This window comes from Chitinispirillales bacterium ANBcel5, assembly GCA_029688955.1.
Taxonomy (GTDB): domain Bacteria; phylum Fibrobacterota; class Chitinivibrionia; order Chitinivibrionales; family Chitinispirillaceae; genus Cellulosispirillum; species Cellulosispirillum alkaliphilum.
The window spans coordinates 115344-173014 of sequence record JARUKZ010000005.1; the positions used below are offsets into that span (position 1 = coordinate 115344).

The following is a 57671-nucleotide window of genomic DNA, read 5'->3' on the forward strand; positions in this document are numbered from 1 at the left end:
ATTGTTTCTCTTCATTTTTAAATTCTTCGCATGCAGAGGTAACCCATAAAACTGCATTTGCATCTTCAATTTGTTTTATACTTCTCTCGATCCCAATTTTTTCAATATCATCATTGGTAAGTCTTATTCCAGCACTATCAATTACCTTTATTTTGTTTCCTTTGATTTCTATCTCTTCAGATATACTATCCCGAGTAGTACCAGGTGTTTTATAGACAATTGATCGCTGCTCACCCAATAACATGTTAAACAAAGAACTTTTTCCGGCATTTGGTGGTCCTGCTATTACTATCGTAATCGAGCTGTTAAATGAAAGGAATTTTTTGGCTCTGTTTAATTCCTGGGTAAGTTCCCTTTTTAATCTCTTTAAAACCTTTTCTACAGGATTCTCTTTTATGCTTTTAATGTCATCCTCTTCACCAAATTCTATTTGAGCTTCTATCTCACTCAAAATAGTTATCAGCTTTTCCCTGTATAGTTGAAGCTTTCTACTACTGTTTCCGGTTAACCCTTTTTTGGCAGACTCTTTCTGCTTTGATGTCTGGCTATCTATTAGTGCACCGATAGCTTCTGCTTTTAAAAGATCAAGTTTCCCATTCAAAAAAGCTCTTCGGGTAAATTCTCCTTTGGCAGCAGGCTTTGCCCCGTTTTGGTATAACTCTTCTATAATCTCCTTAACCACAGATGGTGAACCATGACATATTATTTCAACCATTTCTTCACCAGTATAGGATTTACCCGTTTTATATTTTACTGCGGTAACTTCATCTATTATTGCTAAACTACTGTTTATTATTTCATACAGTTGTATTTGCCTTTCAGGAGTTTTTCTTAACTTCTCTTTATTAGCTACTATTTTTTCTGTAATAGCATAGGAATGTGGACCTGTTATTCTAAGTACAGCAAGAGCCGCTTTACCCTGAGGTGTAGCCAAAGCTACAATTGTAGATTCTTTATTCACCATAATACGAAAAAAAACCGCCATAGATTTTTATCTATGACGGTTATACATTAGTTGTTAAATACTCTATTTTTTCTTTTGAAGCACTTTTTTACTTTTATTAACATTTCCAACCGCTACAGCCGGTGAGAGAGTTTTCTTTCTTCCTACCAGGTACTGTTGTAATAATCCAAACCCACTGGACATGGTCCAGTAAAGTACCAACCCTGCAGGAAAATTATTAAACAAAACGAGCATAAATACAGGCATAAAGTAGATCATTGCTTTTTGATTTGGATCTTTTATGGTCATTTTGTTTTGAAAATAAGTAAGCACTGCCATTAAAATTGGTAATAACGCTACTGCACCACCATAAAGAGGTACCGAAAATGGCAGAGAAAAAAGTACTTCAGGTTGAGACAGATCATTTATCCATGGAACTAAAAATGTATCAGCACCTCTAAGTTCAACTGCTTTTCTTAAAACTACAAACAGAGCGATAAATATTGGCATCTGAAGAAACATGGGTAAACAGCCAGGATTTAGCGGATTTATTCCCTCTGCTTTATATAATGCCATAAGTTCCTGATTCATCTTTTGAGGGTTGTTTTTATATTTCTGTCTCAGCGCATTTATTTTTGGCTGTACATCCCTCATCCTATTCATAGATTTGGTACTACTGTGTGTAAGGGGATAAGTAATCAATCTTGAAAGCAATGTTAACAGAATAATTGCAATCCCAAAATCTTTTACAATTCCCTGTAGAAAAAGTAATACTCTAAGAACAAATTCTGCTACTGGTGGAAACCATACATCTGCCCAAAGAATATGCCGTGCAAAATTTAGCACTGGAAATAAAACCTTTTCAAAGCTAAGGTCATAACTTCTTAATATTGAATAACTGTTAGGTCCGGCAAATATAGAATTGCTTACTCTGTTTCCATCAGCAAAATACTCCATAGTTATAGAGTAGTTAATTTCTTCTATTTTTTGGTCGTTACCAGGAATAATTCTTTCCTGTTCCACGGCTTCTATTTTAAGATCCATATCCCTTAGTTCATCTGTTATAAGATTAACAAAGAAATATTTAGAAGTCATACCAAGCCATTTATAATTTCCGGTAGTTTCTTCAACACCTTCTTCATTCATTTGAAGATGTTCTACTCTATTGCCATTATAGTAATGGATTCTTCTTCTTTCTACCGGTGAACCTATACCTCCCTGTGGACTCTCAGATTCCCCTACTCCACCGATCCAGCCTATAACAACTTTTTTTCCATCTAAATTTTCACCCTCAACGTCGTATCCTATTTTATAGGTGTCGTTTTCAAAAGTGAAAATTTTCCTAATCTCCTCACCATCTTCGGAGGTTGTTTTAAGGGTAAGGGTATAAGGTGAATCTTCCACCTTTATATCTCTTTGTTCCTCATCCACAATTTCAAACATTCTTTCATCAAAACTCTCGGTATTGATAGTTAACTGCGCTCCGCCTTCACTGCCTTCAGGGATTATATCAAATTCCTGTCCTTCTTCTAAGCCGTTAACGTTATACCCCTTCATCTGAAGAGAAATTACACGAGCACCTTTAGTACTGATTTGAGCCCTGATTCTATCGGTTTCAATCCAAATAGTGTCCTTTTCAATTTCTTCCTCAACAGCCGCCGCTCTATCTTCTTCAGAAGCTTCAGTTTCATCCTCCGACGATGCAACCTGTAATTCTCCTTGCTGAGGAGTATCTGCTATATCACCGATTTCATCTTCTTCCTGAATTTCCTGTTGAACACTTTCAATTTGTTCAGGATATGGCCTACCCAAAATGTTTTCATAATAAAACCTGTTCCAGGCAGGACTGGTGAAAAACATTAGTGTAGCCATTATTAGCACAAATGCAAGCATTGTATTTTTGTTCACTTTCGTGCACCTTTCATTTTTGGTTTATGCACTGGATCGTATCCACCCTTAAATAGTGGATTACATTTTATCACTCTATGTATTATTTTAGGTATCGCCCTGTATAAAGGAAGATTAGCTATAGCTTCCTGAGCATATCGTGAACATGTAGGTTCAAATCTGCATGTTCCTTTTCCCATCAAAAAGACTATTTTAAAGTTTTGAATGAGATAGTAAGTCGTATTTGCTAATATTTTTTTACTCTTTGGTGCCATTCTTTGTAACAATCTGTAAGTAATTTGCTATACTTATCCTCAATTCCAGGTCGGGGTTGAATGAGGATATCAAAAAAGGGAGGTGTATCTATCTTATTTGTACGAAACAATTCTCTAAATATTCTCTTGATTTTGTTTCGTTTAACGGCTATTCCGATTCTCCTTGATACCAGTACTGCAAATCGGTCATAACTTAGATTGTTTTCGCTATATATAATGACAAAAGAAGGGCATTTCCATCGCTGACCTTTTTTGATCAGCATGGATATGTCACTTCTTTTTTTTATTTTTTCTTTTGGGCCGAAAGAGAGCTTTTTCAGAATTAAGGCATCTTCCTAAAAGGGTACCCCTTATTACATTGAATCTGAAACTGAAAGTCTTTTTCTTCCCTTTGCTCTTCTGCTCTTAATAACTTTTCTACCGTTAGCAGTTGCCATCCTTGCTCTGAAACCGTGCTTGTTTCTTCTTTTTCTGTTCGATGGCTGAAATGTTCTTTTCATGGTACTCTCCTTAAATTAAGAAAACACTAAAAATGATTTATCAGGCCATCGACTGTCAAACCTTTTATTTAATATTAGCCATTGTGCTCTGTTTCTTTTTTTCACAGGAACTATATTTAGGTTATTCTTCGGCTTTATTTTCTGATTTTTTCCACTTTTTTCACTCAAGGCATACCTGAAAAGGATTTTATATGCATACCCAATTATGGAATTCAATCCTTTCTCAAGTCTCAAGATCGATTGATGCTCATAGATTCGAAACATGGTTTAGACCACTTTCTCTTCTTGAATCTGATGATCCTGAAGTAATTTCTGTTGCTGCTCCAAATCAGTTTATTGCAGATTTTTTGGATCAGCACTATAAACCTATCTTAGTAACTACAGCAAAACAGTTAAACTTCCGATTAAAGGATATTGTTTTCACAGTAGGAGAAGGTTCTAATACCCCTGCCGATGTAGAGCCTGAAATTAAAGAGGAACCTAAAAAAGTTGCTGAACCTAAAAGCAGCACTAAAACAACTTCATATTCTTATCCTCAATTAAATAAACGCTACTCTCTTGAAACGTTTGTAGTAGGACCCAACAACGAATTTGCAAGAAGTGCTGCACTGGCTGTAGCAGAAGCTCCTGGGAAAACAAAATTTAATCCTCTTTTAATTTATGGTGGGGTTGGACTTGGAAAAACTCATCTTCTGCAGTCTATAGGAAACTACCTTGTGAGTAATTCTCCCAACACTACTGTAACCTATATTTCCTCTGAAGAGTTCTATTTGAACTTTATAGATGCCATCAAAAACAACAGCACAAAAACATTTACCTCAAAATTTCGTTCCAGTGATGTTCTCCTTATGGATGATATTCAGTTTTTTGCCGGTAAGGAGAGCACACAGGAAGAATTCTTTTATATCTTTAATACCCTCTACCAGAATGGTAAACAAATAGTTCTTACCTCTGATCTTCCTCCAAGTTCTCTGAGAGGACTTCAGGACAGGTTAATATCACGCTTTCAGTGGGGTTTAGCCGTTGATATTCAACCTCCTGATCTGGAAACACGAGTAGCTATATTGAAAAAAAGAGCTGAAGAGGATAATTTAGATATAACTCAGGATATTTTGTATTTCATTGCAGAACACGTTTCTTCAAACATACGAGAGCTTGAAGGGGTAGTTATTCGGCTTCTGGCATTTGCAAGTATAACCAGGAGTGATATCACTCTTGAACTGGTTAAAACTGTTCTTAAGGATTCTCTAAAAAAAGAGAAAAGAAGAGTAACAATAAATGATATAATAGAAGCAGTTGGAAATTATTATAAAGTTCCTGTTAATAATATAAGAGAAAAAAACAGAAGAAAAGAGGTGGCTTTTTCACGACAGGTTGCCATGTACATTTCTAAATCGATCACTAATAACTCTTTAAAAACTATCGGACTAAATTTTGGTGGTAGAGACCATAGTACCGTTATTCATGCTGTAAGTCAGATTGAAAACCTTATTAAAACTGATGAAACAGTCTCAAGGGATGTTTCTTACATAATTAATACGCTCAATGAATAAACATCTTATCCTCTTAATAAAATGTGGATAAGTATTGATAAGCAGTTGTTGAACAAGTTATCAAAAGATACAGTTTAGTTTAGTCTTATTTTATTAACATATTATTTTATAGATAATTCAATAACTTAGATAGTTATGATCAGTTATCCACAGCTCTATATACTATTACTTATTATTATTTTATTAATTAATAATAGAAATATCTTTATGTATGAATTAAATTGTAAAACAGTACTTAATTTAAACACTTCAGGATGGTGAGCAATATGTCTGTACTTATTCAGAAAAAAGATCTTCTGGATCTTATGCAAAAAGCTTTTCCTTTAATTCCAACTAAAAGCTCTCTGCAAATTCTTTCAAATTTTAAAATTAGCTATATTGATTCAAAACTTGAAATATCAGCTACAGATCTTGATCATTCAATGAAAGTATTTGCTCCCGCAGAAGGAGAAGCTCCTTTTGATATAACCGTTAATGCACGAAAAATATTTGAAATTGTTCGGGAGCTTCCTGATGGAATAGTAAGTATGGAAATAGATGAAACTGTACTTATACTTGAAAGTGAAAGAGGATTTTCCTGTAAAATAGCAGGTGCAGATTCTCAGGACTTCCCAGGATTTCCGGAAAATGATTCAGATAACAGTTTTCACATTAAAAGCTCATCGATTTGTGAAATAATTTCCAAAAGTTCTTTTGCTGTAGCTAAAGATGAATCGAGAGCAGCACTGTGTGGTATATTGTGGGAAATCTTCTCAGACAAAACTGGTATGGTTTCAACTGATGGTCATCGTCTTGGAAGTTCTTTTCTAAACGTTAATTTGCCGGTTGAAGATGGAATTAGTGGAATACTATCACCAAGAAGCGTAAGCAGCCTGTCTCGAATCTTAAATGCTAAATCTGAAGATATGATTGATGTTATTCTGGGTGATAAGTATGTGACATTTCAATCTCCTGATTTTATAATGTGTTCTAAATTAATTGAAGGTACATATCCTGACTACACCAAGGTTATACCAAAAAACAATCCTAAAGAAGCCGTAGTGGACAGAGTGATGCTGCTTAATGCAGTAAAAAGGGTTTCGGTACTTTCAAATCAAAAAACTCACCTCGTAAAATTTACCTTCAAAAACGGTATGGTGGAAATAGTGGTTCTCAACCGCGAAATTGGTGGAGAAGCTCGTGATTCAATTCCAATCGAATATGAAGGGGATGATCATGTGGTAGGATTCAACGGCCAATATTTCACCGAAATTCTCGATATAATAGAAACACCAAAAATCAGAATAGAGATGAATACACAAATTAGTGCCTGTCTTCTCTTTCCTGTTTATGAAAAAGAGGAAGAACAGAAAAAAAGTGATGATCTTTTTCTTATCATGCCATTGAGAATTATGGAAGAAGTGCTTGCTACCTAAAAAAGTATAAAAAGTAATGGTACGCGGGGCCGGTTGAGACACTACGTTCTTGATCGGCTTTTTTTATACCTAAAAAAATAAAAAGATGTTAACATCTATATTGATAAGTTATGTTGAAATGTGGATAACTTATTAATCTGCTCACTTATAAACATTATACCTGTTGAAATGTGGATAAGTTGTGAAAAATGTAGGTGTAAAAAGTGTATATCTTTTGATTTTCCTTGTAATTAACATGTTATCCACATGTTATGCAACTTCTGTTAAAAACTTCACCTATTATCCCAGTTCACCTACTGTTTTTTATGATCCCTCAAAGATATCTCTCCAAAAAGGAATACCAACAATCCTTGAAATTGAATATATCTCTGAAAATGAGTGGAATTTAAGAGGTGCATTATCTAAATCCTTTGAAAATAAAGGCTACTCAGTAGGGTATGAATATTTAAAAGATGTTGGTACACACAGAATTATATCAGGATTCAATCACAAAGAAAACAACTTTTTAATAGGTTCTGCTTTTAGTATTTATTATGACTTAAATGGTAATACTTCCCTTGCTTTAGATTTAGCGCTGGCAACTATTTTAAATGAATATTCTATTTCTCTTATTTATAAAAATGTTTATGTGTATGAGCCATTTTTAGAAACCAATCCCTCACTTTTTCTTCGTTTCACTGGTCCAATCAACTTTTTAAACCAAAGTCTGTTTATTGAAAGTGGCCCGTTTCTTAAAAATGTGGATAACTTCTCAAACCCAGGGCTGTATTTGTGCTTGTCTTACTTATCCATGAATTTTCCACTATCAGTTTCTTCGGGTTTTTATCTAGTAAGAAACAGCAGATCAGAATATTCCACAGAATTTAGTATCACAGCATCTTTTTATTTAGATTACAGAAATTTGGTGACTGGTATACGGACAGGGTATGTGGTTTCAGAAAAAGACAGATATGTAGGATCATTTTATGTTAATCCTACTAAAAATAAGGATAGAAAAGCACCTTTAATCGATATAGAAGTAAGAAGAGATTCTGTAGCCGGTTTCTATTTTGGTTTGTCTGCAAGTGATAAGGGAGGCAGTGGTGTTAAAAATTGGGTATTAGCTATCTCTGAAAGACCCTCTGTTAGGGCTCAGGCAGTTAGAATGTTTTCTGGTGGCTCAATTCCTCCTTCAGTAGTTTATTGGGATGGGAAAGACTCGACAGGGACATTTAGAGCAAATGAGACTCTGTATGCCAGATTTGTAGTAACAGATAATTCTAATAACATAGCAGCTACAGAGTGGTTGAAGGTTAGGTGACATTGTTATTTCTACTGAAACTCTCCTCTATCACCACTTTCTTTAATCGAATAAAAAATGGTGCAGGTACGATATGACTATAGCAGGTCTGTGGAAGTATGGATAGATGTAATACTATTTTGTGAAAAAAGAAAAAAGAAGCTTGTAGCTACTAAAAACTAATGATATATAGAAATAATTAGAATGAGCGTACTAAACAATACTCTTACTTAAGAATAACTTTTGAAGCAACAGGGTAATGATCCGAGGGATATTTTCCCTTATAACTGATCCTGTTAATAACAGACTCTATAATAGTGCTGTTTTTTGATGTGAAAATATAATCAAGTTTAGGGCCAAATTTGTTTCCCCAGAACATATGAAAAGTAGTACCTGAGGCTTTTTTATGAACAGATCTAAATGAATCATTTAGAGGGTAAGGATTAATCATATTTCTTTCTTTGTTTCCAAACCTTACATTTTCACCCTTCATATATCTGATTATGGGGTTATTCTCTCCCACATTAAAATCACCCATTACGATTACAGGGATTTTATTTTTTGAATGAATTTCTATATGTTTGCTTAGTAGCTCCATGCTTTTCCACCTGGACTGAGAAGAACGGTGGTCTAAATGAACATTATAGACGAGAAAGTTTTTTTTTGTCTCTTTTTCGATAAATTGTACCCACGAACAGATTCTTGGCATCTTGGCTCCCCAATCTTTTGACCCGGGAACACTTGGAGTAGTTGAGAACCAAAAAGTACCGGATTTTGCTATTTTGAATCGATCTGTTCTGTAGAGGATCGAAGAGTGTTCGCCTGAGTCTTTCCCATCATCTCTCCCCAAGCCTGAAGAACCATATTTATGCATCTCTTTTCTGATTTCTTCAAGCTGAAAATTCAGAGCTTCCTGAAGTCCAATTATATCCCAATGATTGTCTTTAAGAATGTTCATCACAAGCTCTCTTCTATGAGACCAGCTATTTTTTCCATCCTTAGCTGTTCCATATCTGATATTGAAGCTCATTACATTAAGATCAATTCCTTGAATAGCAGGTTTGGGATTGTTGTTAAATTTAGAATATATGGTATTAATCATAGGTTTTTATTATCTGTGCGGTAGAGATTACGGTGACTATGGTTACATTTCATGGACCGGATAATTAGTTTTAAGGCTTGAAAAATTGCAGGTAAAAATGTAAAATTGAGTTTTTTTATTACGAGGATTAAAGGATAACTTTGGCCTGAAAGTTTCAGGTACATTTTAAGTTATCGAATTTATAAAAAAAGGATGTTTAAGAGAAATTATTTTTTGAACAGGGTGTTAGGTTCGATTTTCCTAAAGGAATGCATTATATTTAATTAAGCTTATTTTTTCCCTTTTACTCATTTTCAGGTACATTTATCAGCGATTTAGTTACACTGTTTAACTAAAACTTTTGAGGGGATTGCATGGTAGAAAAAATATCGGGAAGTATCAAAAACTCTAAAGAAAAAAAGTCGATTCATGATTGGGATATCAGGTTTAAGGGAATGACTGCAGAAGATATCCGTAGTGCCTTTTTAAACAATCTTGAGTACAGCATTGCCAAAGATCGCTATTCTGTGAATACCTATGATGAGTTTTTGAGCTTATGTTACTCAGTCAGAGAGCGGATTATAGAACGGTGGATAAAGAGTCGTCAAAAGTATCATGGAGATAATGTGAAGAGGGTTTATTACCTTTCCATGGAATTTTTAATGGGACGACTTCTTGGTGATAATATTATGAATCTTCAGCTCACGGAATCCTGTGAAAAAGCCATGAAGGATTTAGATCTGAATATTGAAGAACTACTTGATCAGGAACATGACGCTGGATTAGGTAATGGTGGTCTTGGAAGACTTGCTGCCTGTTACCTCGATTCCATGGCTACTCTTAGGCTTCCCTCAGTCGGTTATGGAATACGTTATGATTTTGGAATTTTTAATCAGAAAATTCAGGATGGCTATCAACACGAAACTCCAGAGCAGTGGTTACAGCTTAGAAATCCCTGGGAGATTGAGCGTCCAGAGTATAAAGTGACTATAAAGTATTACGGAAAGGTTATGTATTACCGGGAACCAAATGGTCATCTTCAGGTTAATTGGATAGATACCGAGGATGTCATTGCTCTTCCCTACGATATGCCGATACCGGGGTATGGAGTAAATAACGTAAATACATTACGACTGTGGTCAGCCCGGAGTGCAGAGGAATTTAATCTTCAATTTTTCAATAACGGAGATTACATTGGGGCATGTCAGGATAAACTCAACAGCGAAAATATCTCTAAAGTTCTTTATCCAAATGATAATAATATCTCTGGACGGGAACTTCGGTTAAAACAACAGTACTTTTTCTCCTCTGCTTCACTGCAGGACATAATAAGAAGATTTCTTCAATCTAATAGTGATTTCACCAAATTTCCCGAAAAAGTATCTATTCAACTGAATGATACTCATCCAGCTATTTCTATTGTTGAACTTATGCGACTTCTTCTTGATGAACACAAGCTTGGCTGGGATGAAGCCTGGGATATTGTTACACGTACCTTTGCTTATACCAATCATACACTCATGCCAGAAGCGCTTGAAAAGTGGTCGGTGGGACTGATGAAGCACTTACTGCCGCGTCTAATGGAAATTATTTACGAGATAAACCATCGCTTTTTACGTCAGGTTTCGTATAAATTTCCCGGGGATACGGATCGTATGGCAAGAATGTCTATCATCGAAGAGGGCGCTGAGCAACAGGTTAGAATGGCCTATCTTGGCATAGTAGGAAGTCACTCAGTTAATGGAGTATCTGCCTTACATACCAAACTTCTTACAAGCGGACTGGTTAAGGATTTTCATGAACTATGGCCTGCAAAGTTTAATAATAAAACAAACGGGATTACACAGCGACGCTGGTTATATAAATCTAATCCTTCTCTTCGTGATCTTATTTCAAAGCGAATCGGTGATGGTTGGGTAACTGATCTTAAACAATTACGAAAGCTTGAATCGTATGCTGATGATCCTGAGTTTCATGAAGCATGGAGAAAAGCAAAACAAAACAGTAAAGACAGATTTGTAGAGAAGCTGCGTAAATGGGAAGGACTCAGAATTGATCCCAATATGATGTTTGATGTGCAGGTAAAAAGAATACATGAATATAAGCGTCAGCTGTTAAATATTCTTCACTGTATTCATCTGTATCAACAGATTAAAGATGGCAAAACAGAAAGCTTTGTTCCAAGAACTGTTATGTTTGCAGGAAAAGCAGCTCCGGGATATTATATGGCGAAACTGATAATAAAATTTATAAATGATGTAGCGTCAGTGATAAACCATGATCCCGAAGCAAGAGGACTTCTTGAGGTACATTTCCTTCCTAACTACAGAGTATCACTTGCTGAATACGTGATTCCTGCCGCCGATTTATCAGAACAGATCTCAACCGCGGGAACCGAAGCAAGTGGAACTGGTAATATGAAATTTGCCCTCAACGGTGCATTAACCATCGGGACTATGGATGGTGCAAATGTTGAGATGTGTGAAGAGATGGGTGAAGAGAATATGTTCATATTTGGTCTTCGTACAAATGAAGTAGAAAAACTTAAAACCGAAGGCTACAACCCTTGGGATTATCATAATAACAGCCCTGATCTCCAAAGAGTTATGGGACTGATTTCAAGTGGATTTTTCTCTCCTGAAGATCCTCACCTATTTGCTCCAATCTATGAAAGTATTCTTCACCATGGTGATAAATACATGATAATGGCAGATTTTGATGCCTATGTGAAGTGTCAGGAAGAAGTAGCAAGAGTATACAGAGATGATCAGAAAACATGGACCAGAAAATCTATCCTTAATGTAGCAAGTATGGGTAAATTTTCATCGGACCGTTCAATTAGTGATTATGCTAACGATATATGGCATGTCGAACCTGTAGATGTAAAACTTGATGGTAGAAAATAAATAGTTTAATAATTTGATAAAAGGGGCAGGTTTTATTAGCCCCTTTTTTTATGGTGTTGAAATAAAAAAGCTCCTAATCGAAAGATTAGGAGCTTATATCCTGAACTAAACTGATTGAACAATACGGATTTTAAAAATAATACCACATGGACTGATACTCATCAATATTTTCCCCATCACTTTTTAGTCTTTCAAGGTACTCATAGATAGAAGTATCAGTATAGAGGTAGTCATCGGCAAGAGCAAGTTTTGATTCCCAGGGATAAAACCTGTAAACTCTTTTTCCATCAGGTAAAATCATAATAGGTTCATGATCCTGCACTGCTCTGAGATGACTTTTACCAAGTTTAGGTACATTAAAAACTGGTTCATCTGTGCGTTGTAGTCCGGGTAATAGCCGAGCTTCCTCTTTTCTTTCTTGCTCAATTCTTGATATAGGCACTCTGTAATCTATTGTTTCCTCTTTGCCTTTAGTGTTAAAAGAGTAGTATGGGTCTATTCCGCTTACCTTAATTATTTTTCTCAAAAAGCATGATTCGAATCTACGACTGTTATGATACGTGAAAACCTGCTGGTTATAGATATTCATACCAGCTTCTTTAATAAGTCTCACAGCATCAAGAACTTCATCAGTAATCTCCATAGCATGTTCAACATGAGTCATAATTGAGACTTCTCTTTTCCCCCACTGATGATACTTTTTAAGTATGGAAATAAGATTTGGGGTGATTCGCATTGGGAGAGTAACTATAGTTCTGGTACCTATTCTGATTCTTTCCACATGTTTTATTTCAGAAACTTTATATAAAATTTCATCGAGTCTTTCATCCTCAAGAGTAAGGGGATCCCCTCCGGTAACCAGAACTTCGGTTATGGATTTAGTTTTACTGATCCATTCTATGGCATTATCAACGTTTTCTTTTGAAACAGAGGCGCTGTCTATATTGGTTATTTCCCAGTTTCTCTGACAGTATACACAAATCTGAGGGCATGAATCGTAGGGTTTGAGTATAACGATCTGAGGATATCTTCTGGTTACGCATGGAACAGGGCTGGTTGATTTTTCGCCCATAAAATCGTGGTCAATGCCTTTTTCTTTATTTTCTTTTACTTTTCGACAGTAGGTTTTTGTAGGAATAACCTGGGCTCGTATAGCATCATCATATTTTTTGAGCTCACCATCAAGAAACAAAGAGAGATAGTAGGGTGTTATCTGTACAGAAATGTCGCAGAGCTGAGCTTCCTGCATTCCAACCTTTTCATCTTCAGTAAGAGTGACCAATTTTTCCAGAATTTCTTTGTCTCTTATGATATTGGAGAGATGCCACTTATAGTCATTCCAATCATTTTCAGTAGCACCAAAAAAGGAAAGGATTTTTGTTTTGGTGGAAGATATAGATTTTTTCACCTCTTTATCGGTACCGCATCTGAATTTTTTAAAAGCACTGGTCATACTGTCGGAGTAACGATCAAGATGATGGGAGCGGTTTAAAGCATCTTTCTTTTTAAGAACTGTAGCACTTACATTTGCTCTGGTAAGTATTTCAGTCTTTCCATTGATGCCTCTAAACAGGAAGATGAATTCGCAAATAAAACCTTTATGGCACTCTTTAAGTGCATCTGAATCTTGTTGGGCGAGTTTGAAAAGTAATTCGAGTGCTGAAGAGGATGTGAGTTGTTCGTTTTCGGTGCGAATGATGTTTTTGAATATTCTGATACAATCTTTTGCGTTATTACGCTCAATTATGTGGTAAAGCGTTCTGTATCTTGGGGAAAAAATATGAAAGTAGTGATGTTCGACTTCATCAAGATACTTTAAGACCATGTCTCTTGCATTGTTGATATCTTTGGCCTTACAAAGGTGTTCATGAATTTTTTTATCACTGGCCCATAGTGTTTCAAGAAGCTGTTCTTTTGAAGAATCCATCAGTGATGAAGTTGAGATCATGGAATACACTCCAAAGTAAAATGTTGCAAAGGAAAATTTAGGCTCAAACAGCTTGTTGATATATAAAATATGTAATAATGGATAGGTTCATAAATTATAGCTGAAATCAGCAGTCGAATGATCTTACGCAGATGGTAAAAAAATGCTGAAGAACCAATCCATTAATATACTATAATGAGTAGTAGGAAAACAATAATCGGGGGAGGTGACTTTATTTGAATAAGAGGATAATCATTACATGTTCAAAAAATCGATCAGATCATTAGCTTGGTGGCATCCACCAAGATCAGCAATATCCCATGTTGAAAATCCTTTTGCGAGTAAGGGACTAATAACTTCTTCAACTATATCGGGAACTGATGCAAGCAGTAAATTACTACCCTCTGTGGCATAGGTTTCAAGATTCTTAAGCTGTGCAGGAATTAGAACAGATTGCCCCTTTTGGACCTTAAGTTTTCCAGAGGGGTAAAAGAGCTGAGCACTGTTTTGCAAAACAGTTATAATACGAAAAGATTTTTTGGGTTGTAGTTTTATGGTAGTGTTTTTCTCAAAAAAATATTGTTCGAGAGCAAAATACCTGCATGCACATCTAAAACTGTGTTTAACACCATTTTGATGGTAGGTAACGGGGGGAATTTTAAAATTGTTATTGCATGAGGTATCTATTACTTCCAGTGCTTCCTCAAGATGCAGTTTTCTTGAAGTACCATCCAGACCCTTTCGACCCCAGTCATATAATCGAAGGGTAATGTCAGAAGTCTCCTGAACTTCATAAATAAGAGTTTCACCAAGAATAGCATGAACCGTTCCTGCAGGTATAAATAATACATCACCGGAACTTACAGGTATAAAATTCAACAGCTTATCGAGTGTTTTTGAAATAACAGCATCTTTAATTTCTTTTTTGGTGACATTTCTGTTGAATCCTGCGATAATTTCGGCATTTTTTTTAGCATTTACGATATACCAACACTCTGTTTTACCAAATTCCCCCCACCCTTTCTGTTTTACCTGGTGGTCATCAGGGTGAACCTGAACAGATAAGTCTTGATGAGCATCGAGAAATTTGATTAAAAGAGGAAATGAGCGACTTAAAATATTAGCTCCGGCAAGAGAGGTAGGAAACTTTAAGTGCAGATCGTGTAAACTGGTTCCTTTAACGTAACCTTTAGTAATTATGGATTGATCGTTTCCATGTCCGCAAATTTCCCAGGATTCGCCAATAGGGACAGTGGGATCGAATTGTTTATTAAGGTACTTTTGAAGCATACTACCTCCCCAGACCTTCTCTTTGAAAATTGGTTCAAAAAGAAGCGGTTCGGTTAGTATGTCTGTCATGATGGTATTTTGTCCAAAATCTTTTCGGAAAACTGTTCAAATGTTTTAAAAAGGAACCCTTCAAAGATAATGTCGAATTTTAAAGTCTCAAACAGGAAATTGATGTATTCACTGTTGGAGATTATATAGATACCGCCGCCCATTTTTTTAACTTTATTGAGATTATAAACCAGGGCACCTATTCCACCACTACAGATAAAAGAAACCTCTTCCAGATTAAAAACAATCTGACTGAAACCATCGTCGATTACAGCAGAAATTTCCTTATCCAAAACACGAGCATTTTCCCAGTCAATTCGACCAACTGGTTTTATGACTTTGAAGTCTGCGATAGAAGTAATTGAAAGTTCCACGTTTAAAAGTCCCCCGGAAAGAGTAGTTAATATTTAGTTAATCTCCTCGAAATCTACTTCTATTACATCTTTATGTCGTGGGTCGAACTGTTTTTTCAATTCAGACCTGCAAAAGATGTGCCGAATAGTATGTTTTTTGAAGAACATTTTGAGTATCTTTTGTGCAAACAATAGAAAAATAACAGATTTAATAACTTTAGATGTATTCACAAATTTTGAACCATATGGGTAAAAAGCTTATTTTATATGTTATAGACCATATTCTTGCATTTGTTTTAATAGTATCATTAATGTGGTAAAAAAATCAATCTTTATACAGTATGATCTCTCCTAAAGGAGCAAGTATGAGCGTGGACATTTCAGGTCTTAACGAACGAATTAAAGAAGAGAGCAGTTTTGTTTCAGAAATGAAATCAGAAATGGGAAAAGTAATAGTGGGTCAATCAAAGATGGTGGACCGGTTATTAATTGGGCTTTTGACCAAAGGACACATCCTTCTTGAAGGCGTTCCCGGGCTTGCAAAAACGCTTTCAATTTCAACTCTGGCTAAAATAGTAGATACTGATTTCAAAAGAATACAGTTTACCCCGGATCTTTTGCCTGCAGATATTTTAGGAACAATGGTTTATAATCAAAAAACCGGGGAATTTGTACCAAAAAAAGGACCGCTTTTTTCTAATATTATCCTCGCAGATGAAATTAACCGTGCTCCAGCTAAAGTACAAAGTGCTCTACTTGAAGCTATGCAGGAGCGCCAGGTAACGATAGGAGATGAAACCTATGCTCTTAAAGAACCTTTTTTGGTACTTGCAACCCAAAATCCAATAGAACAGGAGGGAACCTATCCCCTTCCGGAAGCTCAGGTTGACCGTTTTATGCTCAAACTGAGAATAGTATATCCCACCAAAGAGGAAGAAAAAGAAATTTTATCACGTATGTCTACAGGGCCGGTTCCTGAAGCGCAGAAAATTGTGACCGTTGATAAACTGTTGGCTTCACGTGAGCTTGTTAACGAAATTTATATGGATCCAAGGGTTGAGGAGTATATAGTTAATATTGTCTACGCATCAAGAGAACCTGCCCAGTGTCAGCTTGATGATCTTAAAGAACTTATTGCTTATGGTGCCTCTCCAAGAGCGACGCTTTTTCTCTGCAGAGCGGCACGGGCACATGCATTCATACGGGGACGTGGGTATGTAACTCCGGAAGATGTCAAATCGATTGGTATGGATGTGTTGCGTCACAGGGTGTTGGTTACCTATGAAGCTGAAGCAGAAAATATTACTTCCGAGCAGATAGTGCAAAAGATATTCGACAGTGTGGAAGTGCCCTGATGAAAAAGGAGCTTCTACTGTTATTTTCTGTACTGCTTTTCAATGTTACAGTTGCTTCTAATTTATCATCTGAAATTGGAAAAAGACTTATTTATGATGAAAAAAAGGGAATTCTTTATGTTGATGAAGGTGAATATAACAAAATACAGGCTCAAAGGGTTGAAAACAGAAAAGCAGCTTCTTCACCCAAAGTAAAATTACAAAATCAGGAACTTTTAATTGGTAGAGGTAAAGATCCACCTGAAGTATACTTTGAGTCAGGAATGAGGTTTTTTCAAAGTGGAGATTATACTATGGCTTTAAAAGCCTTTTCTCATGCTGAGTCGGTAGAAGAAAAACCAAGGTATATTTTATGGGTTGGTAAAACTCACAGGCAACTTGGAAATCATGAGAAAATGCTCGAAAAAATGGATACAATTTTAGCATCTTATCCAGATAGTGACGTAGCTGATGACGCGCTGTTTGAAATAGCATTTTTCTATCAATCTGCTAACAACTATGAGAGGGCAATAAAAACATATAATCGGCTTGCAGAGCAATATCCTTTTGGAAAGTCATATCTTGGAAATCATGACTTTCTGCAGATTGCAAGGGAACAAACCAGATATATGCGATCTGAACTTCTGGAAATGTTGAGACTTTTTGGTTTTAATGGAGAAGACCTTATAAGATCCCTGCGTCTTTATCAGCAAAAATACGGACTCATTCAAAATGGCAAGGCCGATCAGGAAACGGTAAATCACATCAAAAAAAACTATAAAAACATGTTACTACAAAAACAAAGGGAACAAGCACTGAAGATGCAGGTTTTAGAGTACCAAAATTACTTGATAGCCTCAGGTATAGTAGCAGTTTTTTTGATTGTGATCAATATAACGTTGAAAGTAAAAACAAAAGAGAAAAAATTACATCTTGCGCTTCTTAAGCAAAATATATCTGATATCAAGAGCAGGTCCAAATGATACCAAAAGAGATAATTCAAAAAGTTCGTCATATTGAAATAAAAACTAAAAGCATTGTAAATTCAATCCTCTCCGGAGAATACCACAGTGCTTTTAAAGGAAGAGGGATGGAATTCTCCGAGGTAAGAGCATATGCTGAAGGAGATGATATAAGAAATATCGATTGGAATGTTACTGCTCGAATTGGTGAACCATATGTAAAAAAGCATATTGAAGAACGAGAACTAACGGTAATGCTTGTGGTTGATGCATCAGCTTCGGGAAATTTTGGATCTGTTAACAAACTCAAAGGAGAGATGGCAGTAGAATTGTGTGCCCTTATTGCTTTTTCGGCCATTAAAAATAATGACCGAGTAGGTCTTGTAATTTTCTCCAGTGGTGTTGAGCGCTTCATACCACCAAAAAAAGGAAGAAATCATGTATTACGAGTCATTAGAGAACTTCTTTACTTTGAGCCGGAAAAAAAAGGAACTGATATAGCACAGGCACTATCATTTTTAAACAGGGTTCAAACAAAATCTTCTGTTGTTTTCCTCGTTTCAGATTTTATCGCCCCTCCGTTTGAAAAACCCTTGAGGGTTATTTCACGACATCATGATGTCATTGCAGTAACAGTCAGAGATCCCCGGGAAGAACAATTGCCTGCGCTGGGATTTGTAGAACTTGAAGATTCCGAAACCGGTGAAATCACACTTATAGATACAAATGATTCGAATTTAAGAAATCATTTTCAAAAAGAAAAACAACATAAAAAACAGCAGCTTAGTTCTCTTTTCAGGTCGATGGGGGTAGATGAGATCAGTGTATCAACAGAAACGGATTTCATAGAACCTCTTGTTTCGTTTTTTAAAAAAAGGGAACGCAAGCATTGAATATCTTTTAAAAGAGCTGGTGCAGGTGGTTGAAGTCTGTGTTCACATACATTGATGGTAAACAGGCAAACTATTTAGAGCCTGGGAAAACCCCAAACCTATGGCATTTATAAAACTACCCTTAAGAGTCCAAATTCCCTATCTGAGGAATAGAAAAAATTGATGGCAATCTGAGGTTCATGTTCAAATACCAGGGAGTAGTTATTCTTCGATAATGAGATAAACATATTTTATTGCATCCAGTTTAGGAAATATAAAAGTAGTGTAGACATAACTAAAAAGAAAAGATTATTGATTAGGATAAGATTTGTTCTTTTTCTCGCTAATTTTGTTTTTTTACGCTTCTGCTTAAAGGAAACATCTGGACTGAACATTGATAAACCCGATCAGGATCTGAGTCATTTTCGGAAATAACAAGAAGTTTTTTTCTGAGTATAGCGATCTCTTTACAGGCCTGTTCAAAACCACTTTTAGATAGTGGCATATATACTTCGGAAATATCCCGCTCTTCCTTATTGAACAGGTTTATTGAATCTTTCCCAAGGTTGATTTTAGACTCCATATATGTTTTCCATAAACTTGTTTTTACCGTGGGATCTTTCATAATAATAGAATCACATGGTTTGATATATCCAGATTTATCAGCTCTTACTAAGCCTATCTTTTTAAGGACATCCAGAGCCTCCCTGACTTCAGTTTCATCAAGCTGAGGAGTGATTATTTCGGATAAAGACTTACAATCATCTTTAAAGGGAAAAATAAGGAGAAGCTCTCTGACAGCAGAAATGTACCACTTAGTAAGATATGCCAGATGTTCTTTATGAATAAGCGCAGGTTGTATGTATTGAAGGGATTTTAATTTATTAAAAAAAATACTTTTTTCTTCATGACTTCCACTCTGATTATATGCTACAAGGAGCTCGAAGTACTCTTGCTCTTCTACGTTAAGCTTTAGTAATTTATTAAGCTTACCAACATAAATACTGGTGAGATTAATTCTACCTTTAACGATATTAGGAAACCAACCAGCGGAGGAGGCTCCGGTTTTTTTTGCAATGAATCTATAAGAAAAATGTCTATTAACTGATTTGTAGTACTTATAAATATCATCAAGAAATTTTCTGTAATCCAGATAGTTATAGATATCAGGTTTTATGACTTCATCATTCATAAAAGCTCTGTTCTCATTCCTTTTAAAAATTCAATAGAAAGTTTTACCTTTTCCAAAATAAATGAACAACTCCCGCATGGCAAATAAATAATAGGATTATAAATGATTGTAACTAAATGCTTCAACACAATTTATATTTATAAGATTGTTAGAATATTTAATTACTCCAAATTTTTTTAGGTGAGATGTATGGGATACAGTAGAACAATATTTTTCACTGTTTTTTGCCTAATACCATTATTGATACAATGTAATCTTCCCACTGATGCTGGTGGTGAGACCATAAACGAAAGAACAGTAGTGGTGTATCTGAATGAAGGTCGTAATTTAGCTCCTGATACGGATATCACTATTGGTAGTACCTTAAATGATTCCGTTATTTATACCGGCTTAACAAACAAAAAAGGAGAATTTGTTGTACCGAAACTCAATAGTGGTCTTTACGCCGTTTTCTTTGAAAAACAGAAGAATGGAAAAGATACACTTGTTGCGTTTCAGAATTCAGTCTTTATATCACCTGATAAGCATAGTCTTGAAAATGACACACTTAGAAACCCTGGTGTTATTGGCGGAGTTATTCAATTTCCGGAATACGATAACACTCCGGAAAACCTTAGAAGAATAACTGTACATATATTAGGGACTATCAGGAATTCAAATGTTGGAGCGGATGGAAGCTTTCTGCTGACAAATGTTGCCCCAGGCTCTCAATATAACATAAAAATTAATCCTAACAGAGCGGGATATACTACCCAGTTTTTAAATGATATTGTTCTTCCTTTGGATAAAAATGAACGAATACTGGATACTATTTATTTAAAACTTGATAGCATTGCACCAGTTGAGATAAAGGGTTTGAGTTACGATTCCTTAAACGGAGTGGTACAAATCTCCTGGAACCCTGCTTTAGAACGAATTTCGTATTATGAAATATTTCGATATAGCATTAATAAAAGCACTGATCAATTAGAACACGTAAAAAGTTATTCACGTGATACTGTATTCTCCGATACTTTGTTCTCCTTAACGGAAAACGAGATAAAAATGGATCTTGATGATACTTCAGTGGTTAAGCTTGAATACAGAGTAGAAGCTGTAAACGAAAGAGGTGAAAGGAGTATATTTTATTTTAATAAGGAAGATACAATTTCAGTACGCTCGCCATGGCCTTATCGTAGCACTTTTACCTCATCTTTGATTGATTCTGCAACGGGTCAATCTATATCACGTCCTACAGTTAACAGAACAGCAGGTTTTACTTACACTATTGAAAACGAAAAACATCCCTTTAAAAAGGTACGCCTTTTGTCTGCTATGGATACTGTTGCCATTGATTTTGATAGTGCAGTTACTGTATTCTCCGATACTTTGTACTTAAACCGGTCAAGACCAGGAGAAGAATATATAATCGTTGAGGTTTATGATTCTTTGGGAAATAGAAGAATATTTTGTGGTCATACTACGAGTATAACTACAAGTGACTTAAATTATTTCATAGCCGATTTTGTTTCTGAACCAAAAAATTTGATTATTGGAGAACCAATTGGTGCCAGTGGCGAAATTGGGTACGAAACATTGATGCTTCATGATCATGACACCTTAAGCGTAACGTTATATTTGGATGATAAACAAATTGGGTATAAGGATATATCGTTGAATGCAGTTTCTCCCGCCAGGAGAATTCCCTTCACCTTTGATCCTTCTGAAACAGAAAGTGCCATTATCTCATCACCAGGTACATATGAGCTTAAATTAATTGTTAAAAACTCCCTTTCAGTATTCGAAACTGATACCAGTGATAATGTTCAAGTAATAGAGATAGAAGTTACTGATCTGGATCTTAAAATATCAAGGGTTGTCTGTGATCCACAATTTCCTTTTGATGGTGACAGGATAAGGTGTGGAGCATGGATAAGAAATGATGGCACAAGTGACTTTGAAAACAACTTTCATTCAAAAGTAAAATTTGAGATAAACAGAAATGAGATTCCATCAGGGTATTTTTACAATGAATTAAAATCCGGAGACTCTGTACTGGTATGGTCAAGTGACTTTGGTGGTGAAGCAATGATTTGGAGAGCTAAAAACAGCCCTTTTACTATTTCTGCATCCCTTATACTTAATGATGATGTTCCAAATCGTGACACTGCCACTACCAGTAAATCTTTGAAAGTAGATGTGAGTGATTTCAATCTTAAACTGGAGAATTTCGATGCAAACCTTAGCTCAGATATGACTGCTATGCACTATTCGGCTTTAGTGAGAAGTGAAGGTTTATTTAGTAAAGATCACCCTAATTTTGCTGTAGATTCATTCCCACTTTCTTTTTATATAGAGGATGAGTTAGACACCATGATCTTAATTTCGCTGGATGAGCTACTGCAGGAGCAAAGGTTGGAAATAAGTGTTTCTAAGGAAATATGCATATGTGACTTTGATCTAAACACAATAAATTTCAGGGCTGTATTGAATCCAGACACTGCTTTAAAAGAAATAACGTATGATGATAATAGCAAAAATGCAGTATTGCTAAGGCGTGCGTTTGATATAAACGGAAATTTTGATAGGTTGGACCAAGAGGGAAACATCGACGGGTGGATTGATACAGTGGTAAATGGGGTTGCGTCATTAAGACATAATCGTAACGGATTGCGAACCGCTTATTCCCGAACAGTTAGTATTGTATCTTATGGCGGAGGACATGCGGTTTGGAAACATCCTATAGACATCACACCAACTAAAACCTATAAAGTCAGTGGTTGGGTGTTGCGGGATAATATCGATCAGGATAGCTCAGAATGGCCTCCCGTATCTATTGGCTTTTACGGAACCGGTCATATACTAGCTATACCTGAAACCGGTTCTCATGACTGGACCTATTTTTGTGGATTGATAACTCCCGATGGATTAGTTGGAAGATACTATATTTCATGTAATCTAGGTTTTGATCGGATTGGCAGCAATGAAAACAATGCATCGGGAAGGGTTTCCTTTGATGATATCAGAGTGGAATATTATGAATAAAAGCCTGTATGCAAATAATTGGTATAGCAAGGACTATAGTACTCTAGTATAACTATTTCGCTTCTTTTGGCCGCACTTACCTAACAAAGTGATTCTCTGAAAACCGTCTGCGTTACCATAAGATATAATTTTATTATCTACTGACTTTATCCACAATTGCTATTGTAAATATATTGTTTCTTTTTTAGGTAGTGTGCCTGACAGCACTATAAAAGAGACGTTAACACCTTAATATTGCAATAAAAGGATGGATTTGGGGTGCTAAAACGAAACAGGGAGAAGAGAGAGTTATTTACCCTGGCCGGAAATGTTTTATTCTGTATTATTTCCTTTGATACGTTGCACAGTCAGGACATCCCGAAGATGGGACGGTGACATTTATTGCTGATGCAGAGCACTCAAGATTGCTGTTGAACTTGCAATCATGCATATGGCAAGCTCCCACAGAACCCAAAATTCCCTGTACACCACCTTTTGAAATGTTAGCTTCCGGAGCCATGAAGGTGTCGCAACATGGTTTTTCACTGCCAACGGTGATAGCATAGGTTATGCATTTACCATTATCATTATACACACATTCCTGCGCGTCACAGTTACTAATTGCCGGCATTTCCATTTTTTCCATAGTACCTCCTTGATTATTCTCTTCTCCCCTTGCAGTAATCAAAGCAAGTCTAATGCCAAATCAGATATAAAGAGGCAAGTCTATGAAACATAAGAACTCCCACCAGCCGTAGAACAGTTGTGAGGGAAAGAAAACTTCAGAAGCAAGGGTTGCTAAGTAACAATTGCATTTTTTGATGCTTGTTTGCTGTTTAAAGCGTACTTATATTATACCCATCCAAGCAATCAGAAAGTGGTATCTTTGAATTGAAAGTAACACTGTAGCAGGGTATGTGATTAGAGTGATTAAACAAGAAAAAATATCGTTTATAGAAGAATTTGGTGAGCTTCTTCCCGGGACTATTTGTGAAATGGATACAGAGATGAAGATCCTTTGCGCAAATAAAAATGGGTTGAATTTATTTGGGGTAACAGAAAAGGAGCTAAAAGAAGGGGTTTATGGCTATGAATTCGTTCATCCCGGTGATGCCCAACGCTGTCGTGAAGAATTCAAAAGAACGCTGAAAGAAGAATTTGAAAATCCCAGAGAATATAGAATGTTGTCCAGAAGTGGTGAAATAATCCGCTGTCTTATAAGCTCCTTACCGGTCTACAAGGACCGAAAAATAATAAAAATACGCTCCGTTATACTGAATGTAACCGAACTGCACAGAGCACAGAAATGCTTTGAGGACATATTCTCTAAATCTCCCCTGGGTATGGCGCTTTTTGATAACTTCGGTACTGTATTAGAGACAAACAGTGCTCTAAAACAGATGCTTGAAGATAAAAAGCAGATAAAAAGAATAGAGGATTTGCTGGAAATCACTGCTTCGGAGATGAATAGTCTAAACGGTGACCGCTCAATTCAAAAAGAGACCACTTTAGTTAGCAGCAATAAAAGAAGTAAACGGTATCTTGAGTGGCATGTAACCTCTCTTGGATCCAAAGAGGAAGGTGGGACGCTCTTTGTTGCGCAGGTTCAGGATGTAACAGCGAAAAAGGAAGCAGAGCTTAGAAATCTCAATAAGGTGAGTCGAAAAGTAGAAAGAGCCGATCTGATTATTCAGGAACTTTCAACCAAGGTAAATATCAGATACAAGGATAAATATCTTACCGAAAGTCGTGACTCTGAGATGAGTTCGATACTTGAAAAAACGCACCTCATTGCTCAATCCTATGGAACGGTTCTGATAACCGGAGAGAGTGGCACCGGAAAAGAGTTTATAGCAAGACAAATTCATGATTTAAGCCCCAGAAGAAATAATCCCTTTATTGCTATAAATTGCAGTGCTCTTCCGGAAGAACTTTTAATTTCAGAGTTATTTGGGTACAAAAGCGGGGCTTTCACCGATGCAAAAAAAAATAAACTAGGGAAATTTGAACTCGCCAATGGAGGAACAATTTTTCTTGATGAAATTGGCGATATGCCTCTGATGATGCAAACCAAGATACTTCGGGTTATTCAGGAGCGGGTAATTGAACCTTTAGGTGGTACAGAATCGATTCAGATAGATGTTAGAATCATAACAGCTACTAACTCAGATCTAAAGGAAAAAATCAAGAGCGAGGAATTCAGAAAAGATCTTTATTATAGAATTAATGTAATTCCGATACATCTTCCGCCTCTAAGAGATAGAAAGTGTGATATTCCTCTACTGTGCAATCACTTTATTAACCGGTTTAATTCAATTTATAAAAAAGAAGTAAAAGGGATAACTCCCGAATGCATGGGAAAACTCTACAAGTACAACTACCCAGGTAATTTAAGGGAACTGGAAAATATTTTAGAGCATGCATTTGTGTTCTGCAAATCCTCTCTTATTGAAACTATCGAACTCCCTGAAGAAGCGAAGACAGAAAAAAAATACCTTTCCTCAAAAACCAATCTAAAGGATCAGCAAACAGGTATTATAGAAAGTATGCTTATCCATCATGAAGGAAATGTTACCCAAACAGCGCAAGCACTGGGAATCCATAAAAGCACCCTGTATCGAAAGATTAAATCAGGGAAAATAAAACGGTAACAATTACAGGCATTTGGTTTTTACTCTGTTTGAATGATCCTCTCCCCCTATTGGTCGCACTATGCAACTTTGTTACGGTGCAAATAGCGACTCGCTGCGATTGCCTTCTATTCACAATCCTTCAAATGGGCCTGTAAAAGCAAAGTGAGCGCATTGGCATACTTATTGTTATAGTGTGGCAGATCGTGGCTGTGTTTTAAAAATACAAAGTTGTTATCTTATGAATTACGCACACATATGCTCATTAAAGCTGCTGGGCTTAATGGGTAGGGTGTAAGCGCGCAGAACGCACAGTGCGTCTGCGCGCGTTATTAGCCATAATCCCAGCTTTCTTCATTGCCAATCTTTGGTACATGGTCGACCCCGTCTTTAACACTGGAAAGGGTTTTAGAGATGTTTGCGGAGATATCCTGAGTGACAGATGCTTGCTCAGACATTGAAGTAGCGATACTTGTAACAATCTCTTCTGCCTCTTTAATCATACCAGTAATAGTTTCTACATCACTAACAGCAGTACCTACGGCAGTTTGAACATTTTGTATTTTTGATTTTATATCATCCGATGAAGTAGCAGCTTTTTTGGCCAGCACCTTTACTTCATTGGCCACAAAGCGCTCTATAGGGCTAAACAGGCAAAAAAACAGAGCGGAAATAAACTAAAAATGAAAGGTGTTTTAGTAGTACCAATACAGTAGGGTTTAAGATCAGGAGTAAACAGATGGGGAAAATAAAATTCAGGGACCTAAAGAACAATAACAGTTAAAAGTTTAATACCTTGTGCTCCTGCTTACAAGATTCGAGAAAAAAGGTATCAACCATTCCAAAACTTCTAAGATCGGTTTTACCTCTGTATTTGAGATTGAATTTATCTTTAATTAATTCATAAGTTTCTTTTGATACCTGAATTTTCCCAGGTACACCGTATGTTTCCAGTCTTGAGGCAAGGTTTACTGTATCGCCCCATAAATCGAAAGTAAATTTTGATTGACCGATTACTCCCCCCACAACCGGTCCGCTGTGGATGCCTATTCTTAATTTAAGCTCAAGTTTTTGACTTTTGTTAATAGATTCTACACTATGGAGCATTCGTAGCGCCATAGTAGCTACACAGTGTGCATGATCATTTCTTTTCTCCGGCAATCCAGAAACAACAAGGTAAGCATCACCGATAGTTTTTATTTTTTCAAGCTTTAGCTCCTCGGTAAGATAGTCAAATGAAGAGACAATTATATCAAGTATTTCTACGAGTGCATGCGGTTCCATATTTTTTGCCATTGTACTAAAACCAACGATATCGCAGAACAAGATAGTAGATTCTTTATATCTATCCGCAATAAGAACTTCACCATTTTTCAGACGGGAAGCTATCTTTTCGGGAAGAATATTTTTAAGAAGGAGTTCAGATTTGGAATGCTCATTTCTATAGAGTTCTTCAGTATTTTTCAGTTTTACAAACATATTGCTGACGATTCCGGTAAGCAGAGAAGCTAAAAGAATGGTGAAAATACCAATTAGTCCTGCAGGATAGAAATTGAGGTCAATATGAGAATTGGTTTCAACTAATAGTCCTATGATAACATTTATGACTATTGCTAAAGCAAATCCTCTTTTAATTCCGTATTTCCAGGAAAAGTAGCTACTGAGGAAGTAGGCAAATAGTAGTATTTGAGGGCCCAATAACTTTATACCGGTGTAGGTAATCAGGGTAAAAATAGAAAAGGCAGAAACAATTGCTACATAGTCTAATTTTTCCAGATGCTCTGCACGTTGAGGTATTTCTTTATCAAATATGATAGGACGCATTAAAATCTCTGTATAACGTATGTGTGTTTTATAAGGGTATTTTTCAGCGCAGACGGTAATTAGGGCTGTTTCCGCATATGTTTTTTTATCTCTTTTTCAAGTTCTTCAATAATGTTTTCTTCAGCAACTTTTTTAACAGGATTTCCTTTTAAAAATATTAGTCCTTCACCTTTACCACCTGCAACACCAATATCTGCATCTCTTGCTTCACCAGGACCATTGACCACACATCCCATAACAGCTATTTTCAAGGGAGCATTTAATTTAAGTACAAGATCTTCAACTCTGGAGGCCAGAGAGGAAAGGTCGATATTAGTTCTTCCGCATGTAGGACAGGAGATAATTACCGGCCCCTTATGCAGATCAAGGGACTTTAATATCTCTTTAGCCACATATATTTCTTCTACCGGATCTCCTGTAAGAGAGACTCTGATTGTGTCTCCAATACCTCTGGAGAGTAGACTTCCGATGCCTACAGCAGATTTAATGGTTCCGCTTCGAACCGTTCCGGATTCTGTTATACCAATGTGTTGAGGAACATCACAAGCCTCAGATAACAAGCTGCAGGCTTCCACTGTGGTTATCACATCGCTTGCTTTAATTGAAAGAATAATGTTTTTAAACTTCAACTTATCAAATAATTCGATATAGCCAAGGGCACTTTCAACAAGCGCTTGTGCAGTGGCTCCCCCATGCTTTTTAAGCAGTTTTTTCTCAAGGGACCCGGAATTAACTCCAATTCGAATGGGTATGGCTGCTTTTTGGGCCTCATCTGTAACAGCCTTCACCCGCAAATGGTCGCCAATATTTCCCGGATTAATTCTTATCTTATCTGCACCCGCCTTTATGGAGGCGATAGCAAGGCGGTAATCAAAATGTATATCTGCTACAAGCGGACAATCTACCTGATTTCGAATAGCTCTGAACGCTTCAACTGCAGCGTTGTCAGGTACTGCAAGACGGACTACCTGACACCCTGCAGCAGTAAGCCTGTTTATCTGATCAACAGTTCCCTTCACATCGTGAGCGGAAGTATTGGTCATAGATTGTATCACTATCGGATTTTCACCACCGATTGTTAGATCTCTGACCCGCACAGCACGGGTTTGTTTGCGTTTTATCATATTGATGTAAAAACAACTCCTGGATGTGCTAAACGCATAATCTAATTGAGAAATGTAGATTAATATACATAATGGGGACTATTGAGCAGAAAATTGCCTGAAAATGAAATTCAGGTTCTCCAATTTTATTAAATAAATTAAATTTTTACGGTCACATGATTGCTACAGGTTTTTTCGTGAACCATATTATATATGTTTGTAACTAAGTGTTCAAAACTTTTATCGCTCATTAGAGCAGATGAAAGATGCTTTAAATTTAAAGCGCTTAAATATCTGAAGTGGGGATTGAAACTTTTTTGTATAACTGCTTACAGCACAACAAGAGGATTGCTACCCTGCGGTTATTTAATCATCAAGGGTAAAATATTAGCCAAAATTAGATTCAAAAGCTGTATGAAAAGATATAATTTATGATTGTCTTTTCCGTAGGTTAATTCTTGAGAAAGCAGATTGGTGCATCAGAATGGTTTTCGATAACAATTAATTTTTAATAATCTGAATCATGCGAGGTTTTAATTATGGATGAGGAATATTTCGATATCGGTGATTTAGTTTCTGCTCAGGGTAAAACTGCAGAATCGGTGAAAACTAATTCTGAAGATGAAGAAGCAGACACCAGCACAACTACAAACCCCGCGCAACCTCAAATTGAGGAAGATAGTGACTTGGAAACTGAACCAGATGCTTTGGACAATAAGCAGAAGCAAATATCTAAACCCAATCTTCTAAAAAAGATCAAATTAGGAAAAAAGAAGAAGGCAAAAAAAGAAGATCTTCTGTCTGAGGATGAAAACGCAGAAATTTCAGAAAATCAGCCTGAACAAGAGACAAAGGAAGCTGCTGCCGAGGAGAATAAAGAGGTAGAACAAGAGCCGGAAGTCGAAGAGGAGTTTGAACTGGAACTTGATTTCGAACCCGCTGAAGAGGAAGAATCAGAAACTGAGTTACAAGCTCAGGCCCAGGCCAGTATCGAAGACTCCGAAAGTAAAACTGATGAAATTGAACCAGAAGCACAAGAGTCTGAGACAGAACCTGTAGCTCAGAATGATGCTGAAGCCGAAAATGTTAAAGCATCAGAACCAGAGTCTAAGGTTGAAGAAGCTGAAGAAGTTGAGGGGGAATTAAAACCTAAAGCTGTTGGTGAAGTTCTCCAAGAGCCCATAGAAGAATCAACAGATTCAGACACAAAAGAAACCGCAGTTGATTCAGACACCGAAACGGCAAAGGAAGAAGAAGTAGAAAAGCCCAAAGCTAAACCCAATCTTCTAAAAAAATTCAGCTTCGGAAAAAAGAAAAAGGCAAAAGAAGCCGACTCTTTGTCTGAAGATGAAGAGGCAAAATCTTTAGAAAATGCCCAGCAAGAAGATGAGGCAAAGGAAGCTGCTGCCGAGGAGAGTAAAGAGGTAGAACAAGATTCAGAAGCTGAAGAAGAGTTTGAACTCGAGCTTGATTTTGAACCTGCTGAAGAGGAAGAATCAGAAACTGAGTCCCAAGCTCAGGCCCAGGCCAGTATCGAAGACTCCGAAAGTAAAACTGATGAAATTGAACCAGAAGCACAAGAGTCTGAGACAGAACCTGTAACTCAGAATGATGCTGAAGCTGAAAATGTTGAAGCATCAGAATCAGAGTCTAAGGTTGAAGAAGCTGAAGCAGTTGAGGGGGAATCAGAACCTGAAGCTGTTGGTGAAGTTCTCCAAGAACCCATAGAAGAATCTGCAGAATCAGACACAAAAGAAACCGCAGTTGACTCAGACACCGAAACGGCAAAGGAAGAAGAAGTAGAAAAGCCCAAAACTAAACCTAATCTTCTGAAAAAATTCAGCTTCGGAAAAAAGAAAAAGGCAAAAGAAGCTGACACTTTGTCTGAAGATGAAGAGGCAAAATCTTTAGAAAATGCCCAGCAAGAAGATGAGGCAAAGGAAGCTACTGCTGAGGAGAATAAAGAGGTAGAACAAGAGCCGGAAGTTGAAGAGGAGTTTGAACTGGAACTTAGTTTCGAACCTGCTGAAGAGGAAGAGTCAGAAACTGAGTCCCAAGCTCAGGCCCAGGCCAATGTCGAAGATACTGAAAGTAAAACTGATGAAATTGAGCCAGAAGCACAAGAGTCTGAGACAGAACCTGTAACTCAGAATGATGCTGAAGCTGAAAATGGTGAAGCGACTGAAGAATTGGAACCAGAGTCTAAGGTTGATGAGACTGAAGCCGTTGAGGAGGCATCAGAGCCTGAACTGAAAGAGGAACCTGAAACAGAACTCAAAACGGAAACGGATGACAAAAATGAAGAAGCTGAAGCCGTTGAAGAATCGAAACCAGAGGCCATAGAAGAATCTGAAAACAAGTCTGATGCTCAGGTTGAAACTGAAAGTGATGTATCTGAAGTGAAAGCAGATGGAGAATCAAAAGTTGAAACAGATCCTCTATTACAGCAATCCGGATCGGGGCCGGAGACAGAACTGCCAGCAGAAGCTAAAGAAGTCGAAGAAACAGTCGGAGAAGAACCCGAAGCAGAAGAGGAATTTGAGCTGGAGCTTGATTTCGAACCTGAAGCAGAAGAAAAGTCCGAGAGTGAACCTGAAGCTCAGGTTCAAGTCGCTGTTGAAGAATCTGAGTCTGTAACCGATGAGGTTGAATCCGCAGAAGAAAAATCAGAACCAGAAACTGCTATCGAAGACCCTGAGGTTCTTGATACCATAGAAGAATCAGAACCAGACACAGTAAAGGAACAGGAAACGGCAGTTACATCAGATACCGAACAGACAGAGGAAAACGAAGCAGATAAGCCCAAAACCAAACCTAACCTTTTGAAAAAATTTGGTTTTGGTAAAAAGAAAAAGGAAGAAAAAGAAGAATTTGTGCCTGACAGCGAGGAAGCAGAGTCTTCAGAAAAACCACAGCCAGCAGAAGGGGTAAAAGAGTCTGCTGCTGATGTAGATGAAAAAGAAGTAATCGGGCAGGAATCAGGAGCAGAAGAGGAATTTGAACTCGAGCTTGATTTCGAACCCGAAGCAGAAGAGGAGTCCGTGGCTGAACCGGAAGCTCAGGCCGAGACGGCTACTCAAGACTCTGAGGCTGAAGCCGATAAGGTAAAATCCTTAGAAGAAAAACCGGAATCTGAAGCTGCTACTGAGAACCCCGAAGTTCTCGAAACAATAGAGGAGTCTTCAGAGCCAGAACCAGCTCAAGATCCGCAAATAGTTAAGGGGGCTGAAGCCGAATCTAAAACCGAGCAGGAAACTGAAAAAGAACCGGTGCCCAAAACCAAACCCAATCTTCTGAAAAAATTCGGCTTTGGTAAAAAGAAAAAGGCAAAGAAAGAAGACTCTGAACCCGAAAACGAAGCACAGCAATTGGTTGAAGATTCTCAAGGTACAGAAGAACCAAAGGATTCTGTTACAGAAGTGCAAAGTATTGAACCAGAGCAGAAGGAACCAGAATCAGAAGAGGAATTTGAACTGGAACTTGATTTTGAATCCGAAGCAGAAGAAGAGCCTCAAACTGAAGCGGAAGTTCAAGAGAAAGAGATCCAGGCTGTTGAGGAAGAATCTGAACCAAAAGCGGCAGAATCTTTGGAAAGTATCGAAAGCACAGATCCACAACCGGTATTCGATTCCAAATCTGAATCTGAAAAAGATTCGGAAACGGAAGACAAAGAAGGTGTCCAAGATTCTGAATCGCGGGAGTTTGAGCTTGAATTCGAACCAGTAGCTAAAGACGCTGAGGCCTTTTCCGCTGAAGAGGAATCGGAAAAGGAAGAACCGGCAGAGTTAGCAGATTCTCCAGTTGTGCAGGAATCAAAAGATGAAGATGAGTTACCATCAACAGAGCAGCAGTCAGAGGAGCTTGCGGTTGAAGACAAAGAACCAATGGATAACGAAGATACGCAAGAACCAGAAGCAAAGGATAAGCTTGAGGTTGAACCTGAAAAACAAGAGCAAGAAACAGAAGATCAGGTTCAAAGCTATGATGATGAACCCGAATTGATGGAAAAGCAGCAAGAAGAACAGGCAGAGTTTGGTGTAGAAGAAAAAGCAGATTTCAGTAGTGTATCTGACGATAAGTCGGGTACCAAAACTGATTCAGAGTCACCAATTGCTGAAAAATCAGCACAGTTCGATGAGTCTGAAGAGCAAGATTCTGAATCCGAAATAGAGATAGAGTTTGAATTGGATTCGCAGACTCAGGACAAAGATGAGAATCGGGAGAAGAAAACTTACAATCCTGAAACCAAAGAGGTAGAGATGGCTGGTGTTATGGTAAAAGCCGGTTCATCTGCTGATAACTCTTCAGGTAGCCGCAAAAAGTTTAACCCCAGAGGGGTGAGCAGACTCTTTTTTGGTGTAGCTGCTTTGGGAGCACTGACTTCAGGAATAATCAGCTTTTCATCTCAAGACAGTATTCATATAGCAGTTGGTCTGTATATGGTTTCAAGTGGTATCTATATGGTTGGAAAACTGATCAGGCGTTTTAAGTAATAGTTGCCTGAGGTATCTGCTTTAGAGCAGATACCTCAGCATTAACATATTGGTTTAAAGCAATTTACCCAGAAACGCCGTAACCGCATGCTCTACTCGCAGTATTCTTTTTCCCATAGTTACACATTGGCACCCGTGAGATTGTAACAGCTCGACTTCAAAAGGGATAAACCCACCTTCAGGTCCTATTACGATAACAGCACTATCCTCGATTTTAGCAGGGATTTTAATACTATGGTAGGGATGTGCCACAAAAGCAGTTCTGTTACCGATAATATCCAGTAACTCATCTTCCACAAACGGTCTGAACCTTCTCTTAATTTTTATGGATGGTAAAACAGTATCGACCGATTGTTCCAGTGCCTTGTGAGAAATGGCAAGTAAAGACTGAGCGTTAAGCACAGGCGAAGACCAGTAGCTTTTTTCCACTCTCCAGCTCTGAATAATGTAGATACTTTTTACTCCCATTACAATAGCTGCTTCGAGGGCCTTTTTTAAACTTTTAGGCCTTGGCATCGCCATAATTAGAGTGCAGTCAAGCGGAGGCGGGGGCAAAGAGTTGAAATTCAGTTCCAGCAGACAGTGATTAGTGGAAAAAGAGATAATTTCAGCCTTTCCGACTTTGCCGTCAACCATACCAGCCTTAAGAGTTGTTCCTGTTTGGGCTTTAAGTGTAGAGCTGATGTGCCGTAGACGAGTGGAATCTTTAATTACTGCGCAATTGGGTTTATCCTCTACCAGGTCACTTTTTGTAAGTACTAATAAATTCACGTCTTTTCCTTAACACACATATCTGTGAGTGTTGGCTGAAAACTATCTCTCCAGCCCTTTTCTAAAAAACCAGTAGATTTCATTGCTTGTTTTGCACGAAAGGAGTCTCTGTCGTGCTTCAGCATTATTCAAAAGAGCTGAGAGTGATGCGAGCAACTGAATATGAGGACCAGAAACATTAACAGGAGAGAGGATCATAACAAAAATAGTTGAGGGTGCTCCATCTAAAGATTTAAAATCTATACCATCTTTTGCGAGTCCAAAAGAGATGCTGATTTTCGTTACTGCATCTGTTTTAGCATGAGGAATAGTGATCCCGTACTGCATGCCGGTACTCATGGAATCTTCTCTCGACAAAAGTATTGTAAGAGGAGTAAAATAAATGATTGTTAAGTGTTATTTGGATTTAATCAAAAAAGTATCTATTCAACTAAATGTATTTATGATTAGCTGAAGAGTAAAGACTCATTGTACATATGGTTTGACTTTTTAAAATAAAACTTTAGCTGAGAGTTTTAATGCAAAGACCCCCTCAACTAAACAATAGCTGATGAAGTTCTACTATCCCCATACTAGAAGTATATCAGTGTATTTCCTCAAGAAGAGATTCGATTTGAGAGCGGGAATAAAAACGACTTACTCTGTTGATATTATCTTCATTTAGGGTATACGCATAATTGAAAGTAACTGAAGATAGGGAGTTTTGGGACAGAGAATCTAAAAATGAGAAAACGGCAAGTTCAATCCCGAGAGTGTCATTGTTTTCGATCTTGGAGCCTGTAAGTACCTTTAAGGTGGCACTGTTATCTTTAATGGTGCATTCAGCTTTGAACTGACCAACCTGGATACGGAGTTTATCTTCAGGCAGAGGTTCAACACTTTTTTCTACAGTAGTGTCAGTAACTGTTTGCAGCACAGGAGAGTCGTGACCTAACACCATAATTAATGAGATAAACACGATAGCAGCTAAAGTTATATAAAAGAAAAACCCGGTAATTAACTTACTATCGGACCTGGCGGAAATTTTTCCTCCAGCACTTGAAACATACTGCACCAGCGCATCTTCTATGAATTTATCTTTGCGTGGAATGATAATAGTATGGAATACCCCACCGGGTTTAAGAAGAATAAAGCTTCTTAAAAACACAATCTCATTTATAACATCCCACTGCCCTTCCACCGATGCTTGATTAGTACCCAGAGAAAACCCTTCATCATTTATTTGAAAATTAATCATGCGTTGAGGCAGCTCTTTCCACAGCTGGACTTGCCTGTTGACTTTAATGAACCACCAGCAAAACCAGAAAACTGGTGTGGCTGCACTAATAACCCCAAAAATATTGATATTTCCGGTTATACCCTGATAAACAGCAAAGGAGGGGAAAGAGAGAATGATCAAAACATACTGGAACTGCTTAAGAAAAAGGTATTGTAGTGAAGCTTTCCAGATTGTTGAAGAATCGTAGCAGCAAGTAATTTTCATGCTACCTCTCTTTTAAAATATGTAGGACAATGCTAATCCTTAACTTTCTTCCTTTTTCTGCTCCCGTTTTAAATTGTCACAACCCAGACAATAACTTTCAAACTGCTTTCTCCATTCCCGTGTCCAGTCTGCAATATCGGGTGAGGGGGATAATTTGCACAGAAACCGCTCCTCTTCATGGCGATGTTCCATAGCTTCGGAGGCAAGCCGGGCAAGCTTGTTTTTGTACTCCTTACTTACCTCTATTGGTAGTGTCTCCTGAGCATAGGCTTCGATGGCAAGGAGGTGTTTTCTGATACACAACTCCCCCTCGGTGTGGCAGGGACAGGCCTTATCGGTTTCGTGCCCCTGTAAAAGAATAAGCTCTTTTATAAGCTGCTCATACTGCCATTTAAGGATTGGTTTCACGTTGTTATCCTTTCTGTTAAACACAAACCTGCAATTATTCAGCCAATTTTAATAGACACACTTCAGGATATACCGGTTGTGTTTTAAAGATCTGTACGCTCAAAAAGCATACCACCCGGGTACTGAAAACCTCTAAACGGCTCTCTACCCGGGTGCAGATGGCATTTGGAAACCTGTGGCTATACCAATTATTTCTTAAGAAGGGGATTCGGTAAAATTAGGGAGAGTTGATTTAAGGCCATTACCCACATCGGCTCCGGAAACGGATTGAAAGGTCCTTAACCCAAACTCGGGCAGAATGGCTAACAGATGATCGAAGATATCTGCCTGAATCGACTCATACTCAACCCACACTGTACTTTTGGCGAATACATAAAGCTGCAGCGGCAGTCCCTGTGGGGTGGGTTCGAGTTGCCTTACCAGTTGTATCATTCCCTGATGCACTTTCTGATGAGAACGAAGGTAAGCAATACAGTAGGCTCTGAATGTTCCAATATTCGTAAGCTTTCTGCCATTAGAAAGGCAGGAAAGGTCTTCATCTGCAAACTCTTGTTCATTGGACTTTTCTATTTCTGAAATTTTATGCCTCAGGTAGGGTTTAAGAAGTTTAATTTTCATCAACCTATCCACATCCAGGCTACTTAGGAATTCTATTGAGCTTAGATCGATATGAATGGAGCGCATTATTCGCCGACCGCCCGATTCGGTCATTCCACGCCAGTTTCTAAATGATGAACTAACAAGCTCATAGGCCGGTATCGCTGATATGGTCATGTCAAAATTGCGTATCCGTACGGTTGTAAGAGAGATATCTACTATATCCCCATCTGCACCATGCTTTGGCATCTCTATCCAGTCCCCTTTTCGTACCAGATCCATGGTGGAAAGCTGAATTCCTGCAACGAGACCAAGAATAGAATCCTTAAATATCAAAAGTAAAATAGCAGTGAATGCTCCCAGACCGGAGAGAAAATAGAGAGGACTTCTGTCTGCTAACTGACTGATTAACAGTATAATGCAAAAAAGAGCTCCTACCACTTTAAATGCCTGAATAAAACCCCGTATACCGATCCTTTTGGATACTTCGTACCGCTCATAGCCATCCCGTACAGCACTTAAAAGCGCTTCATAAACACCAAAAGCGACGATTATGTAATAAAGGTTAAGCATTTTGGAGAGATTGGTAAAGGCTTGAGTTGTTTCACTAAAAACAAACGGTAAGCCAAAACTTATCACTGTAGCAGGGATAAAATGGATGGCGCGGTGAATTACCTTGCACTGGATCAAAATCTTATCCCAGCGTGTGGCACTCTTTAACTTCATGTTTTTTAAGGTTTTAACACTATAACGTCGAGCAATAAAATGAAGAACCAGAGCAATCGTTGCCAGTAATAACAGAGGAAGTAGAAAGTCTGGTAGCTTTATGTTCAATAACGATTCGGGCATAAAAACTCCAAAAAATAACGGATTGAAAAAAGTAAAATGCAATGAGGTTAAAAGAGAAAAATACTAAATGGTAATAAAGATACTACTTTTTGAGAAAAAAGGATATTGCAAGTACGGTTAGTGGCATTTTATACCCATGAATAGATTTAAAATCCTGCTTCAGCCTTTTTCTTTAAAACAAAAAGAGCTTACAGTACGAACTTTGTTTTGCTAAAAACACCCGCAAATTTCTTCTGCAGATGTGTATATTGTATTTTTGTTGGCTATTCAGGCAAACAGAGAGTCTTTGAAAAGAAAAAAGAGAGAGGCTATTGATGAAATTTTTAATTCCGCTTTTAACAGCAGCAATAAGTGCTATATCGGTGTATTACTTTCTTGAGCATGGGGTAGAACGGGAAGTCATAGAACCGCAGCGTTTAAAGGTTGAGTTTACCAGCCAGGCCGTTGAGCACAGGCTCCAAGAGGTGAAAAAGGATATTCGAAACCGACTGAACTACTTTGCTCAACAGATTGCATCTGACAGAGATTTTGCAATGAGACTTCTTGCAGAACAAAACCGCTCTGCTCAGACAGTCACACGGGCTGCGGTAAAATTTCGTGATCCAATGGGCTTCTCTCTTCTTGAGATTCTGGACTCCGATTATGTGATCCTTTCAAGCGGACATTTTCCGGCAAATGCAGGAAACAGCGCTGAATCAAGAATACGGCAGCTCTCTGAACGGGTTTCGGTGCTGCGAGAGGAAACAATGGGTGAAACTCACCTTACACTTCAGGCAAAAGCTCCCTTTAGCATTGCAGATATACCGTTTTATGCTACCGGTGGGGTAAAAATTGATGAAGAGTTTCTGGAAAATCTCGCGACCGTTAAAGGTACCAAAGTCATTGTAAAAGATGGTGATTCTGTTTTGGGTATGGATGTTCAATCAATAGAGCACACAGAAGATGAAAGTATACTGTTAATAGATGATACCGAGTACTATGCATCATCGATTCCTTTGCATTCAAGTGACGGTTCTAAAGTCTGTAGTTTAATAGTTATAGTAGAAAAACAGTAAATGGAATTAAGCAGAGTTTTCGAAGTCCTGCGTATCATTTTTCCGGTCTTTGCCCTTATGGGCGTGGGAAAAGTGCTGCGTGTGAAAAACATCATGGATGCCGGTAATCAGAGATTTTTAAGTGATCTGGCCTACTTTTTTGCGCTGCCGGCACTCATATTCGCTGAACTGGTAACCCAACCATTCGGGGAGCTGCTTAATCCTGTTGTGATCTTTGGGACCATAATTGCCCTTAGTCTGGTATTTATACTGTACACTGCCGGTGTTTTACTATTTCGCCCCAGAAGAAATATCGCCTCTGCAGTAATTTTTGGATCACTGTGGGCCAATGTAGCCTACATGGGTTTCCCCCTGATATCAATTGCTTTTGGGGATGACCAGGGACTGGTGATGGCGGCAGTGGTAAATGCAATCTCGATGCCTCTGTTTGTAACTGTTTCTTTTATAGTGATGGGGCTTTTCAGCGGGCGGGAAGATAGTGGTTTTTTGAACAGTGTTAAAGGAGCAGTAATTAACCCTGTGATAATTGCCGCTGTTCTGGGTCTCTTTGTCTCATGGTTACTAAGTGCACTTGGGTATAACGGTGTATCGGAAAAGCAGCCCCCTCTCCTACTTGCACAAATTGGCTCTGCTGTACACACCTTTTTTAAACTTACCGGAACAATGGGATTGCCACTTGCGCTTCTTGCTGTAGGTGGTACACTAAGCTTCGATTCTGTAGGGAAAAATTTTCTGCCACTTTCTCTTACCATTGGTGGTAAACTGATTTTGCTACCTCTTGTAACCTACTTTGTTATACAAATAATTTTTCCATCCGCTCAATCAACGGCAATCAGTGTGGCTGTGGTACTTATGGCTACTCCGGTTGCGGTTGCCAGTTCTGTTGTTTCAGTCAGATATAATGTTGAAGAGCAGTTTGTATCTTCACTACTTGCTATCAGTACTGCCTTGAGTGCGGTTACCTTACCGATATGGCTTTATTTTCTTTTGTAAGAATCGACCTGATTATTTAAAACAGTGTAAATACCCGTCCCTTTCCAGATGATTTATACGAATACTGCTGAGGGGCGCTTCCATCACCCCAATCGATGGTAACATTAACCGTTCCGCGCAACGGCAGCACAATCGTGGTTCCCTCAGAGAGCCGGGTATCAAATTCAAGGGTTAAAGAGTGGGTGGAAAAAGCAAGCAGTAGAAGTAAGGTGAGAATGTAGGTGAGTTTCATTGTTTGTACTCCCTGATCGAATGTTTGTAGTGCGCTAATTTTCTATGAATTGTGTGCCTATAAGCCATAAGCAGCAAGGTGAACAGTTACCACGCTGTCCACCTACTGCTTTTTACAACTAATAAGTACTATTTACTAATTTGTTCAGAGTCACCTTGTTACCGCTATCAATGTACTCTTACGCCGCTTTCCGTATGTATCGTTAAACGTTACAACCACCATGTAGGTTCCTGTACCTACAACTCTTCCGTTTCTGTTGCGACCGTTCCAACTGACCTGATAACCACCTTCAATAAACGTGAACGCCTCACTGCTAAAAACAACCGAGCCAAGCGGGTCGTAAATCCTCAGACGTGCATTCTCTATATCGATATTGTTGTATATGATCTCCTCAGGTTCCAGCCGTGCTGTGATTGTCTCACCGTATGAGATGTTAAACGGACTTGGTCCGGCTGATAAGGTCCACTCTGTTTTTGGATAAACCACTTCCAGTGGAACATATCGGTTCAGAGGGTTGTTCTGGGCATTGCCCAACAGATCTTCAATTGTGTGAGGGGCAATGCGGATACTGTCTCCACTCACTGGGTACCGGACATGAGATGTGTTGCGGAAGATAAAATCGGCTGAAGCTCCTCCCCGGGAGCGAAGGGTAATGTTTTCAAGTGTATAGAGAGTGTCCTGAAGTCTGAGAAGAGAAAAGTAGTGATCGTGATCAGCGATGGTTACCCGTTCGCTAAAGACCACTCGCAGCGTATCAAAGGTGTTTGTACCGTCGCCCCGGTTTCTTGCGGGAAATACCTGAGCCGTTAAGAGTACCGGTGCTGCTCTGTCTTCAACAAAAATTTCCCGGTGTACTTCGGGGGATAACTCATACCCCACAATCGCTTTCATTAAACCCGATGTTGCCACTTCGGCTGCTGCTTTTAAATCCTGGGGAAGGGTGATTTTTACTGTTGACGCGTTTTTGACGGAAAGGTCCTGTTCCTGAGCGGTGAACGTTTGTCCGGCCCATTCGATAGTAAATGTCAGGTCGTTAGCAGTTACAGAGCGGTTAAACTCCACATACACTGCATCCACAAAGCCATTTCCGCTCTCATCCTTATACCAGCCTGCCACAGGCTCAGGTAACGTGGCGCTAACAGTGACCGGTCTGTTTTCCGGGTGTACTCTTTTATTGTTTGCACCAACCACGGGTCCTCCGTTTTCGAAAGGGAGTAAGCGCAAAAGATCACCGGCTTTTATCGTGCGCCCCTCAGTGGAGGAAACGATCACCAGGGCAGCACTGTCGCCGGGTGTTGGCAGTAGTTCCACCACAGCGATTGAGGTGGTGTCTTCCGTCCCCCGGCTTATGAGCTGAAGAGAATTGCCTGAAAGCGAGGTGTGTTCTATTGCCGTTTGAAATGAGAGGAGCAGTGTATCGGTTGGATCATCCACATTTTCGAGCAGGTGTGCACCTGTCAGATATGGTGAGCTCAGGGTCATAGCAGCGGTAATCGTTACATCGTGCCGGGGCATGGTGACAAGGGTCGTCATCTCGTGGGTGTTCTCTATTATATCCGGATTATCGGTTTGCCATTCGATAAAGGTGTGGTAGATGTCGGGCTGTACGCTGATCTCAACAGTTTCCCCGGCAGGAAAACGTCCTTCACCTAAGAGAGTACCTGAGTTTTGGGGGTTCAGAGAGAGTAGAAGGGATGCTGAATCAACTGTTGAAATCGGGGCCATAACAGCGGTAATCGTTACATCGTGTTGGGGCATGGTGACAAGGGTCGTCATCTCGTGGGTGTTCTCAATTACATCCGGATTATCGCTTTGCCATTCGATAAAAGTGTGGTTGATGTCGGGCTGTACGCTGATCTCAACAGTTTCCCCGGCAGGAAAACGTCCTTCACCTAAGAGAGTACCTGAGTTTTGGGGGTTCAGAGAGAGTAGAAGGGATGCTGAATCAACTGTTGAAATCGGGGCCATAACAGCGGTAATCGTTACATCGTGTTGGGGCATGGTGACAAGGGTCGTCATCTCGTGGGTGTTCTCAATTACATCCGGATTATCGCTTTGCCATTCGATAAAAGTGTGGTTGATGTCGGGTTGTACGCTGATCTCAACAGTTTCCCCGGTAGGAAAACGTCCTTCACCTAAGAGAGTACCTGAGTTTTGGGGGTTCAGAGAGAGTAGAAGGGATGCTGAATCAACTGTTGAAATCGGGGCCATAACAGCGGTAATCGTTACGTCGTGTTCGGGCATGGTGACAAGGGTCGTCATTCCGTGGATGTTGTTTATTATATCTGGATTATCGGTTTGCCATTGGATAAAAGTGTGGTTGATGTCGGGTTGTATGCTGATCTCAACAATTTCACCGGTAGAGAAACGCCCTGCACCAGAGAGGCTGCCTGAGTTTTCGGGGTCTGAAATGAGGGAAAGGTAGAAAGAATCGGTGTATTCGATCATGCCTCCATCGATAATTGTCCACCCAAAGTTATCGATTATTGCCTGTCGATACGGCTGTGCTGTGCTGTGGTAACGACTGCTGCCGGCATGAAAGGTGAGATTGTTCTGAAGAGGGAGTCGGGACCAGCTGATTAAAAGGTTGTTGTAGTTAGCTGTTGAAAGTGTCCCTCCCAGAAGAAAGTCGTCGAATAATGAAACGTTTGACACATCCCACCGGCTTATGTCCTGGTTAAAGGAGGTCGCATCTGCGAACATCCTTCTCATGTTAGTTACATTTGATACATCCCATGGGCTTATGTCCTGATTAAAGGATTCCGTATTAGCGAACATTCCATGCATATTAGTCACATTCGATACATTCCAGGCTCCTATATCCTGATTAAATGAGCTTGCACCACCAAACATAGCCCCCATGTTAGTCACATTACTAACATTCCAATTGCTTATATCCTGATTAAAAGAGCTTGCGCGAGAGAACATGTTGTTCATGTTGGTCACATTGGACACATCCCACTGGCTTATATTCTGATTAAACGATATCGCTAAAATGAACATCCCATTCATGCTAATTACATTTGATACATCCCACTGGCTTATGTCCTGGTTAAATGAAGATGCACTCCTGAACATGCCCTGCATGTGAATCACATTAGACACATCCCATTGGCTTATGTCATGATTAAACGATACCGCCCCATAGAACATGTATCTCATAGTAGTCACATTGGACACATCCCATCTACTTATATCACCATTAAAAGATCGTGCTTCATTAAACATATAACTCAAATTAGTAACAGAAGACGGAAGCTGTTCAGGCACTTCAGTAAGATTAGAGGCAGATTTGAAAGCTCCGGAAAGACTTCGCAACCCAAGATTGCCAAAATCGGATACTTTTTCAAGCTTTGCCATACGGTTTACATTAGAATCAGATGCCGGAATATGTATTGGGTCACCTCCAAACCCAAACCCGGTGAGCTCACCTGTAATCGTTACAACGTACTGTCCCTCACTGTTATAGGTGTACGGTACGTTTCCAGCTACCGAATACTGCTGAGGGGCGCTTCCATCACCCCAATCGATGGTAACATTAACAGTTCCGCGCAACGGCAGCACAATCGTGGTTCCCTCAGACAGCTCGGTGTCAAATTCAATGGTTAAAGAGTGGGTGGTAAAAGCAAGCAGTAGAAGTGAGGTGAGAATGTGGGTGAGTTTCATTGTTTGTACTCCCTGATTGAATGTTTGTAGAGCGCTATGCCTGATCTCTGTTTATGCTACTGGCTTAATCTGGGTGGTTATGGAAATTATCAGCATCTATACAGTAATATATAACATTAAAGCCGAATTTGAGAGGTTAAAGAACAGAAAAAGAATTGTTTTTGTGTGCTCGTGCTTTTCGTTTGGGCGCAGATCGTATTTGCTGTCATATTTCTATATCTGTAAACAGTCTCGCACCTACTGGTATTTGATAACATCAGAGCACCAACGGCTACAGGCGGAAATAATCAGTTTGAGCCGATGATGTAATTAGGAGCTGTTGGGTCTTAATACCCTACACGCAGAATTATATGTTTCGCACCGATTCTAAACCATTCCTCATAGGGCCATTTTCCAATGACTGTAAACTGACCACTGTCTACTGTTAACTGTTACATCAGAGCACTGATGGCCATGGACAGAAATGAACAGTTTGAGCCGATGATGTAAATCAAGGGCATGGCCAGGGTTAGTGCTTTTGGTGTCAGGCTAAAAAATGGTTCACTCCCTGCTTTCTCTGGGGAAACAGATAAATTCCCTTACCTTCATCTCAAACAATTTATAGCTAAAAGCCGGTTTCATGACAACCGCAGTATCTGCTCCTCCTCTGTATCCACCGGCGGCAATAATATCCTTACTCATATCAAGATACCCTGCATCAGCGGCCATCAGAGCACATTCGATTGCGACTTTGGTGCCTGTGGAGAAGAGCTTTTTAAGCATCTCCGAGATGATATCATGGGCAGTGTAGCCACCAAAGGTACCACTCAAAGCACTGCTGACTGCTCCGCCAAGAGGGTGAACGCCGGTGTAAAACTTTACTCCCTTCTGACGTGCACTATCCATAATGTGAGGATCCTTTGCCATTACCTTTTCTCCGTGCCTGTTAACAAAGACATCCTTATCAACTGCATGCATGGTAACAGCAACAATCTCAGCTTCAGGTAGGGCATCTGCATACTTAAGCGCAGTTTGTCCGGTTGTAGTTGCTACCACAATCTGTTTGATATCAAGTTCTTTTGCTCTTTTGCGAATGCTTTTAAGAGTTGCATCTGAATTTTCTATCCCTTCAGTGTCATAGAAATTAACCGGTATGGCAGGCATAGAAGACCTCCTTTGGTTGTTAAAACGATTGGGTTTTTGTATGCTGAAAAAAAGCAGTAAAAGTATACTAAATGACCGGTTCAATGACTAAGTATCGCTGTTCAAATCAAAACTTTCAGCCGCACTAATAATAAGGCCTGAACAAAAAAGTGGTCTGATGCTCTGCTTATATATAGAATGAATAGAGGGTTAAGAGAAAGTATTATAACACCTTTTTAATAACCGCACTTTGATTGAATTGAATTTTAACGCCAATGAGTGCTTCCATAATTCATATTGGAAATTAAGAATCTGAATTTTTTATTTCAGGCAAGGAGAACTATTGATGGGTAAGCTGCTTTTAATCACCTTTTTGCTTACAATTGGTTTCTGTGCGGTTAGCAGCGCAGATGAAAAAGCGCCGGTAGAGCGACACGGATTTCTGCGGGTTGAGGGAAACACGGTTGTGGATGAGCATGGAGAACCTACACAGCTTAGGGGAATGAGCTTTTTCTGGAGCCAGTGGATGGAGAAGTATTATAATCGTCACGTGGTGGACTGGCTTGTGGAGGACTGGAAAGTAACGGTGGTACGGGCTGCAATGGGGGTTAAGCATGATGAGACTTTGAGTGGCTATCTCTACGACCGATCTCAGGAAAGGCTTGTACGGCGAGTGGTTGATGCGGCGATTCGAAACGGAATCTATGTAATAATAGACTGGCATAGCTATTATGCCCACAATTACGTTGAAGAGGCGGTAGAGTTTTTTGAGAGTATGGCCCGCCGTTACGGAGACCATCCAAACATAATTTATGAGATTTATAATGAGCCCAAACAAGTGTCCTGGGATGAGGTGGTGAAACCCTATGCAGAGCAGGTGGTATCGGCGATTCGGGCTATCGATCCCAATAATCTTATAATTGTAGGGACCCCTCACTGGTGTCAGAGGGTGGATGAGGCTGCGATGAATCCCCTGGAGGGAGAAAATATTGTTTATGGATTGCATTTCTATGCAGCCAGTCACAAGGAGGATCTACGCCAGAGGGCAAGAATAGCACTTGATAAGGGAATCCCATTGTTCGCTTCAGAGTTTGGGACCTGTTTATATTCAGGGGATGGATATCTTGATAGTCTGGAAACAGAAGCTTGGTTTGACTTTATGGATAAGCACAATATTAGCTGGTGTAACTGGTCAATTGGGGATAAGGATGAAACTGCTTCAGCCCTTGTACCGGGAGCACGATATTACGGAGGGTGGTCAGAAAATGAGCTAACGCGCTCGGGCAGGATGATCAGGCGCAAACTTCGGTATTATGCAGGAGTTGAAGAGGAGGAGGAAGAGCCTCAGGAAGAGAAAGAAGAACGAAGACGAAGAATACGAATCAGACCGCTGCGGTAAAGGAAGAAAAGAGAGGGGGATCTTAACGCTTCCCCTCTCTTTTTTGAATCACTGTTAATTAACTTTGATCTCTATTGCTTTTCTTTTTGCCCTCTCATTTTTTGGCAGTTTCAGCTCAAGAACTCCATTATTCATTTTTGCTTCAATGCGCTGCTCCTCTATCTCTTCAGGAAGAGTAAAGGATCTTGAAAACCTTCCATAGCTGCGTTCCAGATGTCTGTACTTTCCTTTCTCTTTTTTTCTTTCGGCCTTTTTTTCACCTTCGATAGTGAGGGTACCCTGTTCAACTCTGATTTTTACCTCATTTTTATCCATTCCGGGTAGATCAGCGTGCATGAGGTAATGATCATCCTCTTCGCTGATATCAACTCTTGGCCAACTACCGTTTGTTAGTTCACGATGTGCAGATTCGAATGCGCTTTCACCAAAGAAGTCATCCATAAGATCTGCCAAAGTGTTAGCTGGTGTTGAATATCTGATTAGAGCACTCATAAGAAACCTCCTTTTGTATAGTTAACATTTAGTATCCGTTTTCACCCGCTTATATATGCAACGGGTGTGCCAATTTGAGGAAGGGGCAAAAATGGTTAAAAACGGCGAGGTGGTGTATGGTCAGATGTTTTGAGATGAAACAGGTGGGTGTTCGTGTTGTTTAAGAGTGAAACAGGGAGAGGGTGGCACTGTCTGAAACAGCGGCTACGGGCCAAACCGGGAGCAGATAAAAAAGCCTTGGCTGGCTCTTCGCGAACTCGGGTCGGCTTAACCCATTGGGGCACAATGTCCCTCCCTGCCTTGCGTAGCTACTGCATAAGAGACCTGGTAGTATCATGATTCTTTATTCTTTTTCACTGCCGATACTATATTTACAATGATGGTTTTGCAGAAAACAACAGAATATAAAATTCCAAATAATAAGCATGGATCTAACGCAAACACTCCGCTTCGTTCACGCAAGGGGTAAGAATAGGAGTGTTTAGAGGATTGGTGGCAATAATCCTTAGGTACAACACTTATCTTCAGGACATTACGCTACCTCAGGGGAAGCTGATCGTTTAATGCCCGGGGAGCTGAGTCATAAGAGTGCAAAAAGGAGACAAAAGAGACTAAGATGGAAAAAAAGCCTAAAAAAAACTTAAATGAGTTTTGGTCTGCACTTCTTTCAGGTGCAATTGGGGGGTCTTTAGGAACATACATTGCAAACGTGATGAATTTGCATTGGGCATTAATGGGAGTATTAGTAGCAGTTATATTTTTAATTTCTTTTCGACTATTTCTTAGGCTGTTTAAAAGAACTAATAAATGATACATGAGGAGTGAGGTTGTATTCTGGCGCGGGACAGATGAAAATGATGAACACCAGAAAAGCGGAGGAGCTAATAGATTGAAAAATGGGTTTTCAACAAAAGAGGGGCTTATAGCCATTAGTGGCTTGTTTGGGGCAATAATTATAGCAATAATTGGGTTTGGGTACAGGTTGTATTTAACAGGATTATTTGTTTCATTAATTTCACTATTTTTCATAACTTACGGAAAAAAGTTGTCCGTGTAACCCAAATATGGTTTTTTGGAAAAATGCTATAGCCAAGATTAGTATAGGAAAAAACCAGGAACTTGTATACAATCGATAACACAGAGAAAACAGGTTCGAAGGGAAAAAAGCTTAGGAGACTAACATGGAAAAAAAGGCCAAAATAAACTGGTGGAAAGGGAAACAGTTACCTGTTTTAACTGCTTTGGTGGTTTTGTCTTGTTCCAGAACTGCTAACGATCAAAGGCCAGATGAATTTCCTGTAGTATCATATAATAATTTAGATGTTAAGGATTTTAATGTCAAAATTACTTCCGCAGCGGATAATAGAGAAGATTGGGTTTATAGTCCTGTTCTGGTTGTTCAGAAATATCGCAGGATTTCAGATGCAAGATTTGTCAGTATTTTGTTGAAAAATGACAGAGTAGAAAATCCTTCTAATTCAACAATTACAGTCGTAGAAGAAGGGTATCTCGATGATGCTGTTAGAGGACAATGGTTTCAATTTTTTCTGGAACGCGAAAACTCAGAATCTGCATGGAAAGTGGAAGAAATCCGGCAGGCAAATCTATGTGGAAGAATGGGTTCTCCGGAAAAATTTTCTAAAGAGCTTTGTCCGTAGGTCCATATGCAGCAAGTGAGGGGATAAGACAAGCCTGCAAGCAATGACTAACGTAAGTATATCGCACGATTGGCAGCTCCCTCTCACCCGCATGCTATCTTAGATCTTTTACCGGGCACCACAGGCGAAATGTATTATACTTATTCATGTTAGAAATTAAAAACCGCGAGTCTTTTGGAGAAGAGCTTATGAACTACAGGGTAGTAAAAGAATACAGCACAGAGATAGAACATCCGATCCGAATTGAGCAGGGAGAAATTCTTCAGGTGGTGGAAGAATCCGATTCGGATGGAGATTGGGCAGATTGGGTTCTTTGTAAAGGCAAACACAAAGAGGGTTGGGTACCTAAGCAATACCTGGATATTAAAGGAAAAAGGGCTACTTCGCTTCGGGACTATGATGCTCAGGAACACAATTTAGCCATCGATGAATTGTTGGTGGCATCGTATGAGCTTAATGGGTGGATATGGGCGGTAAAAGAAAATGCTCCGGAAACATGGGCGTGGGCTCCACTCAATCATCTGAAAAAAGAGTAGGTTGCCCTTTACGATGCGATTCGCAGGGAACGCAGCCGATTCAGTGCTGCCGCCACATCCACACCTCGGATTTCAGCGAGATCACCCGGTTTGCCGGGAGTGATACAGTCTATGCCGCTTTCACGAATATCATCTTCCAATCGATCAAGCAGCTCTTTCACTGTCAAATGGTCGTGCATGTACCGTTTCAGGTACACCAGACTTTCACCGATGGCCCTGGTCTGGCTGGTATCAACCAGCTGATCGATTCCGTTCAGATCTATATCCTCCCGGCCAAACTGAATGGTCTTCAGTCCCCGTGGGGCCACTTTTACCGCTTTGTTTCCCCTGGAGGGGTCGAGGCTCCCGGGAAGGGGCACCCGGTGATTGATCGGGCCAAAACTCTCTCCCCCCTCAGCAGATCGCTGAAGGCGATACTTGCGGGCGATTTGCTGCGCCTGTTCCGTTACATCTTCGGGCCGGTATTCATCCATCCTGATAACCGTATCCGCCACATCGAAATAATCACCCGAGCCTCCGATCACCAGAATTGTGGATACCCCGTACTGTGTATACAACTGCCTCACTTTATCGATAAAAGGGGTAATTGGTTCACGGTTCTTTGCCACCAGCTCCTGCATGCGGTGGTCGCGGATCATGAAATTGGTGGCGGAGGTGTCTTCGTCGATCAGTAGTGCCGAAGCACCGGCTTCAAGCGCCTCGATGATATTCGCCGCCTGCGAGGTACTGCCGCTGGCGTCATCGGATGAAAACCGATGGGTATCGATACCGCGTGGAAGGTTTGAGATGAAGGGATCGATCCCGGTTTTCTCTATGCGTCGCCCATCCTCGGCCCTGATTTTTACCGCCTGGCGATCCGTTATGACAAACTCACGCCCGTCACCGGGGATGTGGTTGTATACCCCCCGCTCCAGAGCCCGAAGAAGAGTGGACTTTCCGTGATACCCTCCCCCCACAATCAGAGTCACCCCCCGGGGAATGCCCATCCCGCGGATCTCACCTCCGTTGGGAAGCGAAAAGGTGCGGGCAAGCTGTTGGGGCGGCTCGAAGGGGATCGCGTTGGTAGGTGACATGGGACGGTCGTCTATACCGCTTCGCCGGGGAAGGATTGCGCCCGATGCCACAAAGCCGATCAGATTTTCCCGTTGCAGCATACCCCTTAACGCGTCGGCGTCCTCCGCTGTTTCCACATGCCGATACACCGCCCCGGAGTTAAGGTTGCGGAAAAGAACTGCATAGAGAATACGGGGCAGCTGATCCATAATCATCTTTTGGGCAAGCTGTCCGTCAATAGTTCTTCCGAAAGCCGGCAGACCCAGCGTGATGCGCAGCTCGACCTCCCGATCATTTATCCAGGCGGAGCTTCGTTCCAAAATTTCCTGACCGGGGCTGTCGATACCGATTCGACCGCTCTTGCCGGCGCTTTTATTGTGGGCGGTGATTGTATGGGCGGCTTCGCTGAATCGCCGGGTCAGAAAGTCACGCAGGGCGATCTCCCGACTACGCCCCGCAAACGTATCTGCGGGAAAACCGGCGTGTTTTTGGGGAATAACTGCCCGGATTCTGCTTGGGGCGGCAAAGGGATCGCCCTGAACATGGTCGATAAAAAGAGTGTAGAAATCGGCCCGGTAGGACCCGGTGATACTCTTGTAGGCTTTATACCCTTTGCGGTCGATTCTTTGTAATGTCTTCTGCAGATCGGTAATGGTGTTCATAATAATTTCCCCGATTATGTTCCTGTTATATTCTCAGTTCAGCCTGGTACTATCGGATAATATACAAATCATGAACGGGGGGTGTCATAAGTCCTGGGGGGAAACCATGAAAAATTTCACTAAACCATAGTTTCTGGAGACCAGGCTTTTATAAAGCGGACGGTTAATTCCCTCTTAGTAAGCATTTTTGAAGCCAAAAAGCTTCCGTTTTAAGACCTCTTTTGGGTCTTTTTTTAATTAAGTTTTGCCACCAATTTAGCTGAAGAAGTCATATCAATAACTGAAGCATACTTCTCACTACAAACCGATTGGTTTGGGATCTAATTTTCAGCGATTCGAGGATAGAAGGGTGTAAAAAGAGGAAAAAGTGGAACCTAAAACGCTGATAGCCATTCGGGCAACAGCACCGATTCTAAGAGCATGGGTTCTGGTAAAAAAAACGGGAGGTAGCTGAAACTTTTCATTCTGGCATGGAGAGTATACTGAATTGAATCAGACGATTACAGGTTATAAGACTCACTCTTAAGTTGTGCATACGTATCATGGCAATCAGAGTTCGGTCTTCACCGGTTAAAAGCAAAGGATACGTGAAAAGAGTACATACAGAGAGCGGTGTAGAATTTTTTGCTGTGGGGTGAAGTCGCGGGTGTCCCCACAGTTATAATTCCCAATTCTTATCTCACCTTGTTTTCCGTTGCATTGCACCGTATATCCGTGAGCAGTGCGATAAATATATAACTTCATTTCATCAAAAACATCCTTTTGTGCATGAACTCGTTACCGGCAGTAAGTTTGACAAAATATACCCCGCTGGCAAGCCTGCTTCCGTCAAATGAAATGGAAGAAACACCTTTTCGCGCTACCTTTCTACTTTTTAGTGTTTTTACCAGTTCCCCATTCAGTGCATATACGTTCAGTTCATAGTCTGTATGCTTTGGTACGTTATAGGAAATCGTTGTAGTTGAATAGAAGGAGCTTGGATAAATAGCTAAATGGAGTGATGATGCTGTTGTATTCTGGAGATGAGTCATGGTGGTGGAAGGGACTTCGGTGACAATAACGAAATACATCAACGATGTTGTGGTGCCGTCGTTGGAGTTAATGCCCAGGCTAATTTGCTCGTTTTCTGATACAGTCTTTTGGTACACTGATAGTGTTCTTTGCGTTGTTGCATCTTCCTGAACAGTCACCACCATATCAGTCAGATCATACTCTGAAAGCCAGTCGGGCTTTTCTTCAACTCTGTCTGAGTGTGCGATGTAGATACTTACTTCTTCTTTGGCACTAAACTCAGCATATTCGGAAAGAGACGTATTGGATCGTGAATTCATTGCGGTTTGTATCCATTCTTCACCAGCTAAGGCATCTGGTACATCTGCAAATGTAAAGTCTCTGTCACCAAAAACAGTTTGCCCGTTCTGGATACCGGATCTGATGTTCCAGTTGGCTCCGTGACTCACTTCATAAATTAGGAGATTTTCTATCTTTTCCCCATCACCTTTTTCAATCTCGGTGACAGGAGGATCCTCAGGAGAAACTACGAAAGGAGGAGGAAGAACAGATCCAATACCTCCACCAGGTGGCGGACGGTTCTGGACATCAATACTGCTACCACGGGTATTGCTTCCCGATATGGAGGTGTTACTTCGGTTTTCCCAGACATACCCGCTTAGCACCCGGTTATTTGGAACATTTTCAATCCAGATACCGATATTGGAACAACCTGTAATTTCTACATAGTTAATTGTTACTCCATCGGTTCTTGTTAAACTGAAAAAGCCTCTTCCGCACTCGGTCGCAATCAATGTATCGACAGTTATATTAGGTCCGCTACCGTTGGGTGTTCTAAACCCGGCATAGCCACCACCGTAATCGGCTCTGAAAGCATTGATGTACCCTATTTCGGCATTTCTTGTTTCATTGAGAATCAAACCACAATAGTTGGTGTGTCGCGAATAAAACCTTTCTACCACCATACTATCAATACCATAGGTCTCAAAACCGTGTCCTCTGGTTCCCTGAATTTCAAAAACTCCGGTTACTCTAAGGTTGGTTGTTCTGACCAGGTTGCTGTAACGATCATTGTCAATTCTTACTCCACCGGCGGTGTTTCCGCTAAAAATCATGGAAATATTGTGAAGGTGGACATAAGAACAGCCGTGAAAAGAGATTGCAGAGTTAGGAGCCCCTGTCATTCTCAGGTTTCTTATAGTAATTCCATTGGTATGCCTTGCGCTAAAACCCCTTGTTGCGTTAATCTCATTGCCATGGAAATCAAATGTTTGATTTGCTCTGGGGTTTATTGTTCCTGTGAGATTTCCGGAGTTTCTAATATTGATTGTTCCGTTATCGATTCTTCTTACTGCCGCATCAATTGCATCGGCAAGACTGTTCCCTGAATAGTGACTGTTTTCCTCTATTGTCGTTGTCCAGGTGTCTCCTGAGCGGGAGACCTCTGCGGTCTGAGCCGCACTTATGCCTGGGTTGAAGACAATAATCAGCAGTAAAAAAACCAGTGTGCTTTCTATAAAACGGCTACTGAATCTGTGCATTTTAGGTCTCCCATCATTGATTGCTCTTACAAATGTTACTGTCTTTTGATGCTTCTTCAGGTCCTGTTATGAGAAGCTCTCTAAGAATACTAACCATAAGATAAGCAAAAAAAATCGAGGAATAACAGAAAAGAGACTAAATGCTACTACACATATTATTGAAAAAAGAGGTAAAAAGATCTTTGTTATAACAGATATCACATAATCGGGTCATTTTTTCACTACACAAAAACTTTGGTGCGTAGAAAAGATTACAGATAGTCAGGGTGTTAGCAGTATCTGGTGGATTGCAAAAAGGATTGATACGTACTATTGAGTTCGGCCGATTTCAGGAGACATCCTTGCATTGGCGACATAATACATCTTCATTAGGTTGTTATACTCTCTTTTAGAAAGAATAACTGATAGAAAGAGTGGAGTGCATAGGAAAAAGCTAAGAGAGTGAAATAAACGCAGAGGGCGCAGAGAACGCCCGTTCTCCGTAGCAGACTACTGCGAAGGGTGAACAGAGTTAAAGGCGCAGTGAGGGAAAAGAAGGAAAGGGCTCAAACGAGCCTGAAGGACATTGTGCCCGAATGGGTACAACCGGTGCCGTCCGCGGCAGGCGCCCGGGATATCTCTATTCCTTAACTCACCACAGGTCTGCGCTTTAAATTTTTAGGGCTCATAATTGAATCAATTATTTTACCTGTTTAAGATCTATTTTGGACAGCAATGACTCGCTGTATAATACCTACGATTTTCAGTGTTTGGTGAAACACTACTCTTTAAAGGCACGCAAAAAACACAATGCTACAAAATATCACAAAAATTCAGGAGAAGGCATCGCGATGAAAAATCAATTACTTTGTATGTTACTGACACTTACATCAGTTATCTATGCCCACAATGATTCAATTGATGTAAAAGATTTACCAAAAATTGAATTGAGAAATGACCGATTGGATATGTCCGGTTTTTGTCCAAATACTGGAAGGTTTCATACCAGTATAATTAACCGACACTACTATTGCATAGGGGATACCAGAAATAAACGGGTTAATTATTTTGCCACAAATTTAGCTGAGGAACTCAAGCCAGTTCCCGAAGCATACTCCACATTACAAACCTATAAAACCAATAGAATATTGGAACTTTCTTTAGGGGTGACTGGTTTAGCAGTCGGAATAACCGGATTGGCGATAGAGCTGAATGCTCCAAAGGATGAGAATGGAGACATCCCGCTTCCAAATTTCACTGTCCCAATAATTGGCTTGGGAATAGCCCTTACTTCCTGGATACCTCGAATTATTTATCGGGGGAAGGTTGAAGAATCGGTGTCTATTTATAATTCAGCAATAAGTGATAGTGATTGATTAGTTCGAAATTACTTTTTATACCGTGGGCGTAAGGGGTAAAATAGACGGCCCCGATTAGAGTAGGATAAACATTATAATGCTAATCTATCTGCACCGGTCAAAAAATAATAGCGACGGAGTGATCCTGTGATAAAGAATACGTATCGAAAAAATAGGCTTGTTTTAGTGGTGATCTTTTTTTTAAGTATAAGGTCCGTAAGTAGTAGTACTGATAAGGAGCTACGTTTATACACCAAAACAGATTTATCAGAAATAAACCTTCAAATCTATGATGGTGATGATTTTAAATTTTTATACCCACCTAATGCTGTGTTAGAGATAACCGGAGATAAAATAGTTATTCTGGGGCCAGGGGATATTCAAAACAAAAACATAAATTCATATACCTTTTATATAAAGACATATGATAACCCCGGGAATCTGTCCGCAAAACAGTGGGCAACACAAAAAAATATTGAACAGTGGCAATTAGCAATTGAAAAAGGAATGCCTGTTGGTGGAATTCCAGTAAATGATGGAAAACTAATGGAGGAAAAAACAAGTATTGCCAAAATTTCAGGTGAAAAAGCTTTTAGAATACACTATTATGCTTTCGATAGTCATAGAATAGCATTTTATATTGATAAAAATCAGAAGCTATATGAATTGAGTTATACTGGTTATCCCATTGAAAATTCATATACAGCACCATATAAGATTGATGTTTATAGCTTTATACTGAATTCTTTTCTATTTAAGTAATAGAGCTTTCCTTTCTTTATTGTTGGAACCATGCACAGGATTATCAGTTAAACAGTCCACTACAATCCATATTTTAAGAACCTAAGTATCACAGTGGTTGTTAGACTCATTTGTTTCTTTAGAAATTCTTCCAGGTTTTCTTCTTGTCTTTGGATGAATATTTAGCCGGTGCGTTTAGTACGTTTGGGGGTATAATCCTTAGGCTTGTTTGCAATGCACTGCTGTGAGAGAGCGCTTATGGTGGTGGCAAGATGAATTTGGTTCGAACTTCAAGAGTTAGACACCCACAGCCCACCATAAGCAATGTAAGACCAAACCGTACACAATTTATTCGGCAATAAATCGAAAGCAATAAGATCATGGCAGAGAGCTGATGTATATTATCACACCAGTTTGCGTTACTGTTCGGGGGGCCTTCCCCTTAAGAAGCCAAAATTTTAATCAAAGAGAGTAGATGGTATGAGCCACATTAATTGGAATATTAACCCCGAAATCGTGAATATATTTGGTATTTCAATCAGGTACTACGGAGTGTTGTTTGGTGCCGGAGTATTACTTTGCCTCTATATCTTACGATGGATTTTTGAAAACGAAAACATACCATCTGAGAAAGGCGAAAAGCTCCCTCTTTATCTGATGATTGGGGCTTTGGCAGGGGCGAGACTGGGACATACGCTCTTCTATCAGGCCTCTTATTACCTGAGCAACCCTTTGGAGATATTTCTTCCCATTCAAAGAACCATTGAGGGGGGGTATAGGTTTTCGGGCTTTCAGGGATTGGCAAGTCATGGTGGTGCGATAGGGTTAATCATTGCCTTTATTATTTATTCCAAAAAGGCGAAGCTGCCGATGGTCAGGACAATGGATTTGATCGCGATTGTCGCGCCTCTGGGCGCGTTTTTTGTCAGACTTGGTAACCTGATGAATTCTGAAATAGTTGGACTGCCAACCTCTGTGCCCTGGGCATTTGTTTTCCAGCGTAACGATTCTATACCACGACATCCGGCCCAGCTCTATGAAGCAACAGCGTATCTGTTTACCTTTTTAGTGTTGTTGTTTTTGTACAAGGCAAAAAAACATACTTTGAAAAACGGATTCTATTTCGGGTTATCGATGATAATGATTTTCATAGCACGATTCTTTATTGAATTTGTTAAAGAGCGCCACGTTGCCTTTGAAGAACATCTGGCTCTTAGCATGGGGCAATTACTCAGTATTCCATTTGTTTTGTTGGGAATTGGATTTATAGTCTTTGGATATTTCGGGGATAAAAAACTATTGAGTTCAAAAGGTGATGGGTTAAAGGAAGGTTAACCCATGACTGATTAAGGATAATAAGAAGGATTTTATGGGGCTAAAGGCGATAGATTGGGTCACCCCCGGGCGTCAATGGTGAAAGCGTGGGAGAACCCGTTTGGGGGGACCCTTGGGCTTTAATCGCGGGAGGGGAGAAAATTTGGAATTTGGAATTTGGAATTTGGAATGAAAGAATGAAAGAATGTATCGACGCCTCAGCTGTGTATTATGGACAATGCCCTGAGCAATTCCTCGAGCATGCACTTAACAGTTCCTCGAGCGGAGTCGAGAGGCGTAACGGTTCAAATATATGATGAAGAAAATAGTAACCACCCATTTCCCCCTTTTTCCTGCTCAACGCTCATAGCTATTAAAACCCAAACCTCCCACTCTACCACCGAAGCAAGCCCTGAACAGGGCGGTTTCCATTAAAAGCCCAGGGCAATCGCCCTGGGAAAAACAACACCGTGGACCAAGGAGCCCTGAAGGGGCGACCTCTATGGAAAATTGGAGAATGTGGAATGTGGTAATGCAGGATTTTTTGAGCTCCATCACGCCGTCTCGCTGTTCTCTCTTAAGACCTCATCCCGGCCGTTGGCCACCTTTCTCCCACAGGGAGAAGGCCACACACAACATGGTATCTAGAGTGAGATGATTAACATATGTGTTACATTTATCTATGTAGGAAATAAATAACAGGATTTTTATGGGGCTAAAGGTGATTGATTGGGTCACCCCCGGGCGTCAATGGTGAAAGCGTGTAGGGACCCGCTTGGGGCGACCCTTGGGCTATCATCACGGGAGGAAGGGGGAATGGGATTTTATAGAGACCAGGCCTTAAAAGACCTGGCTATAAACCTGTGCAGAGCGAAGCCGAAGTATGGACTGCCCTTACAGGGCAGGGACTCCATAGCAGTGACATCATTTTAGGCATTGTGGCAATATCTTACAGTTGGTTCTACAGGGGGGGGGCTCATCCCGGCCGTTGGCCTGAGCTGCAGTTCCTCGAGATACTATGATAAAAAGGTAGGATGTAAGGAGCACCTCTTTTTACTTTGGAATGAAGAAACATTGACTTTTATTCAAACCATTTCATCGGAGGTGCTCTATGACTGTATATAATAAATGTGCAGACTTTAAGGGTGAAAATTTTTATGGTGGTATTGATACTCACAAAAGAAACTGGAAATTTACTGTGCGTACGCGGAGTCGAGAGCAGTTCCCCGAGATTTGAGGATAGTAAGAAGGATTTTATGGGGCCAAGCCTCCTACGCGGGAGCTACGGAGGCCAGGGCGACAACATAAAGACTAATGAACAAGTACTAATTAAAGATTAGGAAATACAATTTCCCCATTTTCCCGCTCAACGCTCACAGCTCATAGCTCATAGCTATTTAAAGCGTGAAGGGACCCGTTTGGGGGGACCCCTGGGCTTTAATCGCGGGAAGGAAGGGAATTGGAATACCATTCCTGCTATAGATCTAAATCTTTTACGATCTTCCATACTACTAATGTATACGAGAAAAAGTCGATCGTTTGATCTTGATCTTTTTCATAAGCGCTGAAAGCGCGCAATATAATAGCCCGGGGTAAGCCAGTCTTCTGGCGCAGCCCCGGGTGCTGGCGCGAAAAAAGATCCCAAGCGCTGAAAGCGCGGGATAATCGTTGATGTTATCGGGATTTGTGGGAAAAAGAGATTTTATGGGGCTAAAGGCGATAGATTGGGTCACCCCCGGGCGTCAATGGTGAAAGCGTGAAGGGACCCGTTTGGGGGGACCCTTGGGCTTTAATCGCGGGGAGGAAGGGAACCGGAATACCATTCCTGCTATATAACCATATCTTTTACGATCTTCCATACTACTAATGTATACGAGAGAA

Annotated in this window: 44 protein-coding genes (1 of these 44 only partly in view); 20 read left to right on the forward strand and 24 right to left on the reverse strand. The window is 39.8% G+C overall.

Annotated features, from left to right (window positions below):
- The 4 genes from mnmE to rpmH all read right to left on the reverse strand — a co-directional run.
- Positions 1-964, reverse strand: partial view of a tRNA uridine-5-carboxymethylaminomethyl(34) synthesis GTPase MnmE gene (gene mnmE, locus QA601_04215; GenBank protein ID MDG5814269.1) — the 5' portion only. 401 nt of this gene lie to the left of the window's left edge; 964 of the gene's 1365 nt are visible here — the first part of the coding sequence; it begins with the start codon at positions 962-964; its stop codon lies beyond the left edge, outside the window.
- A gap of 63 nt (positions 965-1027) precedes the next feature.
- A complete protein-coding gene (gene yidC, locus QA601_04220; protein ID MDG5814270.1) occupies positions 1028-2851 on the reverse strand; it encodes a membrane protein insertase YidC in 1824 nt (607 codons plus the stop codon).
- A 226-nt stretch (positions 2852-3077) separates the two neighbouring features.
- Positions 3078-3392, reverse strand: coding sequence for a ribonuclease P protein component (gene rnpA / locus QA601_04225; protein MDG5814271.1), 315 nt, complete (start codon positions 3390-3392; stop codon positions 3078-3080).
- A 66-nt stretch (positions 3393-3458) separates the two neighbouring features.
- Positions 3459-3605: a 50S ribosomal protein L34 gene (gene rpmH, locus QA601_04230; GenBank protein MDG5814272.1), complete on the reverse strand. Its 147-nt coding sequence runs from the start codon at positions 3603-3605 to the stop codon at positions 3459-3461.
- A gap of 191 nt (positions 3606-3796) precedes the next feature.
- Here rpmH and dnaA point away from each other — a divergent pair, with 191 nt between their 5' ends.
- The 3 genes from dnaA to QA601_04245 all read left to right on the forward strand — a co-directional run bounded on the left by dnaA (position 3797) and on the right by QA601_04245 (position 7873).
- On the forward strand, positions 3797-5158 hold the full coding sequence (gene dnaA / locus QA601_04235) for a chromosomal replication initiator protein DnaA (GenBank protein MDG5814273.1): 1362 nt from the start codon (positions 3797-3799) through the stop codon (positions 5156-5158).
- Between the two features lie 266 nt (positions 5159-5424).
- Positions 5425-6573, forward strand: coding sequence for a DNA polymerase III subunit beta (gene dnaN, locus QA601_04240; protein ID MDG5814274.1), 1149 nt, complete (start codon positions 5425-5427; stop codon positions 6571-6573).
- Positions 6574-6754: 181 nt separating this feature from the next.
- A complete protein-coding gene (locus tag QA601_04245; protein ID MDG5814275.1) occupies positions 6755-7873 on the forward strand; it encodes a hypothetical protein in 1119 nt (372 codons plus the stop codon).
- 205 nt (positions 7874-8078) lie between these two features.
- Here QA601_04245 and QA601_04250 read toward each other — a convergent pair whose 3' ends face one another.
- On the reverse strand, positions 8079-8954 hold the full coding sequence (locus tag QA601_04250; protein ID MDG5814276.1) for an endonuclease/exonuclease/phosphatase family protein: 876 nt from the start codon (positions 8952-8954) through the stop codon (positions 8079-8081).
- A gap of 353 nt (positions 8955-9307) precedes the next feature.
- Here QA601_04250 and QA601_04255 point away from each other — a divergent pair, with 353 nt between their 5' ends.
- On the forward strand, positions 9308-11839 hold the full coding sequence (locus QA601_04255; protein ID MDG5814277.1) for a glycogen/starch/alpha-glucan phosphorylase: 2532 nt from the start codon (positions 9308-9310) through the stop codon (positions 11837-11839).
- Between the two features lie 130 nt (positions 11840-11969).
- On the opposite strand, the gene QA601_04260 is transcribed toward QA601_04255, so the two are convergent.
- The 3 genes from QA601_04260 to QA601_04270 form a co-directional block, all read right to left on the reverse strand.
- Positions 11970-13787 (reverse strand): KamA family radical SAM protein, encoded by a 1818-nt coding sequence (locus QA601_04260; GenBank protein MDG5814278.1) that lies wholly within the window; start codon positions 13785-13787, stop codon positions 11970-11972.
- A gap of 234 nt (positions 13788-14021) precedes the next feature.
- Positions 14022-15125: a class I mannose-6-phosphate isomerase gene (locus tag QA601_04265; protein MDG5814279.1), complete on the reverse strand. Its 1104-nt coding sequence runs from the start codon at positions 15123-15125 to the stop codon at positions 14022-14024.
- Positions 15122-15478, reverse strand: a complete 357-nt coding sequence (locus QA601_04270; GenBank protein MDG5814280.1) for an STAS domain-containing protein — start codon at positions 15476-15478, stop codon at positions 15122-15124. The genes QA601_04265 and QA601_04270 overlap by 4 nt, the downstream gene beginning before the upstream one ends.
- Positions 15479-15822: 344 nt before the next feature.
- Here QA601_04270 and QA601_04275 point away from each other — a divergent pair, with 344 nt between their 5' ends.
- The 3 genes from QA601_04275 to QA601_04285 are packed head-to-tail and all read left to right on the forward strand — an operon-like array spanning position 15823 to position 18646.
- On the forward strand, positions 15823-16812 hold the full coding sequence (locus QA601_04275; GenBank protein ID MDG5814281.1) for an AAA family ATPase: 990 nt from the start codon (positions 15823-15825) through the stop codon (positions 16810-16812).
- On the forward strand, positions 16812-17774 hold the full coding sequence (locus QA601_04280) for a tetratricopeptide repeat protein (GenBank protein MDG5814282.1): 963 nt from the start codon (positions 16812-16814) through the stop codon (positions 17772-17774). Before QA601_04275 ends, QA601_04280 begins: the two co-directional genes overlap by 1 nt.
- Positions 17771-18646, forward strand: a complete 876-nt coding sequence (locus tag QA601_04285) for a DUF58 domain-containing protein (protein MDG5814283.1) — start codon at positions 17771-17773, stop codon at positions 18644-18646. Before QA601_04280 ends, QA601_04285 begins: the two co-directional genes overlap by 4 nt.
- Before the next feature lie 322 nt (positions 18647-18968).
- Here the strand turns inward: QA601_04285 and QA601_04290 are convergent, their stop codons facing one another.
- Entirely contained in the window at positions 18969-19817 is an 849-nt protein-coding gene (locus QA601_04290) for a TIGR02147 family protein (GenBank protein MDG5814284.1), read from the reverse strand.
- A 189-nt stretch (positions 19818-20006) separates the two neighbouring features.
- Here QA601_04290 and QA601_04295 point away from each other — a divergent pair, with 189 nt between their 5' ends.
- Positions 20007-22841 (forward strand): hypothetical protein, encoded by a 2835-nt coding sequence (locus QA601_04295; protein MDG5814285.1) that lies wholly within the window; start codon positions 20007-20009, stop codon positions 22839-22841.
- A gap of 322 nt (positions 22842-23163) precedes the next feature.
- On the opposite strand, the gene QA601_04300 is transcribed toward QA601_04295, so the two are convergent.
- Positions 23164-23466, reverse strand: coding sequence for a DUF1540 domain-containing protein (locus QA601_04300; GenBank protein ID MDG5814286.1), 303 nt, complete (start codon positions 23464-23466; stop codon positions 23164-23166).
- A gap of 280 nt (positions 23467-23746) precedes the next feature.
- Here QA601_04300 and QA601_04305 point away from each other — a divergent pair, with 280 nt between their 5' ends.
- Positions 23747-25471 (forward strand): sigma 54-interacting transcriptional regulator, encoded by a 1725-nt coding sequence (locus QA601_04305; GenBank protein ID MDG5814287.1) that lies wholly within the window; start codon positions 23747-23749, stop codon positions 25469-25471.
- Between the two features lie 311 nt (positions 25472-25782).
- On the opposite strand, the gene QA601_04310 is transcribed toward QA601_04305, so the two are convergent.
- The 3 genes from QA601_04310 to ispG form a co-directional block, all read right to left on the reverse strand.
- Complete coding sequence (locus QA601_04310) at positions 25783-26079, reverse strand: hypothetical protein (GenBank protein ID MDG5814288.1); 297 nt, start codon at positions 26077-26079, stop codon at positions 25783-25785.
- A gap of 151 nt (positions 26080-26230) precedes the next feature.
- Entirely contained in the window at positions 26231-27274 is a 1044-nt protein-coding gene (locus QA601_04315; GenBank protein ID MDG5814289.1) for an adenylate/guanylate cyclase domain-containing protein, read from the reverse strand.
- Between the two features lie 59 nt (positions 27275-27333).
- Entirely contained in the window at positions 27334-28398 is a 1065-nt protein-coding gene (gene ispG, locus QA601_04320) for a flavodoxin-dependent (E)-4-hydroxy-3-methylbut-2-enyl-diphosphate synthase (protein MDG5814290.1), read from the reverse strand.
- 518 nt (positions 28399-28916) lie between these two features.
- Between ispG and QA601_04325 the strand changes: the two genes are divergently transcribed.
- A complete protein-coding gene (locus QA601_04325) occupies positions 28917-32870 on the forward strand; it encodes a hypothetical protein (GenBank protein ID MDG5814291.1) in 3954 nt (1317 codons plus the stop codon).
- A 54-nt stretch (positions 32871-32924) separates the two neighbouring features.
- On the opposite strand, the gene QA601_04330 is transcribed toward QA601_04325, so the two are convergent.
- The 5 genes from QA601_04330 to QA601_04350 all read right to left on the reverse strand — a co-directional run bounded on the left by QA601_04330 (position 32925) and on the right by QA601_04350 (position 36978).
- A complete protein-coding gene (locus QA601_04330; GenBank protein MDG5814292.1) occupies positions 32925-33641 on the reverse strand; it encodes a 16S rRNA (uracil(1498)-N(3))-methyltransferase in 717 nt (238 codons plus the stop codon).
- Between the two features lie 42 nt (positions 33642-33683).
- Entirely contained in the window at positions 33684-33998 is a 315-nt protein-coding gene (locus tag QA601_04335; protein MDG5814293.1) for a PTS sugar transporter subunit IIA, read from the reverse strand.
- A gap of 226 nt (positions 33999-34224) precedes the next feature.
- Entirely contained in the window at positions 34225-35124 is a 900-nt protein-coding gene (locus QA601_04340) for a hypothetical protein (protein ID MDG5814294.1), read from the reverse strand.
- A 39-nt stretch (positions 35125-35163) separates the two neighbouring features.
- Positions 35164-35532: a hypothetical protein gene (locus QA601_04345; protein ID MDG5814295.1), complete on the reverse strand. Its 369-nt coding sequence runs from the start codon at positions 35530-35532 to the stop codon at positions 35164-35166.
- A gap of 195 nt (positions 35533-35727) precedes the next feature.
- Complete coding sequence (locus tag QA601_04350; GenBank protein ID MDG5814296.1) at positions 35728-36978, reverse strand: mechanosensitive ion channel; 1251 nt, start codon at positions 36976-36978, stop codon at positions 35728-35730.
- A gap of 314 nt (positions 36979-37292) precedes the next feature.
- On the opposite strand from QA601_04350, the gene QA601_04355 reads away from it, so the two are divergent.
- Together QA601_04355 and QA601_04360 are read left to right on the forward strand one after the other, a co-directional pair.
- Positions 37293-38033 carry a hypothetical protein gene (locus tag QA601_04355; protein MDG5814297.1) on the forward strand — a complete coding sequence of 247 codons (741 nt, stop codon included), beginning with the start codon at positions 37293-37295 and terminating at the stop codon, positions 38031-38033.
- A complete protein-coding gene (locus tag QA601_04360) occupies positions 38034-39026 on the forward strand; it encodes an AEC family transporter (protein ID MDG5814298.1) in 993 nt (330 codons plus the stop codon).
- 16 nt (positions 39027-39042) lie between these two features.
- Here the strand turns inward: QA601_04360 and QA601_04365 are convergent, their stop codons facing one another.
- The 3 genes from QA601_04365 to QA601_04375 all read right to left on the reverse strand — a co-directional run bounded on the left by QA601_04365 (position 39043) and on the right by QA601_04375 (position 44067).
- Positions 39043-39258: a hypothetical protein gene (locus QA601_04365; GenBank protein ID MDG5814299.1), complete on the reverse strand. Its 216-nt coding sequence runs from the start codon at positions 39256-39258 to the stop codon at positions 39043-39045.
- Between the two features lie 150 nt (positions 39259-39408).
- Positions 39409-42924, reverse strand: coding sequence for a BspA family leucine-rich repeat surface protein (locus QA601_04370; protein ID MDG5814300.1), 3516 nt, complete (start codon positions 42922-42924; stop codon positions 39409-39411).
- 540 nt (positions 42925-43464) lie between these two features.
- On the reverse strand, positions 43465-44067 hold the full coding sequence (locus QA601_04375) for a pyruvate kinase alpha/beta domain-containing protein (GenBank protein ID MDG5814301.1): 603 nt from the start codon (positions 44065-44067) through the stop codon (positions 43465-43467).
- Between the two features lie 325 nt (positions 44068-44392).
- Here QA601_04375 and QA601_04380 point away from each other — a divergent pair, with 325 nt between their 5' ends.
- Positions 44393-45445 (forward strand): glycoside hydrolase family 5 protein, encoded by a 1053-nt coding sequence (locus tag QA601_04380; GenBank protein MDG5814302.1) that lies wholly within the window; start codon positions 44393-44395, stop codon positions 45443-45445.
- A gap of 54 nt (positions 45446-45499) precedes the next feature.
- On the opposite strand, the gene QA601_04385 is transcribed toward QA601_04380, so the two are convergent.
- Positions 45500-45937 carry an Hsp20/alpha crystallin family protein gene (locus QA601_04385; protein MDG5814303.1) on the reverse strand — a complete coding sequence of 146 codons (438 nt, stop codon included), beginning with the start codon at positions 45935-45937 and terminating at the stop codon, positions 45500-45502.
- A 616-nt stretch (positions 45938-46553) separates the two neighbouring features.
- On the opposite strand from QA601_04385, the gene QA601_04390 reads away from it, so the two are divergent.
- The 4 genes from QA601_04390 to QA601_04405 all read left to right on the forward strand — a co-directional run bounded on the left by QA601_04390 (position 46554) and on the right by QA601_04405 (position 48131).
- Entirely contained in the window at positions 46554-46748 is a 195-nt protein-coding gene (locus QA601_04390) for a hypothetical protein (GenBank protein ID MDG5814304.1), read from the forward strand.
- 3 nt (positions 46749-46751) lie between these two features.
- The gene (locus QA601_04395) at positions 46752-46994 is read left to right on the forward strand and encodes a hypothetical protein (protein ID MDG5814305.1); all 243 of its coding nucleotides are present in this window, start codon (positions 46752-46754) and stop codon (positions 46992-46994) included.
- Between the two features lie 124 nt (positions 46995-47118).
- A complete protein-coding gene (locus QA601_04400; GenBank protein ID MDG5814306.1) occupies positions 47119-47595 on the forward strand; it encodes a hypothetical protein in 477 nt (158 codons plus the stop codon).
- Positions 47596-47783: 188 nt separating this feature from the next.
- Positions 47784-48131, forward strand: coding sequence for an SH3 domain-containing protein (locus QA601_04405; GenBank protein MDG5814307.1), 348 nt, complete (start codon positions 47784-47786; stop codon positions 48129-48131).
- An 8-nt stretch (positions 48132-48139) separates the two neighbouring features.
- Here the strand turns inward: QA601_04405 and QA601_04410 are convergent, their stop codons facing one another.
- Positions 48140-49846, reverse strand: coding sequence for an ABC-ATPase domain-containing protein (locus tag QA601_04410; protein MDG5814308.1), 1707 nt, complete (start codon positions 49844-49846; stop codon positions 48140-48142).
- A 740-nt stretch (positions 49847-50586) separates the two neighbouring features.
- Positions 50587-52398 carry a T9SS type A sorting domain-containing protein gene (locus tag QA601_04415; GenBank protein MDG5814309.1) on the reverse strand — a complete coding sequence of 604 codons (1812 nt, stop codon included), beginning with the start codon at positions 52396-52398 and terminating at the stop codon, positions 50587-50589.
- Between the two features lie 830 nt (positions 52399-53228).
- Between QA601_04415 and QA601_04420 the strand changes: the two genes are divergently transcribed.
- From QA601_04420 to lgt, 3 genes are all read left to right on the forward strand, one after another.
- Positions 53229-53753, forward strand: a complete 525-nt coding sequence (locus QA601_04420) for a hypothetical protein (GenBank protein MDG5814310.1) — start codon at positions 53229-53231, stop codon at positions 53751-53753.
- A 129-nt stretch (positions 53754-53882) separates the two neighbouring features.
- On the forward strand, positions 53883-54497 hold the full coding sequence (locus QA601_04425) for a hypothetical protein (protein ID MDG5814311.1): 615 nt from the start codon (positions 53883-53885) through the stop codon (positions 54495-54497).
- Between the two features lie 459 nt (positions 54498-54956).
- Positions 54957-55811 carry a prolipoprotein diacylglyceryl transferase gene (lgt, locus tag QA601_04430; protein ID MDG5814312.1) on the forward strand — a complete coding sequence of 285 codons (855 nt, stop codon included), beginning with the start codon at positions 54957-54959 and terminating at the stop codon, positions 55809-55811.
- The last annotated feature ends 1860 nt before the right edge of the window (positions 55812-57671 follow it).

Bases quoted from the DNA above. Each gene is read 5' to 3' on its own strand.
- rpmH (MDG5814272.1), bottom strand. From the start codon at position 3,605: ATGAAAAGAACATTTCAGCCATCGAACAGAAAAAGAAGAAACAAGCAC.
- dnaA (MDG5814273.1), top strand. From the start codon at position 3,797: ATGCATACCCAATTATGGAATTCAATCCTTTCTCAAGTCTCAAGATCG.
- dnaN (MDG5814274.1), top strand. From the start codon at position 5,425: ATGTCTGTACTTATTCAGAAAAAAGATCTTCTGGATCTTATGCAAAAA.
- QA601_04250 (MDG5814276.1), bottom strand. From the start codon at position 8,954: ATGATTAATACCATATATTCTAAATTTAACAACAATCCCAAACCTGCT.
- QA601_04255 (MDG5814277.1), top strand. From the start codon at position 9,308: ATGGTAGAAAAAATATCGGGAAGTATCAAAAACTCTAAAGAAAAAAAG.
- QA601_04260 (MDG5814278.1), bottom strand. From the start codon at position 13,787: ATGATCTCAACTTCATCACTGATGGATTCTTCAAAAGAACAGCTTCTT.
- QA601_04265 (MDG5814279.1), bottom strand. From the start codon at position 15,125: ATGACAGACATACTAACCGAACCGCTTCTTTTTGAACCAATTTTCAAA.
- QA601_04275 (MDG5814281.1), top strand. From the start codon at position 15,823: ATGAGCGTGGACATTTCAGGTCTTAACGAACGAATTAAAGAAGAGAGC.
- QA601_04280 (MDG5814282.1), top strand. From the start codon at position 16,812: ATGAAAAAGGAGCTTCTACTGTTATTTTCTGTACTGCTTTTCAATGTT.
- QA601_04285 (MDG5814283.1), top strand. From the start codon at position 17,771: ATGATACCAAAAGAGATAATTCAAAAAGTTCGTCATATTGAAATAAAA.
- QA601_04290 (MDG5814284.1), bottom strand. From the start codon at position 19,817: ATGAATGATGAAGTCATAAAACCTGATATCTATAACTATCTGGATTAC.
- QA601_04295 (MDG5814285.1), top strand. From the start codon at position 20,007: ATGGGATACAGTAGAACAATATTTTTCACTGTTTTTTGCCTAATACCA.
- QA601_04300 (MDG5814286.1), bottom strand. From the start codon at position 23,466: ATGGAAAAAATGGAAATGCCGGCAATTAGTAACTGTGACGCGCAGGAA.
- QA601_04315 (MDG5814289.1), bottom strand. From the start codon at position 27,274: ATGCGTCCTATCATATTTGATAAAGAAATACCTCAACGTGCAGAGCAT.
- ispG (MDG5814290.1), bottom strand. From the start codon at position 28,398: ATGATAAAACGCAAACAAACCCGTGCTGTGCGGGTCAGAGATCTAACA.
- QA601_04325 (MDG5814291.1), top strand. From the start codon at position 28,917: ATGGATGAGGAATATTTCGATATCGGTGATTTAGTTTCTGCTCAGGGT.
- QA601_04340 (MDG5814294.1), bottom strand. From the start codon at position 35,124: ATGAAAATTACTTGCTGCTACGATTCTTCAACAATCTGGAAAGCTTCA.
- QA601_04350 (MDG5814296.1), bottom strand. From the start codon at position 36,978: ATGCCCGAATCGTTATTGAACATAAAGCTACCAGACTTTCTACTTCCT.
- QA601_04355 (MDG5814297.1), top strand. From the start codon at position 37,293: ATGAAATTTTTAATTCCGCTTTTAACAGCAGCAATAAGTGCTATATCG.
- QA601_04360 (MDG5814298.1), top strand. From the start codon at position 38,034: ATGGAATTAAGCAGAGTTTTCGAAGTCCTGCGTATCATTTTTCCGGTC.
- QA601_04365 (MDG5814299.1), bottom strand. From the start codon at position 39,258: ATGAAACTCACCTACATTCTCACCTTACTTCTACTGCTTGCTTTTTCC.
- QA601_04370 (MDG5814300.1), bottom strand. From the start codon at position 42,924: ATGAAACTCACCCACATTCTCACCTCACTTCTACTGCTTGCTTTTACC.
- QA601_04375 (MDG5814301.1), bottom strand. From the start codon at position 44,067: ATGCCTGCCATACCGGTTAATTTCTATGACACTGAAGGGATAGAAAAT.
- QA601_04380 (MDG5814302.1), top strand. From the start codon at position 44,393: ATGGGTAAGCTGCTTTTAATCACCTTTTTGCTTACAATTGGTTTCTGT.
- QA601_04385 (MDG5814303.1), bottom strand. From the start codon at position 45,937: ATGAGTGCTCTAATCAGATATTCAACACCAGCTAACACTTTGGCAGAT.
- QA601_04390 (MDG5814304.1), top strand. From the start codon at position 46,554: ATGGAAAAAAAGCCTAAAAAAAACTTAAATGAGTTTTGGTCTGCACTT.
- QA601_04395 (MDG5814305.1), top strand. From the start codon at position 46,752: ATGAGGAGTGAGGTTGTATTCTGGCGCGGGACAGATGAAAATGATGAA.
- QA601_04400 (MDG5814306.1), top strand. From the start codon at position 47,119: ATGGAAAAAAAGGCCAAAATAAACTGGTGGAAAGGGAAACAGTTACCT.
- QA601_04405 (MDG5814307.1), top strand. From the start codon at position 47,784: ATGAACTACAGGGTAGTAAAAGAATACAGCACAGAGATAGAACATCCG.
- QA601_04410 (MDG5814308.1), bottom strand. From the start codon at position 49,846: ATGAACACCATTACCGATCTGCAGAAGACATTACAAAGAATCGACCGC.
- QA601_04415 (MDG5814309.1), bottom strand. From the start codon at position 52,398: ATGCACAGATTCAGTAGCCGTTTTATAGAAAGCACACTGGTTTTTTTA.
- QA601_04420 (MDG5814310.1), top strand. From the start codon at position 53,229: ATGAAAAATCAATTACTTTGTATGTTACTGACACTTACATCAGTTATC.
- lgt (MDG5814312.1), top strand. From the start codon at position 54,957: ATGAGCCACATTAATTGGAATATTAACCCCGAAATCGTGAATATATTT.